General features: G+C 63.9%; 51 protein-coding genes and 2 tRNA genes (2 of these 53 running past the window's edge). 31 read left to right on the forward strand and 22 right to left on the reverse strand.

Annotated features, from left to right (window positions below):
• From dnaK to KSS95_RS06465, 7 genes are all read left to right on the forward strand, one after another.
• On the forward strand, positions 1–1,099 hold the 3' portion of the coding sequence (dnaK, locus tag KSS95_RS06435) for a molecular chaperone DnaK (protein ID WP_217852638.1). The gene continues 830 nt to the left of window position 1, outside the view; 1,099 of the gene's 1,929 nt are visible here — the last part of the coding sequence; its start codon lies beyond the left edge, outside the window; it ends in the stop codon at positions 1,097–1,099.
• Positions 1,100–1,312: 213 nt separating this feature from the next.
• Entirely contained in the window at positions 1,313–2,437 is a 1,125-nt protein-coding gene (gene dnaJ / locus KSS95_RS06440) for a molecular chaperone DnaJ (RefSeq protein ID WP_217852640.1), read from the forward strand.
• A gap of 13 nt (positions 2,438–2,450) precedes the next feature.
• The gene (gene dapB / locus KSS95_RS06445; RefSeq protein WP_217852642.1) at positions 2,451–3,257 is read left to right on the forward strand and encodes a 4-hydroxy-tetrahydrodipicolinate reductase; all 807 of its coding nucleotides are present in this window, start codon (positions 2,451–2,453) and stop codon (positions 3,255–3,257) included.
• Positions 3,258–3,594: 337 nt separating this feature from the next.
• Positions 3,595–4,731, forward strand: coding sequence for a glutamine-hydrolyzing carbamoyl-phosphate synthase small subunit (carA, locus tag KSS95_RS06450; RefSeq protein ID WP_217852644.1), 1,137 nt, complete (start codon positions 3,595–3,597; stop codon positions 4,729–4,731).
• Positions 4,732–4,837: 106 nt separating this feature from the next.
• Positions 4,838–8,059: a carbamoyl-phosphate synthase large subunit gene (carB, locus tag KSS95_RS06455; protein WP_217852646.1), complete on the forward strand. Its 3,222-nt coding sequence runs from the start codon at positions 4,838–4,840 to the stop codon at positions 8,057–8,059.
• A complete protein-coding gene (gene greA / locus KSS95_RS06460; protein ID WP_081255197.1) occupies positions 8,056–8,538 on the forward strand; it encodes a transcription elongation factor GreA in 483 nt (160 codons plus the stop codon). Before carB ends, greA begins: the two co-directional genes overlap by 4 nt.
• Entirely contained in the window at positions 8,516–8,956 is a 441-nt protein-coding gene (locus tag KSS95_RS06465; protein WP_217852648.1) for an MFS transporter, read from the forward strand. The genes greA and KSS95_RS06465 overlap by 23 nt, the downstream gene beginning before the upstream one ends.
• A 144-nt stretch (positions 8,957–9,100) precedes the next feature.
• On the opposite strand, the gene yhbY is transcribed toward KSS95_RS06465, so the two are convergent.
• Complete coding sequence (gene yhbY / locus KSS95_RS06470; protein ID WP_023378620.1) at positions 9,101–9,409, reverse strand: ribosome assembly RNA-binding protein YhbY; 309 nt, start codon at positions 9,407–9,409, stop codon at positions 9,101–9,103.
• A 102-nt stretch (positions 9,410–9,511) separates the two neighbouring features.
• Here yhbY and rlmE point away from each other — a divergent pair, with 102 nt between their 5' ends.
• The 16 genes from rlmE to KSS95_RS06550 all read left to right on the forward strand — a co-directional run bounded on the left by rlmE (position 9,512) and on the right by KSS95_RS06550 (position 25,544).
• Positions 9,512–10,138, forward strand: a complete 627-nt coding sequence (gene rlmE, locus KSS95_RS06475) for a 23S rRNA (uridine(2552)-2'-O)-methyltransferase RlmE (protein ID WP_011532133.1) — start codon at positions 9,512–9,514, stop codon at positions 10,136–10,138.
• 203 nt (positions 10,139–10,341) lie between these two features.
• Positions 10,342–12,249, forward strand: coding sequence for an ATP-dependent zinc metalloprotease FtsH (gene ftsH / locus KSS95_RS06480; RefSeq protein WP_217852649.1), 1,908 nt, complete (start codon positions 10,342–10,344; stop codon positions 12,247–12,249).
• 8 nt (positions 12,250–12,257) lie between these two features.
• The gene (gene folP, locus KSS95_RS06485; protein ID WP_217852651.1) at positions 12,258–13,109 is read left to right on the forward strand and encodes a dihydropteroate synthase; all 852 of its coding nucleotides are present in this window, start codon (positions 12,258–12,260) and stop codon (positions 13,107–13,109) included.
• A 16-nt stretch (positions 13,110–13,125) separates the two neighbouring features.
• Positions 13,126–14,466, forward strand: coding sequence for a phosphoglucosamine mutase (gene glmM / locus KSS95_RS06490; RefSeq protein ID WP_217852653.1), 1,341 nt, complete (start codon positions 13,126–13,128; stop codon positions 14,464–14,466).
• Positions 14,467–14,532: 66 nt separating this feature from the next.
• Positions 14,533–15,288 (forward strand): triose-phosphate isomerase, encoded by a 756-nt coding sequence (tpiA, locus tag KSS95_RS06495; protein ID WP_217852655.1) that lies wholly within the window; start codon positions 14,533–14,535, stop codon positions 15,286–15,288.
• A gap of 4 nt (positions 15,289–15,292) precedes the next feature.
• Entirely contained in the window at positions 15,293–15,685 is a 393-nt protein-coding gene (gene secG, locus KSS95_RS06500) for a preprotein translocase subunit SecG (protein ID WP_217852657.1), read from the forward strand.
• A gap of 21 nt (positions 15,686–15,706) precedes the next feature.
• Positions 15,707–15,792 (forward strand) — tRNA-Leu (locus KSS95_RS06505).
• A 98-nt stretch (positions 15,793–15,890) separates the two neighbouring features.
• Positions 15,891–15,967: transfer RNA gene (locus tag KSS95_RS06510), tRNA-Met, on the forward strand.
• Between the two features lie 129 nt (positions 15,968–16,096).
• On the forward strand, positions 16,097–16,555 hold the full coding sequence (gene rimP / locus KSS95_RS06515; RefSeq protein WP_167659473.1) for a ribosome maturation factor RimP: 459 nt from the start codon (positions 16,097–16,099) through the stop codon (positions 16,553–16,555).
• A 59-nt stretch (positions 16,556–16,614) separates the two neighbouring features.
• Complete coding sequence (gene nusA / locus KSS95_RS06520) at positions 16,615–18,096, forward strand: transcription termination factor NusA (RefSeq protein WP_134691574.1); 1,482 nt, start codon at positions 16,615–16,617, stop codon at positions 18,094–18,096.
• 27 nt (positions 18,097–18,123) lie between these two features.
• The gene (gene infB, locus KSS95_RS06525) at positions 18,124–20,664 is read left to right on the forward strand and encodes a translation initiation factor IF-2 (RefSeq protein ID WP_217852659.1); all 2,541 of its coding nucleotides are present in this window, start codon (positions 18,124–18,126) and stop codon (positions 20,662–20,664) included.
• A gap of 117 nt (positions 20,665–20,781) precedes the next feature.
• Positions 20,782–21,180 (forward strand): 30S ribosome-binding factor RbfA, encoded by a 399-nt coding sequence (rbfA, locus tag KSS95_RS06530; RefSeq protein WP_217852661.1) that lies wholly within the window; start codon positions 20,782–20,784, stop codon positions 21,178–21,180.
• Between the two features lie 3 nt (positions 21,181–21,183).
• Complete coding sequence (truB, locus tag KSS95_RS06535; protein WP_217852663.1) at positions 21,184–22,101, forward strand: tRNA pseudouridine(55) synthase TruB; 918 nt, start codon at positions 21,184–21,186, stop codon at positions 22,099–22,101.
• 149 nt (positions 22,102–22,250) lie between these two features.
• Complete coding sequence (gene rpsO / locus KSS95_RS06540) at positions 22,251–22,520, forward strand: 30S ribosomal protein S15 (protein ID WP_023629335.1); 270 nt, start codon at positions 22,251–22,253, stop codon at positions 22,518–22,520.
• A gap of 248 nt (positions 22,521–22,768) precedes the next feature.
• Complete coding sequence (pnp, locus tag KSS95_RS06545; RefSeq protein ID WP_134691570.1) at positions 22,769–24,874, forward strand: polyribonucleotide nucleotidyltransferase; 2,106 nt, start codon at positions 22,769–22,771, stop codon at positions 24,872–24,874.
• A 319-nt stretch (positions 24,875–25,193) separates the two neighbouring features.
• Positions 25,194–25,544, forward strand: a complete 351-nt coding sequence (locus KSS95_RS06550) for a BON domain-containing protein (protein WP_028691248.1) — start codon at positions 25,194–25,196, stop codon at positions 25,542–25,544.
• A 93-nt stretch (positions 25,545–25,637) separates the two neighbouring features.
• On the opposite strand, the gene KSS95_RS06555 is transcribed toward KSS95_RS06550, so the two are convergent.
• Positions 25,638–25,940, reverse strand: coding sequence for a heme-binding protein (locus KSS95_RS06555; RefSeq protein WP_217852664.1), 303 nt, complete (start codon positions 25,938–25,940; stop codon positions 25,638–25,640).
• Between the two features lie 60 nt (positions 25,941–26,000).
• On the opposite strand from KSS95_RS06555, the gene KSS95_RS06560 reads away from it, so the two are divergent.
• Positions 26,001–26,414 (forward strand): VOC family protein, encoded by a 414-nt coding sequence (locus KSS95_RS06560; protein ID WP_217852666.1) that lies wholly within the window; start codon positions 26,001–26,003, stop codon positions 26,412–26,414.
• A 100-nt stretch (positions 26,415–26,514) separates the two neighbouring features.
• Here KSS95_RS06560 and KSS95_RS06565 read toward each other — a convergent pair whose 3' ends face one another.
• The 16 genes from KSS95_RS06565 to dksA form a co-directional block, all read right to left on the reverse strand.
• Positions 26,515–29,451, reverse strand: a complete 2,937-nt coding sequence (locus KSS95_RS06565) for a DUF748 domain-containing protein (RefSeq protein ID WP_217852668.1) — start codon at positions 29,449–29,451, stop codon at positions 26,515–26,517.
• A 79-nt stretch (positions 29,452–29,530) separates the two neighbouring features.
• A complete protein-coding gene (locus tag KSS95_RS06570) occupies positions 29,531–30,400 on the reverse strand; it encodes an oxygenase MpaB family protein (RefSeq protein WP_217852669.1) in 870 nt (289 codons plus the stop codon).
• 31 nt (positions 30,401–30,431) lie between these two features.
• Positions 30,432–30,782, reverse strand: a complete 351-nt coding sequence (locus KSS95_RS06575) for an antibiotic biosynthesis monooxygenase family protein (RefSeq protein WP_217852670.1) — start codon at positions 30,780–30,782, stop codon at positions 30,432–30,434.
• Between the two features lie 35 nt (positions 30,783–30,817).
• The gene (locus tag KSS95_RS06580; RefSeq protein WP_217852671.1) at positions 30,818–31,801 is read right to left on the reverse strand and encodes a zinc-dependent alcohol dehydrogenase family protein; all 984 of its coding nucleotides are present in this window, start codon (positions 31,799–31,801) and stop codon (positions 30,818–30,820) included.
• Between the two features lie 163 nt (positions 31,802–31,964).
• Positions 31,965–32,267 (reverse strand): ArsR/SmtB family transcription factor, encoded by a 303-nt coding sequence (locus KSS95_RS06585; RefSeq protein ID WP_217852673.1) that lies wholly within the window; start codon positions 32,265–32,267, stop codon positions 31,965–31,967.
• 76 nt (positions 32,268–32,343) lie between these two features.
• Entirely contained in the window at positions 32,344–34,278 is a 1,935-nt protein-coding gene (gene acs, locus KSS95_RS06590; protein ID WP_217852675.1) for an acetate--CoA ligase, read from the reverse strand.
• 127 nt (positions 34,279–34,405) lie between these two features.
• Complete coding sequence (pgi, locus tag KSS95_RS06595; RefSeq protein ID WP_217852677.1) at positions 34,406–36,070, reverse strand: glucose-6-phosphate isomerase; 1,665 nt, start codon at positions 36,068–36,070, stop codon at positions 34,406–34,408.
• A 259-nt stretch (positions 36,071–36,329) separates the two neighbouring features.
• Positions 36,330–37,193, reverse strand: a complete 864-nt coding sequence (panC, locus tag KSS95_RS06600) for a pantoate--beta-alanine ligase (RefSeq protein WP_217852679.1) — start codon at positions 37,191–37,193, stop codon at positions 36,330–36,332.
• Positions 37,190–37,990, reverse strand: coding sequence for a 3-methyl-2-oxobutanoate hydroxymethyltransferase (gene panB / locus KSS95_RS06605; protein WP_217852681.1), 801 nt, complete (start codon positions 37,988–37,990; stop codon positions 37,190–37,192). The genes panC and panB overlap by 4 nt, the downstream gene beginning before the upstream one ends.
• A gap of 250 nt (positions 37,991–38,240) precedes the next feature.
• Positions 38,241–38,720 (reverse strand): 2-amino-4-hydroxy-6-hydroxymethyldihydropteridine diphosphokinase, encoded by a 480-nt coding sequence (folK, locus tag KSS95_RS06610; protein ID WP_217852683.1) that lies wholly within the window; start codon positions 38,718–38,720, stop codon positions 38,241–38,243.
• A gap of 2 nt (positions 38,721–38,722) precedes the next feature.
• Positions 38,723–40,117 (reverse strand): polynucleotide adenylyltransferase PcnB, encoded by a 1,395-nt coding sequence (locus tag KSS95_RS06615; RefSeq protein ID WP_217852685.1) that lies wholly within the window; start codon positions 40,115–40,117, stop codon positions 38,723–38,725.
• A 747-nt stretch (positions 40,118–40,864) separates the two neighbouring features.
• Entirely contained in the window at positions 40,865–42,304 is a 1,440-nt protein-coding gene (locus KSS95_RS06620; RefSeq protein ID WP_217852687.1) for a sigma-54-dependent transcriptional regulator, read from the reverse strand.
• Between the two features lie 4 nt (positions 42,305–42,308).
• Positions 42,309–45,284 carry a sensor histidine kinase gene (locus KSS95_RS06625; protein ID WP_217852689.1) on the reverse strand — a complete coding sequence of 992 codons (2,976 nt, stop codon included), beginning with the start codon at positions 45,282–45,284 and terminating at the stop codon, positions 42,309–42,311.
• A complete protein-coding gene (locus KSS95_RS06630; protein WP_003250005.1) occupies positions 45,268–45,444 on the reverse strand; it encodes a hypothetical protein in 177 nt (58 codons plus the stop codon). Before KSS95_RS06630 ends, KSS95_RS06625 begins: the two co-directional genes overlap by 17 nt.
• A gap of 461 nt (positions 45,445–45,905) precedes the next feature.
• Positions 45,906–46,793, reverse strand: a complete 888-nt coding sequence (gene gluQRS / locus KSS95_RS06635; RefSeq protein WP_217852691.1) for a tRNA glutamyl-Q(34) synthetase GluQRS — start codon at positions 46,791–46,793, stop codon at positions 45,906–45,908.
• A 99-nt stretch (positions 46,794–46,892) separates the two neighbouring features.
• Positions 46,893–47,336 carry an RNA polymerase-binding protein DksA gene (gene dksA, locus KSS95_RS06640; protein ID WP_134691554.1) on the reverse strand — a complete coding sequence of 148 codons (444 nt, stop codon included), beginning with the start codon at positions 47,334–47,336 and terminating at the stop codon, positions 46,893–46,895.
• A gap of 213 nt (positions 47,337–47,549) precedes the next feature.
• Between dksA and KSS95_RS06645 the strand changes: the two genes are divergently transcribed.
• Both KSS95_RS06645 and sfsA read left to right on the forward strand, forming a co-directional pair.
• Complete coding sequence (locus KSS95_RS06645) at positions 47,550–48,722, forward strand: pyridoxal phosphate-dependent aminotransferase (protein ID WP_217852693.1); 1,173 nt, start codon at positions 47,550–47,552, stop codon at positions 48,720–48,722.
• Positions 48,723–48,724: 2 nt separating this feature from the next.
• Entirely contained in the window at positions 48,725–49,438 is a 714-nt protein-coding gene (gene sfsA / locus KSS95_RS06650; protein ID WP_217852695.1) for a DNA/RNA nuclease SfsA, read from the forward strand.
• Here the strand turns inward: sfsA and KSS95_RS06655 are convergent.
• A complete protein-coding gene (locus tag KSS95_RS06655; protein ID WP_217852697.1) occupies positions 49,428–49,745 on the reverse strand; it encodes a Rieske (2Fe-2S) protein in 318 nt (105 codons plus the stop codon). The genes sfsA and KSS95_RS06655 overlap by 11 nt on opposite strands.
• 162 nt (positions 49,746–49,907) lie before the next feature.
• Here KSS95_RS06655 and KSS95_RS06660 point away from each other — a divergent pair, with 162 nt between their 5' ends.
• Genes KSS95_RS06660 through KSS95_RS06675 form a run of 4 tightly spaced genes read left to right on the forward strand, consistent with a single transcriptional unit; the run spans position 49,908 to position 53,499 of the window.
• On the forward strand, positions 49,908–50,792 hold the full coding sequence (locus tag KSS95_RS06660; protein WP_217852699.1) for a heme/hemin ABC transporter substrate-binding protein: 885 nt from the start codon (positions 49,908–49,910) through the stop codon (positions 50,790–50,792).
• A 50-nt stretch (positions 50,793–50,842) separates the two neighbouring features.
• Entirely contained in the window at positions 50,843–51,826 is a 984-nt protein-coding gene (locus tag KSS95_RS06665; RefSeq protein WP_217853941.1) for a FecCD family ABC transporter permease, read from the forward strand.
• Complete coding sequence (locus KSS95_RS06670; RefSeq protein ID WP_217852701.1) at positions 51,826–52,593, forward strand: heme ABC transporter ATP-binding protein; 768 nt, start codon at positions 51,826–51,828, stop codon at positions 52,591–52,593. Before KSS95_RS06665 ends, KSS95_RS06670 begins: the two co-directional genes overlap by 1 nt.
• 12 nt (positions 52,594–52,605) lie before the next feature.
• On the forward strand, positions 52,606–53,499 hold the full coding sequence (locus KSS95_RS06675; protein WP_217852703.1) for a ChaN family lipoprotein: 894 nt from the start codon (positions 52,606–52,608) through the stop codon (positions 53,497–53,499).
• Positions 53,500–53,671: 172 nt separating this feature from the next.
• On the opposite strand, the gene KSS95_RS06680 is transcribed toward KSS95_RS06675, so the two are convergent.
• The 3 genes from KSS95_RS06680 to KSS95_RS06690 all read right to left on the reverse strand — a co-directional run bounded on the left by KSS95_RS06680 (position 53,672) and on the right by KSS95_RS06690 (position 56,188).
• Positions 53,672–53,950, reverse strand: coding sequence for a TfoX/Sxy family protein (locus tag KSS95_RS06680; protein ID WP_217852705.1), 279 nt, complete (start codon positions 53,948–53,950; stop codon positions 53,672–53,674).
• 227 nt (positions 53,951–54,177) lie between these two features.
• Positions 54,178–54,525, reverse strand: a complete 348-nt coding sequence (locus KSS95_RS06685; protein ID WP_217852707.1) for a pentapeptide repeat-containing protein — start codon at positions 54,523–54,525, stop codon at positions 54,178–54,180.
• A gap of 100 nt (positions 54,526–54,625) precedes the next feature.
• Positions 54,626–56,188: a bifunctional aminoglycoside phosphotransferase/ATP-binding protein gene (locus KSS95_RS06690; protein ID WP_217852709.1), complete on the reverse strand. Its 1,563-nt coding sequence runs from the start codon at positions 56,186–56,188 to the stop codon at positions 54,626–54,628.
• A gap of 118 nt (positions 56,189–56,306) precedes the next feature.
• Here KSS95_RS06690 and mrcB point away from each other — a divergent pair, with 118 nt between their 5' ends.
• Positions 56,307–57,220, forward strand: the 5' end (the start) of a protein-coding gene (gene mrcB, locus KSS95_RS06695; protein ID WP_217852711.1) for a penicillin-binding protein 1B. It continues 1,408 nt past the right edge of the window; the window shows 914 of its 2,322 coding nt (coding positions 1–914); it begins with the start codon at positions 56,307–56,309; the stop codon falls past the right edge of the window.

Here is a 57,220-nt window from a genome sequence, read left to right on the forward strand (position 1 = left end):
GTCGACCGACGTCAACCTGCCGTACATCACTGCAGACGCAACCGGTCCGAAGCACCTGAACGTGAAGATCTCCCGCGCCAAGCTGGAGTCGCTGGTCGAAGACCTGGTCAACCGTACCATCGAGCCTTGCCGCATCGCCCTGAAGGACGCCGGCATCGATGCCAGCAAGATCGACGACGTGATCCTGGTCGGTGGCCAGACCCGTATGCCGATGGTGCAGAAGGCCGTTGCCGACTTCTTCGGCAAGGAAGCGCGCAAGGACGTCAACCCGGACGAAGCCGTCGCCATGGGTGCTGCCATCCAGGGTGCCGTTCTGGCCGGTGACGTCAAGGACGTGCTGCTGCTGGACGTCAGCCCGCTGACCCTGGGTATCGAAACCATGGGTGGCGTGATGACCGCGCTGATCGAGAAGAACACCACCATCCCGACCAAGAAGTCGCAGGTGTTCTCGACCGCCGACGACAACCAGGGCGCCGTGACCATCCACGTGCTGCAGGGCGAGCGCAAGCAAGCTTCGCAGAACAAGTCGCTGGGCAAGTTCGACCTGGCCGATATTCCGCCAGCACCACGCGGCGTGCCGCAGATCGAAGTGACCTTCGACATCGACGCCAACGGCATTCTGCACGTCGGCGCGAAAGACAAGGCTACCGGCAAGGCGCAATCGATCGTGATCAAGGCCAACTCTGGCCTGTCCGACGACGAAATCGAGAAAATGGTCCGCGACGCCGAGGCCAACGCCGAGGAAGATCGCAAGTTCGAAGAGCTGGCCGCTGCCCGCAACCAGGGTGACGCGCTGGTCCACTCGACCCGCAAGATGGTCACTGAAGCCGGTGACAAGGTCACCGCTGAAGAGAAGACCGCGATCGAGGCTGCCGTGGTTGCCCTGGAAGCCGCCGTCAAGGGCGACGACAAGGCCGCCATCGACGCCAAGGTCGAAGAGCTGTCCAAGGTTTCGGCCCCTGTTGCCCAGAAGATGTACGCCGAGCAGCAGGCCGAGCAGCCACAGGGCGGCGCCCAGCAGCAGGCCGAGCCGGAAGCCAAGCACGATGACGTGGTTGACGCCGAGTTCGAGGAAGTGAAAGACAACAACAAGCAGTAATCCCTGCATGTTGTCGGCCAGTTCATCGCCGTTTGCCGGTGAACTGGTAGGATGTCGCCGCGCGGGGGCTTGCTCCCGCGTTGGCGTGTCTGGAACACGAGAATTATTTACAGCATCTGTCTGGGCGCATTCGCGTATGGCGGCAGGTGCTGACGGCATGGCGCACTGATGCGCGAAGGTATGCCGAACGCCCCCAAAGAGTGCAAATGACCTATGGCAAAGCGTGATTTTTATGAGGTCCTGGGTGTCGAGCGTGGCGCCAGCGAAGGCGATCTCAAGAAGGCCTACCGCCGTCTGGCGATGAAGTACCACCCGGACCGCAACCCGGGCGACAAAGAGTCCGAGGACCTGTTCAAGGAGGCCAACGAGGCCTACGAAGTGCTGTCGGATGCCAGCAAGCGCGCGGCCTACGACCAGTACGGCCACGCCGGCGTCGACCCGAGCATGGGTGGCGGCGGTGCCGGCTTCGGCGGCGCCAACTTCTCCGACATCTTCGGCGATGTCTTCAGTGACTTCTTCGGCGGCGGCCGTGGTGGTGGTCGTGGCGGTGCCCAGCGCGGCAGCGACCTGCGCTACACCCTCGAGCTCAACCTCGAAGAGGCGGTACGCGGCACCACGGTCAACATCCGTGTGCCCACGCTGGTCAACTGCAAGCCGTGCGATGGCTCCGGCGCCAAGAAGGGCTCGACCCCGTCGACCTGCCCGACCTGTGGCGGCATTGGCCAGGTGCGCATGCAGCAGGGCTTCTTCGCCGTGCAGCAGACCTGCCCGCGCTGCCATGGCCAGGGCAAGATCATCACCGATCCGTGCACCTCGTGCCACGGCGAGGGTCGTGTCGAAGAGTACAAGACCCTGTCGGTCAAGGTTCCGGCCGGCGTCGACACTGGCGATCGCATCCGTCTGTCCGGCGAAGGCGAGGCGGGCACTCACGGTGGTCCGACCGGCGACCTGTACGTAGTGGTCAGCGTGCGCGAGCACTCGATCTTCCAGCGAGACGGCAAGCACCTGTACTGTGAAGTGCCGATCAGCTACACCGACGCGGCCCTGGGCGGCGAACTGGAAGTGCCGACCCTCGATGGTCGGGTGAAGCTGAAAATCCCCGAAGGCACCCAGACCGGCAAGCAGTTCCGCCTGCGCGGCAAGGGCGTGGCGCCGGTGCGCGGTGGTGCGGCGGGCGACTTGCTGTGCCGGGTGGCGGTGGAAACCCCGGTCAACCTCAGCCGTCGCCAGCGTGAGCTGCTCGAAGAGCTGCGCGATTCCCTCGAGGGCGACAGCTCTCACTCGCCCAAGGCCAGTGGTTGGTTCGAAGGCGTGAAGCGCTTCTTCGGCGACCTCTGAGAAGGAACAGGCTATGCGACGTATTGCAGTGATGGGCGCCGCCGGGCGCATGGGCAAGGTGCTGATCGAAGCGGTGCAGCAGCAGGCACCCAAGGCTGGCCTGACCGCGGCTATCCACCGCCCGGACAGCTCGCTGGTCGGTGCCGATGCCGGTGAGCTGGCGGGGCTGGGGCGCATCGGCGTGACCATCTCTGACGACCTGGCCAAGGTCGTCGACGAGTTCGACGTGCTGATCGACTTTACCCATCCATCGGTGACCCTGAAGAACCTGGCCTTCTGCCGCAAGGCGGGCAAGGCCATGGTCATCGGTACCACCGGCTTCACCGTGGAGGAGAAAGCGCTGCTGGTCGAGGCTGGCAAGGATATTCCGATTGTCTTTGCCGCCAACTTCAGCGTTGGCGTCAACCTCAGCCTCAAGCTGCTGGACATGGCGGCGCGCGTGCTGGGTGACGATGTCGATATCGAGATCATCGAGGCCCACCATCGGCACAAGGTCGATGCGCCTTCGGGGACCGCGCTGCGCATGGGCGAAGTGGTCGCCAGTGCGCTGGGGCGTGACCTGCAGGAAGTGGCGGTTTATGGCCGTGAAGGCCAGACCGGCGCCCGCGACCGCAAGACCATCGGCTTCGCCACTGTGCGTGCCGGTGATGTGGTCGGTGATCACACCGTGCTGTTCGCCGCCGATGGCGAGCGCCTGGAGATCACCCACAAGGCCTCGAGCCGCATGACCTTTGCCAAGGGTGCGGTGCGCGCGGCGTTGTGGCTGGACGGGCGCGAGCCTGGGTTGTACGACATGCAGGACGTGCTCGAGCTGCGTTGATGCGGTCCCTGTAGGAGCGCCTTGTGTCGCGAAAGGGGCGCACAGCGGCCCCTGGACCTCTGAATCACTCAGAATTGCCGGGGCTGCTGCGCAGCCCTTTCGCGACACAAGGCCGCTCCTACAGGGCGGGCTCGTGTCGCTACTGTCGCAATCCTGCGTTTTAGAGACACAATCACGGTAGACCGAAAACGCATTTTTCTGTAAGCTACAGCTTTAGTGTGTCCACTAAAAGCGCGCAGACTAATTCAGCATAAAAGCGGGGTGACGTGTCCATACGTCATTCCGCTTTTTTGCAACCTGCGATCGCCCTTTCAGGCTTGATTTACGGGAGGTCTTCTTGACTAAGCCAGCCATACTCGCCCTTGCCGATGGCAGCATTTTTCGCGGTGAAGCCATTGGAGCCGACGGTCAGACCGTTGGTGAGGTCGTGTTCAATACAGCAATGACCGGCTACCAGGAAATCCTCACAGACCCTTCCTACGCCCAGCAAATCGTCACCCTGACTTACCCGCACATCGGCAACACCGGCACCACCCCAGAAGACGCCGAATCCAATCGCGTCTGGTCCGCCGGCCTGGTCATTCGTGACCTCCCGTTGCTGGCCAGCAACTGGCGCAACACCCAGTCGCTGCCTGACTACCTGAAAGCCAACAACGTCGTCGCCATCGCAGGCATCGATACCCGCCGCCTGACCCGCATCCTGCGCGAAAAAGGCGCCCAGAACGGCTGCATTCTCGCCGGTGACGACATCACCGAAGAGCAGGCCATCGCTGCCGCCCGCGCCTTCCCGGGCCTCAAGGGCATGGACCTGGCCAAGGTCGTCTCCACCAAGGAGCGCTACGAATGGCGCTCCAGCGTGTGGGAGCTGAAAACCGACAGCCACCCGACCCGCGAAGCCGCCGACCTGCCGTACCACGTGGTCGCCTTCGACTACGGCGTGAAGCTGAACATCCTGCGCATGCTGGTTGCCCGCGGTTGCCGCGTAACCGTGGTGCCGGCCCAGACCCCGGCCAGCGAAGTGCTCGCGCTCAACCCTGATGGCGTGTTCCTGTCCAATGGTCCTGGCGATCCGGAGCCGTGCGACTACGCGATCCAGGCGATCAAAGAGATTCTCGAAACCGAGATCCCGGTATTCGGCATCTGCCTGGGCCACCAACTGCTGGCCCTGGCTTCCGGCGCCAAGACCCTGAAGATGGGCCATGGCCACCACGGTGCCAACCACCCGGTCCAGGACCTGGATACCGGCGTGGTCATGATCACCAGCCAGAACCACGGGTTCGCCGTCGACGAAGCCACCCTGCCGGGCAACGTGCGCGCCATCCACAAGTCGCTGTTCGACGGTACCCTGCAGGGTATCGAGCGCACCGACAAGAGCGCGTTCAGCTTCCAGGGCCACCCTGAAGCGAGCCCGGGCCCGACCGACGTCGCGCCACTGTTCGATCGTTTCACCGATGCCATGGCCAAGCGCCGCTGAGCATCCTGCATCAAGGCCCTGGGCCGGCTCGCGCCGCGCCCGGAAGCGCCTGACCCAGATTGTTCAAGACGGCTTGCCGACTGACCCGCGGATTTGAGTGACAACCATGCCAAAACGTACAGACATCAAAAGCATCCTGATTCTCGGCGCTGGCCCGATCGTGATCGGCCAGGCCTGCGAATTCGACTACTCCGGCGCCCAGGCTTGCAAAGCCCTGCGCGAGGAAGGTTTCCGCGTCATCCTGGTGAACTCCAACCCAGCCACCATCATGACCGACCCGGCCATGGCCGATGCCACCTACATCGAGCCGATCAAATGGCAGTCGGTGGCCAAGATCATCGAAAAGGAGCGCCCGGACGCGGTGCTGCCGACCATGGGTGGCCAGACCGCGCTGAACTGCGCCCTGGACCTGGAGCGCCACGGCGTTCTGGAGAAGTTCGGCGTCGAGATGATCGGTGCCAACGCCGACACCATCGACAAGGCCGAAGACCGCTCGCGCTTCGACAAGGCGATGAAGGACATCGGCCTGGAGTGCCCGCGCTCCGGTATCGCCCACAGCATGGAAGAGGCCAACGCGGTTCTCGAGAAGCTCGGTTTCCCGTGCATCATCCGTCCGTCGTTCACCATGGGCGGCACCGGTGGCGGTATCGCCTACAACCGTGAAGAATTCGAAGAAATCTGCACCCGTGGTCTGGACCTGTCGCCGACCAAGGAGCTGCTGATCGACGAATCGCTGATCGGCTGGAAGGAATACGAGATGGAGGTGGTCCGCGACAAGAAGGACAACTGCATCATCGTCTGCTCCATCGAGAACTTCGACCCGATGGGCGTGCACACCGGTGACTCGATCACCGTGGCCCCGGCACAGACCCTGACCGACAAGGAATACCAGATCATGCGCAACGCCTCGCTGGCGGTGCTGCGTGAAATCGGTGTCGAGACCGGCGGTTCCAACGTGCAGTTCGGTATCTGCCCGAACACCGGCCGCATGGTCGTGATCGAGATGAACCCGCGGGTTTCCCGTTCCTCGGCCCTGGCATCGAAGGCCACCGGCTTCCCGATCGCCAAGATCGCCGCCAAGCTGGCCATCGGCTACACCCTCGACGAACTGCAGAACGACATCACCGGCGGCCGTACCCCGGCGTCCTTCGAGCCGTCGATCGACTACGTCGTTACCAAGCTGCCACGCTTCGCCTTCGAGAAGTTCCCGAAAGCCGACGCCCGCCTGACCACCCAGATGAAATCCGTGGGTGAAGTCATGGCCATCGGCCGGACCTTCCAGGAATCCCTGCAAAAAGCCCTGCGCGGCCTGGAAGTCGGCGCTTGCGGCCTCGACCCGAAAGTCGACCTGGCCAGCCCGGAAGCGGCCGGCATCCTCAAGCGCGAGCTGACCGTGCCAGGCGCCGAGCGCATCTGGTACGTCGCCGACGCCATGCGTTCGGGCATGACCATCGAGGAAATCTTTGCCCTGACCGGCATCGACCTGTGGTTCCTGGTGCAGATGGAAGACCTGATCAAGGAAGAAGAGAAGGTCAAGACCCTGGCCCTGTCGTCGATCGACAAGGACTACATGCTGCGCCTCAAGCGCAAGGGCTTCTCGGACCAGCGCCTGGCCAAGCTGCTCGGCATTACCGACAAGAACCTGCGTCGCCACCGCCACAAGCTCGAAGTGTTCCCGGTGTACAAGCGTGTCGACACCTGCGCCGCCGAGTTCGCCACCGACACCGCCTACCTGTACTCCACCTACGAGGAAGAGTGCGAGGCCAACCCGTCGACCCGCGACAAGATCATGATCCTCGGTGGCGGCCCGAACCGTATCGGCCAGGGCATCGAGTTCGACTACTGCTGCGTGCACGCCGCACTGGCACTGCGTGAAGACGGCTACGAGACCATCATGGTCAACTGCAACCCGGAAACCGTCTCCACCGACTACGACACTTCCGACCGCCTGTACTTCGAGCCACTGACCCTGGAAGACGTGCTGGAAGTCTGCCGCGTCGAGAAGCCGAAGGGCGTCATCGTCCACTACGGCGGCCAGACCCCGCTGAAACTGGCTCGCGCCCTGGAAGAGGCCGGCGTGCCGATCATCGGTACCAGCCCGGACGCCATCGACCGTGCCGAAGACCGTGAGCGCTTCCAGCAGATGGTGCAGCGCCTGAACCTGCTGCAGCCGCCAAACGCCACCGTGCGCAGCGAAGAAGAAGCCATCCGCGCTGCTGGCAGCATCGGTTACCCGCTGGTCGTGCGCCCATCCTATGTACTGGGTGGTCGGGCCATGGAGATTGTCTACGAACTGGACGAGCTCAAGCGCTACCTGCGTGAAGCGGTACAGGTCTCCAACGACAGCCCGGTACTGCTCGACCACTTCCTCAACTGCGCCATCGAGATGGACGTGGATGCGGTCTGCGACGGCACCGACGTGGTGATCGGCGCGATCATGCAGCACATCGAGCAGGCCGGCGTTCACTCCGGTGACTCGGCGTGCTCGCTGCCACCTTACTCGCTGAGCAAGGACGTGCAGGACGAAGTCCGCGTACAGGTCAAGAAAATGGCCCTGGAGCTGGGCGTGGTCGGCCTGATGAACGTGCAGCTGGCCCTGCAGGGCGACAAGATCTACGTGATCGAGGTCAACCCGCGCGCCTCGCGTACCGTGCCGTTCGTCTCCAAGTGCATCGGCACCTCCCTGGCGATGATCGCGGCCCGTGTCATGGCCGGTAAAACCCTGAAGGAACTGGGCTTCACCGAAGAAATCATCCCGAACTTCTACAGCGTCAAGGAAGCCGTCTTCCCGTTCGCCAAGTTCCCAGGGGTTGACCCGATCCTCGGCCCTGAGATGAAATCCACCGGTGAAGTCATGGGTGTCGGCGACAGCTTCGGTGAAGCCTTCGCCAAGGCCCAGATGGGCGCCAGCGAAGTGCTGCCGACCGGCGGTACCGCCTTCATCAGCGTGCGCGATGACGACAAGCCGCAAGTGGCTGGCGTCGCCCGCGACCTGATCGCCCTGGGCTTCGAAGTGGTCGCCACGGTCGGCACCGCCAAGGTGATCGAGGCCGCTGGCCTGAAAGTGCGCCGTGTGAACAAGGTGACCGAAGGTCGCCCGCACGTGGTCGACATGATCAAGAACGACGAAGTGTCGCTGATCATCAATACCACCGAAGGCCGCCAGTCGATCGCCGACTCCTACTCGATTCGTCGCAATGCGCTGCAGCACAAGATCTACTGCACCACGACCATTGCGGCCGGTGAAGCCATCTGCGAGGCGCTGAAATTCGGTCCGGAAAAGACCGTTCGTCGCCTGCAGGATCTGCATGCAGGACTCAAAGCATGAGCATTACCAAGTACCCGATGACCGTCCAGGGCGCTCGCGCCCTGGAAGAAGAGCACCTGTTCCTGAGCAAGACCGAGCGTCCGCGCCTGAGCCAGGCCATTGGTGAGGCCCGTGAGCTGGGCGACCTGAAGGAAAACGCCGAATACCATGCTGCCCGCGAGGAGCAGGGCATGGTCGAGGCGCGCATCCGCGACATCGAAGGCCGCCTGCAGAACTCGGTAGTGATCGACGTCACCACCATTGCCCACACCGGCAAGGTGATCTTCGGCACTACCGTCGATCTGGAAAACACCGAGACCGGCGATCAGGTGACCTACCAGATCGTTGGCGAGGACGAGGCAGACATCAAGAAGGGCAAGCTCTCGGCGAGCGCGCCGATCGCACGCGCGATCATCGGCAAGGAAGAGGGCGACACGGTCGTCGTCAAGACGCCAAGCGGCACCGTCGAGTACGAGATTGTCGAAGTCAAGCACATCTGACCGGCGCCTGCGGGCGCCATCCCTCGAGGGGATCCTCTGGCAGCTGGCCCAGGTGTTCTGGGTTGGCGGCCTGTGGGTGTTCCATGTGGGCCTGGTGCCGGCGCTCAAGGTCAGCGGCCTGGCACCGTTGCTGGTGCATGACATCGCCGGGCAGATCGACCGCTGGTTGATCGGCGTGGCGATGCTCGGGCTGGTGACCCAGCTGGCGGTATTGGCGAGGGTGGACGGCCTGGCGGCCTGGTGGCGGCAGTTCCGCGGCCAGATGCTGCTGCTCGGCCTTGGTGCCTGTGTCGGCTATTACACGCTGCGCTACGGCATTTCCGTGGGCGAGCGTTGGCAGATGTTCTGTTTCCTGGTGCTGGGCTTCTCAGGCATTGTCCTGGTGGCCCAGCCGGTCCCGGTCAGGGCGCGCCGGTAATCAGTTCACGATTACCGGGGCCGCTTTGCGGCCCTTTCGCGACACAAGGCCGCTCCCACAGGGATTGCACCGACCTATGGTGCAACGCGATCCCTGTGGGAGCGGCCTTGTGTCGCGATGGGCTGCGCAGCAGCCCTGCTACCGTTACTTGTAACGGTGGATATTGGACAGCTGCTTGTTCGGCTGCGGGTTCTTGCGATAGATCAGCGCTTTCTTGCCGATGGTCTGTACCAGTTCGGCGCGGCCAGCCTTGCACAGTTCGGCGATGGCTGCGGCACGTTCCTCGCGATCTTCCGAGCGGATCTCGACCTTGATCAGCTCGTGATCGGTCAGGGCGCGTTCCAGTTCGGCGATGACGCCTTCATTCAAACCATTGCCCGCGACGATCAGAACCGGCTTCAGGTCGTGACCAATCGATTTGTACTGCTTCTTCTGCTCGTTATTGAGCGGCATAATCTGACCCTTTTCGTCTGATTCTGTAAAATTGACGGGCATTTTACCCGAGGGCCTGTGGCTCCGCCCAGTCAAACACGACGCATATCATCGAGGTGCCCCGTGGTACAACGTTCCAAAAGCAGCGCCAACTGGCTGCGCGAACATTTCAACGACCCTTTTGTGAAGCAAGCACAGAAGGATGGCTACCGCTCGCGCGCGAGCTACAAACTGCTGGAGATCCAGGAGAAAGACCGCCTGATCCGCCCCGGCATGAGCGTGATCGACCTCGGCGCGGCCCCAGGTGGTTGGTCGCAGGTGACCAGTCGTCTGATTGGTGGCCAGGGCCGGCTGATCGCCTCGGACATTCTGGAAATGGACTCGATCCCCGATGTGACCTTCATCCAGGGCGACTTCACCCAGGACGAAGTGCTGCAGCAGATCCTCCAGGCGGTCGGCGATTCGCACGTGGACCTTGTGATTTCCGATATGGCCCCCAATATGAGTGGTACGCCCGCGGTGGACATGCCGCGCGCCATGTTCCTCTGTGAACTGGCCCTGGATCTGGCGACCCGCGTGCTCAAGCCCGGCGGGGATTTCCTGATCAAGATCTTCCAGGGCGAAGGTTTCGACATGTACCTCAAGGACGTGCGCAGCAAGTTCGACAAGGTGCAGATGCGCAAGCCTTCGTCCTCGCGGGATCGCTCCCGCGAACAGTACCTGTTGGGCAAGGGTTTCAAAGGAGCGTGAAAGGCGTGCTGCGGGGTTGCCGATAGTTATTTCCAATCGGCCGCCCCGTCTGGATCGTCCGAACTTCGTGTAGTCTAGCTTTCACAAAGGGTTACAGACGGTGCCTGCGGATGCGTGGGTAATGTAGTAAGTTAGGGCGATGAATATCATGCGAGGCACGGCTGCGTCGTGCGCCGGCCTCAGAGGGTAGCGAATTGAACGACATGGCAAAGAATCTGATCCTCTGGTTGATCATCGCCGCCGTCCTGGTGACGGTGATGAACAACTTCTCCAGCCCTAACGAGCCGCAGACCCTCAACTATTCCGACTTCATCCAGCAGGTCAAGGATGGCAAGGTCGAGCGCGTGACCGTCGACGGCTACATCATTACCGGCAAGCGCACCGATGGCGACAACTTCAAGACCGTGCGCCCGGCCATCACCGACAACGGTCTGATCGGCGACCTGGTCGACAACCACGTCACCGTCGAAGGCAAGCAGCCCGAGCAGCAGAGCATCTGGACGCAACTGCTGGTGGCCAGCTTCCCGATCCTGGTGATCATCGCCGTGTTCATGTTCTTCATGCGCCAGATGCAGGGCGGTGCCGGCGGCAAGGGCGGCCCGATGAGCTTCGGCAAGAGCAAGGCGCGCCTGCTCTCCGAAGACCAGGTCAAGACCACCCTGGCTGACGTCGCGGGCTGCGACGAGGCCAAGGAAGAAGTCGGCGAGCTGGTCGAGTTCCTGCGCGACCCGGGCAAGTTCCAGCGCCTGGGCGGGCGTATTCCCCGCGGCGTGCTGATGGTCGGCCCACCCGGTACCGGTAAGACCCTGCTGGCCAAGGCCATCGCCGGTGAAGCCAAGGTACCGTTCTTCACCATTTCCGGCTCCGACTTCGTCGAGATGTTCGTCGGCGTGGGTGCCAGCCGTGTCCGTGACATGTTCGAGCAGGCCAAGAAACACGCGCCGTGCATCATTTTCATCGACGAGATCGATGCCGTCGGTCGCCATCGTGGTGCCGGCATGGGCGGCGGTCACGACGAGCGTGAGCAAACGCTGAACCAGTTGCTGGTGGAGATGGACGGCTTCGAGATGAACGATGGCATCATCGTCATCGCCGCCACCAACCGTCCGGACGTCCTCGACCCGGCGCTGCTGCGTCCAGGCCGCTTCGACCGCCAGGTGGTGGTGGGCCTGCCGGATATCCGTGGTCGCGAGCAGATCCTCAAGGTGCACATGCGCAAGGTGCCGGTTGGCGAGAACGTCAACGCCGCGGTCATCGCCCGTGGTACGCCTGGCTTCTCCGGTGCCGACCTGGCCAACCTGGTCAACGAGGCTTCGCTGTTCGCCGCCCGTGCCGGCAAGCGCCTGGTGGAAATGAAGGAGTTCGAGCTGGCCAAGGACAAGATCATGATGGGCGCCGAGCGCAAGACCATGGTCATGTCCGAGAAAGAAAAGCAGAACACCGCCTATCACGAGGCCGGACACGCCATCGTCGGTCGTGTCGTGCCCGAGCACGACCCGGTCTACAAGGTGTCGATCATTCCCCGCGGCCGCGCCCTGGGCGTGACCATGTTCCTCCCGGAAGAGGACCGCTACAGCCTGTCCAAGCGTGCGCTGATCAGCCAGATCTGCTCGCTGTACGGCGGCCGTATCGCTGAAGAGATGACCCTGGGCTTCGACGGTGTCACCACTGGCGCGTCCAACGACATCATGCGTGCCAGCCAGATTGCCCGGAACATGGTCACCAAATGGGGCCTGTCCGAGAAGCTTGGCCCGCTGATGTACGCCGAAGAAGAGGGCGAGGTGTTCCTCGGTCGCAGCGCCGGCAGCCAGCACGCCAGCGTTTCCGGTGAAACGGCGAAGATGATCGACTCCGAGGTGCGCAGCATCATCGATCAATGCTACGCCACGGCCAAGCAGATCCTCACCGACAATCGCGACAAGCTCGACGCCATGGCCGAGGCCTTGATGAAGTACGAGACCATCGATGCCGATCAGATCGACGACATCATGGCCGGTCGCACCCCGCGCGAGCCGCGCGACTGGGACAACGATGCCGGCACCACCGGCACGCCGGCCTCCCAGGATGATCGTCCGGAATCGCCGATCGGCGGTCCAGCGGCTCAACACTAAGGGTTTCTATGACCTCACAGCAGTACCCGACCCGGTTGCCTTGCGGCAACCGGGTTCTTGATTTGTCCCGTACCCATGTCATGGGTATCCTCAATATCACCCCCGATTCCTTCTCCGACGGCGGGCGCTTCAGCCAGCGTGACGCGGCCTTGCGCCATGCCGAAGCGATGGTGGCGGCTGGCGCGACCCTGGTCGATGTCGGTGGCGAGTCCACCCGCCCAGGCGCCCGTGCGGTTTCACCAACAGAGGAGCTGGAGCGCGTGGCGCCGATCGTCGAGGCGATCAGCAGCCGCCTGGACGTGATCATCTCCGTCGATACCTCGACACCTGCGGTGATGCGCGAGTCGGCCCGCCTGGGCGCCGGCCTGATCAACGACGTGCGCGCCCTGGAGCGAGATGGTGCCTTGGACGCTGCAGCCGATACCGGCTTGCCGGTATGCCTGATGCACATGCGCGGCGAGCCGGGCACCATGCAGGACAATCCGCACTACGAGGATGTGACTGCCGATGTCACGCGCTATCTTGAACAGCGTATGGCCGTCTGCGCGGCGGCGGGCATCGCTGCCGAGCGCATCGTCCTCGACCCAGGCTTCGGTTTTGCCAAGACCCTTGAGCACAACCTGAGCCTGTTCAAGCACATGGAAGCGCTCTATCGCCTTGGGCGCCCACTGTTGGTGGGTGTTTCGCGCAAGAGCATGATCGGCCTCACGCTGGACCGTCCGGTCGGCGAGCGGCTCTACGGCAGCCTGGCCCTGGCCGCCCTGGCCATGACCAAGGGTGCGAGCATCCTGCGGGTGCACGACGTCGCTGAAACAGCTGACGTGGTCCGCATGATCGCCGCGGTACAGAACGCCGAATAAGAACATTGGAGTCACTATGAGCAGAAAATACTTTGGTACCGATGGTATCCGTGGTCGCGTCGGCCAGTTCCCCATTACCCCCGATTTCATGCTGAAGCTCGGCTGGGCCGCGGGCATGGCCTTCCGCAAGCAGGGCAACTGCCGGGTGCTGGTGGGCAAGGACACGCGAATCTCCGGCTACATGTTCGAATCGGCGCTGGAGGCCGGGCTTTCCGCGGCCGGCGCCGATGTGATGCTGCTCGGGCCGATGCCGACCCCGGCCATCGCCTACCTGACCCGCACCTTCCACGCCGAAGCGGGTATCGTCATCAGTGCCTCGCACAACCCGCACGACGACAACGGCATCAAGTTCTTCTCCGGCGCCGGCACCAAGCTGCCGGACGAAGTCGAGCTGATGATCGAGGAACTGCTCGACCAGCCGATGACCGTGGTTGAATCGAGCAAGCTGGGCAAGGTCTCGCGCATCAACGACGCGGCGGGGCGCTACATCGAGTTCTGCAAGAGCAGCGTGCCGAGCAGCACCAGTTTCGAAGGGCTGAAGATCGTCGTCGATTGTGCCCATGGCGCCACCTACAAGGTCGCGCCGAGCGTATTCCGCGAGCTGGGTGCCGAGGTCACGGTGCTGCATGCGGCGCCAGATGGCCTGAACATCAATGAAAACTGCGGTTCGACCCACATCGAGTCGCTGCAGGCTGCAGTGCTGGTCGGTCATGCGGATATCGGCATCGCCTTCGACGGTGATGGCGACCGGGTGCTGATGGTCGACCACACCGGTACCATCGTCGACGGTGACGAACTGCTGTTCATCATCGGCCGCGACATGCAGGAACGCGGCAAGCTCCAGGGCGGGGTCGTCGGCACGCTGATGAGCAACCTGGGCCTGGAGTTGGCGTTCAAGGAGCTGGATATTCCGTTCGTGCGTGCCAAGGTTGGTGACCGTTACGTGATGGCCGAGCTGCTCGAGCGCGAATGGCTGCTGGGTGGCGAGAACTCGGGTCATGTCGTCTGTGGCAGTCATACCACGACCGGTGACGCGATCATTGCCGCGCTTCAGGTACTGATGGCGCTCAAGCGTCGCGGTGAGAACCTGGCCCAGGCGCGCCAGGCCGTGCGTAAGTGCCCCCAGGTACTGATCAATGTGCGCTTCGCGGCGGGCAAGGCCGATCCGTTGGAAAACCCTCTGGTCAAGGAAGCCAGCGCCAAGGCCACCGAAGCCATGGCTGGCCGTGGTCGGGTGCTGTTGCGCAAGTCCGGCACCGAGCCGTTGGTGCGGGTAATGGTCGAGGGTGACGACGAAACCCAGGTGCGCGGCCATGCCGAAGCCCTGGCCAAGCTGGTTGAAGAAGTTTGTGCCTGAAAGAGGCTTGCCAGCGCAGATCGGGTTGGGTAAGATCTGCGCCCACTTTGACCGACGAGGTAAAGCATGCGTCGCCCCATGGTAGCTGGTAACTGGAAGATGCACGGTACCCGCGCTAGCGTCGTAGAGCTGACCCAGGGCTTGGGCGATCTGCCCCTGCCAAGCGGTGTGGTAGTCGCGGTGTTTCCACCGACCCTGTTCATCAATCAAGTGATCGATGGCCTGGAAGGCAAAGGAATCAGCGTAGGCGCACAGAATTCTGCAGTACAGCCTGAACAAGGCGCACTGACCGGCGAAGTTGCCCCGAGTCAGTTGGCTGAAGTCGGTTGCAAGTATGTGCTGGTTGGGCACTCCGAGCGTCGCCAGGTTATTGGCGAAAGTGACGAAGTGCTGAATCAAAAGTTTGCAGCGGCGCAGCAAAGTGGTTTGACGCCAGTGCTCTGTATAGGGGAAACTCTCGCAGAGCGCGAAGCCGGCGAGACGCTTGAAGTTGTAGGGCGTCAACTAAGCAGTGTTATCGACGTGTTCGGTATCAAGGCTTTCGCCAATGCAGTTATTGCCTATGAGCCTGTTTGGGCCATCGGTACTGGTTTGACGGCCTCGCCACAGCAAGCCCAGGATGTGCATGCAGCCATCCGCAAGCAGTTGGCGGCGAAGGACGCCGAAGTTGCAGAAAGTGTGCAGCTTCTCTACGGCGGCAGCGTGAAGGCGGCCAATGCGGCCGAACTGTTCGGCATGCCGGATATCGATGGGGGGCTCATTGGTGGAGCGTCCCTGAACGCAGACGAATTCGGTGCAATTTGTCGCGCCGCAGGAAACTGAACAAATGCTGGAAACAGTCGTAGTTGTTTTTCATCTGTTGGCGGCGCTGTCACTGGTAGTTATGGTGCTGCTGCAACAGGGTAAAGGTGCGGAAGCAGGTGCATCTTTCGGCGCAGGTGCTTCAAATACTGTGTTCGGAAGCCAAGGTTCCGCTACCTTTTTGAGTAAAGTTACTGCTATACTTGCTGCCACTTTCTTTTTGACTGCACTTGGGTTAGGATACTTCGCCAAGCAGCAGGCTCACCAGCTGACTCAAGCTGGTCTGCCAGATCCAGCAGTGCTGGAAGTCAAAGAGCCAAAGCCGGCAGTCAATGATGATGTACCGGTGCTCCAACAGCAGAAGAGCGAAACCACCAACGCTGGTGACGTACCTCCTCCGGCCAAAGAGCAGCAGTAACGGGTTTCAAGAAGTAGTATTGCCGAGGTGGTGGAATTGGTAGACACGCAACCTTGAGGTGGTTGTGCCCATAGGGTGTAGGGGTTCGAGTCCCCTTCTCGGTACCAATTGAAGCATGAGAGCCCGCTTTAGCGGGCTTTCTTGCAGGTGGAGGTTGGATTGACCCTGCACAGGGTTCGGTCTTATACTTTCGCCCCAGCTTTGTCGCGGGGTGGAGCAGCTTGGTAGCTCGTCGGGCTCATAACCCGAAGGTCGTTGGTTCAAATCCAGCCCCCGCAACCAGCTTCAGCAGAGCCCCTTTTCAGGGGCTTTTTGCTAGCCGACAGTTTTCGGCGCCGTTGTCCAACGGCGCTTTCAGGGATGGGCGCTTCGCCCATTTTTTATTTGCACAGCATGCACGAGGGGGTTCAGGTGTCGAGCAAGCTAGAACAGTTGCAGGCCTTGTTGGCCCCGGTGGTCGAGGGTCTGGGCTATCAGTGCTGGGGGATCGAATACGTTTCCCAGGGTAAGCATTCGGTACTGCGCATCTACATCGACAAGGATGGCGGCATCCTGGTGGAGGACTGCGAAGCGGTCAGCCGTCAGGCCAGCGCGATTCTCGACGTGGAAGATCCGATCAGCAGTGAATACACCCTCGAAGTTTCTTCGCCTGGCATGGATCGCCCACTGTTCACTCTGGAACAGTTTGCCTCGCATGCCGGCGAACAAGTGAAGATCAAGCTGCGTTCACCCTTCGAGGGTCGTCGTAACTTCCAGGGCCTTCTCCGTGGTGTGGAGGAGCAGGATGTGGTGGTCCAGGTGGACAACCAGGAGTTCCTGCTGCCGATCGACTCGATCGACAAGGCCAATATTATTCCCAGTTTTGACTGAGACGTGCCGGGCCCGGTGGACTTTCCGGGGCCAATGGCTTGCGCAAGGCGAGGCGTACGATGAGCAAAGAAGTACTGCTGGTTGTTGAATCGGTATCCAACGAAAAAGGTGTACCGCCAGGCGTCATTTTCGAAGCGCTGGAAGTGGCCCTGGCCACTGCAACCAAAAAACGTTTTGAGGACGAAGTCGACCTGCGTGTGGAAATCAACCGCCACACCGGTAGCTACGAGACCTTCCGCCGCTGGACCGTGGTCGATGAAAACGACCTGGACGATCCGGCAATCGAGACCTGGCTGGAAAAGATCCAGGACACGCACCCGGACGCCAAGGTCGGTGACGTGATCGAAGAGAAGATCGAGTCGATCGAGTTCGGCCGCATCGCCGCCCAGACCGCCAAGCAGGTCATCGTGCAGAAGGTCCGCGAGGCCGAGCGCGCACAGGTGGTCGACGCCTACCGCGAACGCGTCGGCGAGATCATCTCCGGCACCGTGAAGAAAGTCACCCGCGACAACGTCATCGTCGATCTGGGCAACAACGCCGAGGCGTTGCTGGCCCGCGAAGACATCATTCCCCGTGAGACCTTCCGGGTTGGCGTGCGCCTGCGCGCGCTGCTCAAGGAAATCCGCACCGAAAACCGCGGCCCGCAGCTGATCCTGTCGCGCACCGCGCCGCAGATGCTGATCGAGCTGTTCCGCATCGAAGTGCCGGAAATCGCCGAAGGCCTCATCGAAGTCATGGCCGCCTCCCGTGATCCGGGTTCGCGTGCCAAGATCGCCGTCCGCTCCAAGGACAAGCGCATCGACCCGCAAGGTGCCTGCATCGGCATGCGCGGTTCGCGCGTCCAGGCCGTATCCGGCGAGCTGGGTGGCGAGCGTGTGGATATCGTCCTGTGGGACGAGAACCCGGCGCAGTTCGTCATCAACGCCATGTCGCCGGCAGAGGTTGCCGCGATCATCGTTGATGAAGATGCCCATGCGATGGACATCGCCGTGGCCGAGGACAACCTGGCCCAGGCCATCGGACGTGGCGGCCAGAACGTCCGTCTGGCCAGCCAGCTGACTGCATGGACCCTGAACGTGATGACCGAGAAGGACATCCAGGCCAAGCAACAGGCTGAGACAGGCGACATCCTGCGTAACTTCATCGAGGAACTGGAAGTCGACGAAGAACTGGCACAAGTGCTGGTCGACGAAGGCTTCACCAGCCTCGAGGAAATTGCTTACGTACCGTTGGAAGAAATGCTCAACATCGATGGCTTTGACGAGGACATCGTCAATGAGCTGCGCGCTCGTGCCAAGGACCGTTTGTTGACCAAAGCCATCGCTACCGAAGAAAAACTGGCAGACGCCCATCCGGCCGAAGACCTGCTCTCCCTCGAGGGCATGGACAAGGACCTGGCGGCGGAACTGGCGGTGCGCGGCGTGGTTAACCGCGAAGACCTGGCCGAGCAGTCGATTGACGACCTGCTCGACATCGACGGCATCGACGAAGAGCGTGCCGGCAAGTTGATCATGGCCGCCCGAGCCCACTGGTTCGAGTAATTAGGCGCGGCCTGAGGAGAGAAGTGCATGACGCAAGTCACGGTGAAAGAACTGGCCCAAGAGGTCGAGGCACCGGTAGAGCGCCTGCTGCAGCAGATGCGTGAGGCAGGTCTGCCGCACACCGACGCCGGTCAGGTAGTGACCGATAATGAGAAGCAGACCCTGCTGACCCATTTGAAGAGCAGCCACAAGAGCAAGGCGGAAGAGCCGCGCAAGATCACCTTGCAGCGCAAGACCACCAGCACTCTGCGTGTCGCCGGTAGCAAGAGCATCAGCGTAGAAGTACGCAAGAAGAAAGTCTTCGTGCAGCGCAGCCCGGAAGAGATCCAGGCTGAGCAGAAGCGCGAGCAGGAAGAGCGCCGCGCCGCTGAAAACGCCGCGCGCGAGAAGGTCGAGGCCGAAGTGCGCCAGCGCAACGAGGAGCAGGCTCGCCGTCAGGCCGCCGAAGCCCCGGCTGCGGCGCCTGCGCCCAAGGCTGAACCCGCTCCTGTCGCTGCCCCGGTAGTGGCCAACGCGCCGGTGTCCGAAGACGCCGCCGCGCGTGCTGCCGAGCGCAAGAAAGACGAGACCCGTCGCAACGAAAGCCGTACCCGTGATGACGATCGTCGCGGTGGTGGCCCAGCGGCTGCCGGCCGTGGCGATGCGCCGCGCATGTCGGTCAAGGTCAAGGTCAAGGAGAAGGAAAAGGCTCCGACCCCTCGCGCCGCACCCCGTACCACCGACGAGGAAAGCGATGGCTTCCGTCGTGGCCGCGGTGGCAAGGGCAAGGGCAAGAAGCGCAATGCGCATGGCTTCCAGAGCCCGACGGGTCCGGTCATTCGTGACGTGACCATCGGCGAGACCATCACCGTCTCGGAACTGGCGCAACAGATGTCGGTCAAGGCCGCTGAAGTCGTCAAGTTCATGTTCAAGCTGGGTACCCCGGTCACCATCAACCAGGTGCTCGACCAGGAGACCGCGCAGCTGGTCGCCGAAGAGCTGGGCCACAAGGTCACCCTGGTCAGCGACACCGCCCTGGAAGACTCCCTGGCCGAATCGCTGAAGTTCGAAGGCGAGACCACCTCGCGTGCGCCGGTCGTGACCGTCATGGGCCACGTCGACCACGGCAAGACCTCGCTGCTCGACTACATCCGTCGTGCCAAGGTCGCCGCTGGCGAAGCCGGTGGTATCACCCAGCACATCGGTGCCTACCACGTCGAAACCGACCGTGGCATGGTTACCTTCCTCGACACCCCGGGCCACGCAGCGTTCACCCAGATGCGCGCACGTGGTGCCAAGGCCACCGACATCGTCATCCTGGTGGTGGCGGCGGACGACGGCGTGATGCCGCAAACCCGCGAAGCCGTGCAGCATGCCAAGGCCGCTGGGGTACCGCTGGTCGTGGCCGTGAACAAGATCGACAAGCCAGGTGCAGACCTCGATCGCATCCGTAACGAGCTGTCCGTCGAAGGCGTGACCTCTGAGGAATGGGGTGGTGACACGCCGTTCGTCAAGGTTTCGGCGAAGATGGGTACCGGTGTCGACGAGCTGCTCGAAGCTGTCCTGCTGCAGGCCGAGATCCTCGAACTCAAGGCCACCCCGACCGCTCCAGGTCGTGGCGTGGTGGTCGAGTCGCGTCTGGACAAGGGCCGTGGCCCGGTGGCGACCATCCTGGTTCAGGACGGTACCCTGCGTCAGGGCGACATGGTCCTGGTCGGCTCCAACTATGGCCGCGTGCGTGCCATGCTCGACGAGAACGGCAAGCCTGTGAAGGAAGCTGGCCCGTCGATTCCGGTCGAGATCCTCGGCCTGGACGGCACCCCGGATGCCGGTGAAGAGATGTCGGTGGTTGCCGACGAGAAGAAAGCGCGTGAAGTTGCGCTGTTCCGTCAAGGCAAGTTCCGTGAGGTCAAGCTGGCCCGTGCTCACGCCGGCAAGCTGGAAAACATCTTCGAGACCATGGGTCAGGAAGAGAAAAAGACCCTCAACATCGTCCTCAAGACCGACGTGCGCGGTTCGCTCGAGGCGCTGCAAGGTTCGCTCGGCGGCCTGGGCAACGACGAAGTTCAGGTGCGCGTCATCGGTGGCGGCGTCGGTGGTATCACCGAAAGCGACGCCAACCTGGCGCTGGCTTCGAATGCAGTACTGTTCGGCTTCAACGTGCGTGCCGATGCCGGCGCGCGCAAGATCGTCGAGCAGGAAGGTCTGGATATGCGTTACTACAACGTGATCTACGACATCATCGAAGACGTCAAGAAGGCCCTGACCGGCATGCTCGGCAGCGATGTTCGCGAGAACATCCTGGGTGTCGCCGAAGTGCGTGACGTGTTCCGTTCGCCGAAGTTCGGCGCCATCGCTGGCTGTATGGTCATCGAGGGTACCGTGTACCGCAACCGTCCGATCCGCGTACTGCGCGACGACGTGGTGATCTTCGAAGGCGAACTGGAATCGCTGCGTCGCTTCAAGGACGATGCCTCCGAAGTGCGTAACGGCATGGAGTGCGGTATTGGCGTCAAGAGCTACAACGACGTCAAGGTCGGCGACAAGATCGAAGTCTTCGAGAAAGTCCAGGTGGCTCGTACCCTGTAAGGGCCGAGCGTGGTGCAGGCCCCGCCCCAGGGCGGTTGCCGGCACCTCTGAAGGTAGCGCCCGGTCAGGCTTTCCGCTTGACCGGGCGTTTGCCGCTTTAAGATACAGGTAGCAAGAATGGCAAAAGAATACAGCCGTACCCAACGTATCGGTGATCAGATGCAGCGTGAGCTGGCCGAGCTGATCCGCCGCGAAGTCAAAGACCCGCGCGTCGGCCTGGTGACCATCACCGCCGTCGACGTCAGCCGTGACCTGGGCCATGCCAAGGTGTTCATCACCGTGATGGGCCAGGACGGTACCGACGCCGTGCCGCAGACCCTCAAGGCCCTCAACAGCGCCGCGAGCTTCCTGCGCCTGCACCTTGGCCGCGTCATGCAGTTGCGCAGCGTGCCACAGCTGCATTTCCACTTCGATGAGAGTGTCAGCCGTGGTGTCCACCTGTCGGCGCTGATCGAACGTGCGGTGGCCGAAGACCGCCTGCACAAGGATGCCGACGAGCCGGACACCAAGGAGTAAGCGGTGGCCCAGGTCAAACGTATCCGCCGCAACGTCAGCGGCATCATCCTGCTCGACAAGCCGCTGGGGTTCACCTCCAACGCCGCGCTGCAGAAAGTTCGCTGGCTGCTCAATGCCGAGAAGGCCGGCCACACCGGCAGCCTCGACCCCTTGGCCAGTGGCGTGCTGCCGCTGTGCTTCGGCGAGGCGACCAAGTTTTCCCAGTACTTGCTCGATTCCGACAAGGGCTATGAAACGGTCATGCAGATGGGGCAGACCACGACCACGGCGGACGCCGAGGGCGAAGTGCTGCAAACCCGGGAAGTGACCGTTGGTCGCGCCGACATCGAAGCGGTGATTCCGCGTTTTCGGGGTGAAATCAAGCAGGTACCGCCGATGTACTCGGCCCTCAAGCGCGATGGCCAGCCACTGTATAAACTGGCGCGTGCAGGAGAGGTAGTGGAGCGCGAGGCGCGTTCTGTTACTATTGGCCGCTTGGAGTTGCTCGAGTGCGAAGGCACCCGTGCGCGCCTGTCGGTGGGTTGCAGCAAAGGCACCTATATCCGCACCCTGGTGGAGGATATCGGTGAGGCGTTGGGCTGTGGTGCCTACGTTGCCGAACTGCGCCGGACCCAGGCCGGGCCCTTCGCGCTGGCACAGACCGTGACGCTCGAGGAACTCGAACAGGCCCACGCCGAAGGTGGCAACGAAGCGCTCGATCGCTTCCTGATGCCCTCGGACAGCGGCCTGCAGGACTGGCCCCTGGTGGTGCTTTCCGAGCACAGCGCGTTCTACTGGCTGCATGGCCAGGCGGTACGCGCCCCGGATGCGCCACAGTTCGGCATGGTCCGGGTACAGGATCACAACAATCGCTTCATCGGTATCGGTGAGGTGAGCGAGGACGGGCGCATTGCGCCGCGTCGACTGATTCGGTCGGAATGACCGGAACCATCGGTGCAGGCTTCGGCTGAAACCGGTGGACTCGAGGGTGGCTGTTATTAGGCACGGTCACACCTCTTCTTATTAATACGGGGACTTGTCCCTGGCCTATTGGAGACCGTTCGCGGGATCCGTTTATCAGGAGAAGCCAAATGGCCCTCAGCGTCGAAGAAAAAGCTCAGATCGTTGCAGACTATCAGCAAGCCGCCGGCGACACCGGTAGCCCGGAAGTACAGGTTGCTCTGCTGACCTTCAACATCAACAAGCTGCAAGGCCACTTCAAGGCCAACGAAAAAGACCACCACTCCCGTCGTGGTCTGATCCGTATGGTCAACCAGCGTCGTAAGCTGCTGGACTACCTGAAGGGCAAGGACACCACTCGTTACAGCGCCCTGATCGGTCGCCTGGGCCTGCGTCGCTAATAGCGGCCTGGCCAGTGGTGTTGCATGGCGTGTCGCATTCCTCGGCAAGGCTGCCTGGCAGCCCTGCCGTTGGACACGCCGCGCGATCTGCGAGGTTGGCAGCCTGGTCTGCCGAGCGGTTCATCCGCTCGGCGCCAGGCTCCCAGCCTCGTGTTGTATCTGGACGGTCGATGGGGCCGATTCCCCGTACTGCCCAAGAATTCGCAAGAACCAGTTCCCCCAAGAGCCACTGAAAAAGGTAGGAAACCGTGAACCCGGTAATCAAGACGTTCCAGTTCGGTCAATCGACCGTTACTCTCGAAACGGGCCGCATTGCCCGTCAGGCCACCGGCGCCGTGCTGGTCACCGTCGACAACGATGTCACCGTGCTGGTGACCGTGGTCGGTGCCAAGCAAGCCGATCCGGGCAAGGGCTTCTTCCCGCTGTCCGTGCACTACCAGGAAAAGACCTACGCCGCCGGCAAGATCCCTGGTGGTTTCTTCAAGCGTGAAGGCCGTCCTTCCGAGAAGGAAACCCTGACCTCGCGCCTGATCGACCGTCCGATCCGCCCGCTGTTCCCAGAAGGCTTCATGAACGAAGTGCAGGTTGTCTGCACCGTCGTCTCCACCAGCAAGAAGACCGATCCGGACATCGCTGCGATGATCGGTACCTCGGCTGCCCTGGCCATTTCCGGCATTCCGTTCGAAGGCCCGATCGGCGCAGCCCGCGTCGCCTTCCACGAAAGCACCGGCTACCTGCTGAACCCGACCTACGAGCAACTGGCTGCCTCGAGCCTGGACATGGTCGTCGCCGGTACCGAGTCCGCCGTACTGATGGTTGAATCGGAAGCCCAAGAGCTGACCGAAGACCAGATGCTGGGCGCCGTCCTGTTCGCCCACGACGAATTCCAGGCCGTCATCAAGGCGGTCAAGGAGCTGGCTGCCGAAGCCGCCAAGCCGACTTGGGACTGGAAGCCTGCCGTTGCCAACACCGAGCTGTTCAACGCCATCCGCGCCGAATTCGGCGAAGCGGTGTCGCAGGGCTACACCATCACCGTCAAGGCCGACCGCTACGCGCGTCTGGGCGAGCTGCGCGACCAGGCCGTTGCCAAGTTCTCCGGAGAAGAAGGCCAGCCATCGGCCGGCGAAGTCAAAGACATCTTCGGCGAGATCGAATACCGCACCGTTCGCGAAAACATCGTCAACGGCAAGCCACGTATCGACGGCCGTGACACCAAGACCGTGCGTCCGCTGAACATCGAAGTCGGTGTGCTGCCCAAGACCCACGGCTCGGCCCTGTTCACCCGTGGCGAAACCCAGGCCCTGGTCGTCGCGACCCTGGGTACCGCCCGTGACGCCCAGCTGCTGGACACCCTCGAAGGCGAGAAGAAAGACCCCTTCATGCTGCACTACAACTTCCCGCCGTTCTCGGTGGGCGAGTGTGGCCGCATGGGCGGTGCCGGTCGTCGTGAAATCGGTCACGGCCGTCTGGCCCGCCGTTCGGTCCAGGCCATGCTGCCGGCCGCCGACGTGTTCCCGTACACCATCCGCGTGGTCTCGGAAATCACCGAATCCAACGGTTCCAGCTCCATGGCTTCGGTCTGTGGCGCTTCGCTGGCCCTGATGGACGCCGGTGTGCCGATGAAAGCCCCGGTTGCCGGTATCGCCATGGGCCTGGTCAAGGAAGGTGACAAGTTCGCCGTCCTGACCGACATCCTCGGTGACGAAGACCACCTCGGCGACATGGACTTCAAGGTAGCCGGTACCGCCAAAGGCGTTACCGCGCTGCAGATGGACATCAAGATCAACGGCATCACCGAAGAGATCATGGAAATCGCCCTGGGCCAGGCCCTGGAAGCGCGCCTGAACATCCTCGGCCAGATGAACCAGATCATCGGCGAGTCGCGTACCGAGCTGTCGGCCAACGCCCCGACCATGATCGCGATGAAGATCGACACCGACAAGATCCGTGACGTCATCGGCAAAGGCGGCGCCACCATCCGCGCCATCTGCGAAGAGACCAAGGCTTCGATCGACATCGAAGACGACGGTTCGATCAAGATCTTCGGCGAAACCAAGGAAGCGGCGGATGCTGCCAAGCAGCGCATCCTGGGCATCACCGCCGAGGCCGAGATCGGCAAGATCTACGTCGGCAAGGTCGAGCGCATCGTCGATTTCGGCGCCTTCGTCAACATCCTGCCGGGCAAGGACGGCCTGGTGCACATCTCCATGCTGAGCGATGCTCGCGTCGAGAAAGTCACCGACGTGCTGAAGGAAGGCCAGGAAGTCGAAGTGCTGGTACTGGACGTGGACAACCGCGGCCGTATCAAGCTGTCGATCAAGGACGTCGCTGCCGCCAAGGCATCCGGTGTCTAAGCCCTGAGCGGCTGAAGAAGGACCCTTCGGGGTCCTTTTTTTTGGCCTGCCGCGGCCCCCGCAGGGCTGGCGAAGCAGGCGGCGCGACGATTGGTTCGCCGGCAAGCCGGCTCCTACGGGGTTTTGGCCTTGCATCTTGCATTCAGGTTTGCGCCGCAGCTTGCAAAATGCACGACGCCAAGTATTTTGGAATCTAGCTAAGTTATTGATTTATAAGGAATCAAGCGAAACGAAAAAACTGGCACAGCCCCTGCAACATCACTCCTACCTGACGCCAGGAACCACGGCGCAGACCTTTCGAAAAACAGGAGTGACTCACATGAAGAAGTTCGCCATTGCTGCCGCTACTGCTACCGCTCTGACCCTGACCATGGCCAACGCAGCTTTCGCTGCCCAGTCCACCCAGGCCCCGATGACGCTTGCGGCCGGTGAGGTGACCAAAGCCAAGGAAGCCACTTCCGACACCTGGATCACCACCAAGGTGAAGGCTGACCTGATGACCGAGAAAGGCGTGCCAGGCAGTGACATCAAGGTCGAAACCAACAAGGGTGTAGTGTCGCTGTCCTCGGACGTGGCCATCACCGATGCGCAGAAAGAGATGGCAGTGGCCATCGCCAAGAAGATCAAAGGCGTGCAGGCCGTCTCGGCGGATGGCCTGAAGTCTGAATAAGGAATGTCCCGTCGGCCAAAAGGAGTTGGCCACCCCTTCAAGCAAAAGCCCCGGCATCTGCCGGGGTTTTTGTGCATGCCCGCCTCAACACTCTCACCGCTGCGGATTACACGCGACCACATCGCCCTCGAAGCACACCTGCTCGACAATCAACGGCTCCACCAATGGCCGACTGTCGCGAAAATGCGCGGTCTGGGTATGGGCGTCGTACGCGGCATCGTCCTGGTAGATCTCGTACAAGTAAATCACGTCGGGGTCATCCCGGTCCTGCGCTACATCGAACACCAGGCAGCCCGGCTCGGTGGCCACCGAGGCGGCGGCATTGGCCTGGATGGCGCTCAGGAAGGCATCGGCACTGCCGGGTTTGACGCGGGTCTTGATAAACAGGCTATACACAGGGTGCTCCTTTTGTTTTAAATTCACAGTAGAATTGTATACAAAAAAGGAGCCTTGCCCATGTCCGATCTACCTGTGCGTCCTGGTCGCTTGAATGGCCTGCGTCACATTGCCCTGTTGGTCCCCAACCTGGAGGAGTGCGAGCGTTTCTATGTCGATGTGCTGGGCATGGAGGTGCTGAACCGGGCCAACGAAGACCTGGTGTACCTGACCTGCGGCAACGACAACCTGTCGCTGGGGCGCGGGGCAGGGGCGGCCAATGGGCTGCAGACCCTGGATCACTATGGCTTCATTGTCGACAGCGTCGAGGAACTGGAGGCCTGGTACCAGTACTTCAAGGCCCGTGGGGTGACCTTGCTGGATCGTCCGTTCAACCATGGCGATGGCGCGCGCAGCTTCCATTTGCTGGATCCGGCGGGGAACAAGGTGCAGCCGCTGTATCACCCGGCGGTGTCGGGGCAGCGGCTGGCCTGAGGGAATGCTGTAGGAGCCGGCCTTGCCGGCGAACACCGGCTTGGCCGGTGCCTGCTTCGCCAGCAAGGCTGGCTCCTACAGGCGAACGCGGATCGGATACCTACTCGGCATCCAGGTGCATCGGCGTCACCACGCGCCCGTCGCTTTCGGCCTGACCGAGGTTGGTGTCGATGAAGTACACCCGGTCATCCTCAAGCTGCCCCTTGTCCACCAGGTAATCCTTGATGCTGCTGGCACGCGCCTGGCCAAGGTTGCGCAGCAACACGGCGCTCTGCGCCCAGGACGTGATCACCGCCTCGCGCAGCTTGGCGGTGCGCTCGTCGCGGCCGAGCTTTTCCCACTCGGCGGGCGGCTGCTGCTTGAGGCGGTTACGGTAGATGCCTTCGAGCATCGGCGGTTTGTCGCTGTCGTCGATCACCAGCAACGAGGCGTTGGCCGGAACCTTGTCGCCACGGCGTTGCAGGATCTTGTACCAGGTGGCCTGGTATTCGCGTTCCAGGCGCTGCTGGGCGATCAGCGGGCCGTCGCTGCTTTGCGCGGCGGTGCCTTCGATCTCCAGGCGCAGCTCTGGGCGCTCCTTGAGCGCCGAGGCCAGCTTGTCGAGGGACGATTGCACCTCGGGGGTCAGGTCGCTGGAGCCGGCGGCGAACGAGACGTTGCCCAGGTCTTGCGAACCTCCGCCCGAGACCAGCCCGCCAAGCAGCTTGAACGGCGCCTGGGCCGCGCGCAACACCAGGTTGCGCAGGGTCTGCCAGACAATCGGCATCACGCTGAACTGCGGGTTGTTGAGATCGCCCGATACCGGCAGCTCGATGGAGATCTTGCCTTCGGTGTCCTTGAGCAATGCCACCGCCAGGCGGATCGGCAGGTCCACCGCGTCCGGGCTGTCGACCTTCTCACCCAGCTGCAACTGTTCGACCACCACCTTGTTCTCGGCCTTGAGCTGGCCATTGGTGATCAGGTAGTGCAGGTCGAGGTTCAGGCGGCCCTTGCGGATGCGCAAACCCGCGAACTTGCCCGAGTAGGGCGTCAGGGTGGTCAGTTCGACGCGCTTGAAGCTGGTGGCGATATCCAGGCTGGCCATCGGGTCGAACGGATTGAGCGCCCCCTTGATGGTCACCGGCGCATAGCGGTCGACCTTGCCCTTGATATCCACCTTGGCCGGCATCGGCTTGCGGTTGTCGATGGTGCCGATCTGGCCGTTGAGTTGTTGCACGGCGGTGGCGAAGTTCGGCGTCAGGGTCAGGTCGGCGAAGTTGGCCGAACCGTCGTTGATGCTGATCTGGCCGATATGGATACCCAGCTCCTTGCCGCTGCCGGCGGCAGCTGGTTTGCTCGTGGCCGGGGCAGGCTTGTCGGCGGGCTGTGGGATCAGCAGGTCGTCGACGTTGGTGGTGCGGTCTTCGTTGATGATGAAGCGCGCATAGGGCTGCAGCAGGGTCACCTTGTCGATCGACAGGGCGTCGCCGTGCACGTACGCCAGGCCATCGACGTTGACCTGCTGCCATTTGACGAAGTCGCGGTTCTTGATGGTATCCAGGGTATGCAACTGGCTGGCCTGGGCCTTGCCGGTGATGCTGAAGGCCAGCGGCTCGGTGCTCTTGAGGTCGACCTTGAGGTCGCTGGAGAGCATGCCGCTGCGCAACTCGAGGCGGATGAACGGGCTGATGTAGGCCTGGGCCACGCGCAGGTCGATATCGCGGGTGGCGACCTCGAGCTTGGCGGTCACCGGGGCCAGGTTGACCTGGCCGGCAGCTTGCAGCTTGCCCTGCTTGCCCACCCCGGTGTCGAGCTTGAGGGTGAAGGGCGACTGGTTGAGGCTGTCGAAGTTCTGCAAGTCGAGGTTCAGCGGGCCGACATCCAGCGCCACCGGTTCCTTCTGGCTACGGTCGGCCAGGTGCACCATGTAGTTGCGCGCCTGTACGTCCTTGAGCAGCACCTGCCAGGGCTTGCTTGGCGTGGCGGCGGCCTTTTCCTGGTCGCTCGGTTCGGCAGTGGCTGGCTCGGCCTTTTCCTTGGGGGTGGCCTTGTCTGGCTGGCTGGCGAACAGCTTCTGCCAGTCGAGCTGGCCGTCTTTTTCCAGGGCGGCCCAGGTCTCGAGCTTTTCGCTGCGGATCTTGCCGACCGTGACCAGCTGCTTGGCCAGGTCGATGGAGGTCTCGCTCACCTCGAGGCTGGCCAGGCGCGCCAGCGGGCGGCCGTCCGGGGCCTTGATGGCGAAGGGCGCGACCCGGACCGAGGTGTTGTCGAGCAGCAGCTCGGTCTCCTTGGCCAGGTTGAGCTTGTAGTGGGTATCGAGGCTGACCATGCCGTCTTCCAGCACCAATGGCACGGCATCGCGCACGTAGGGCCAGAACAGCTTCATCTTGCCGTCGCTGATCTTCAGGGTGCCTTCGGAGGCAATCGGCGTCAGGCTCAGGGTGCCGCTCCAGTCGATGCGTCCACCGGCCGGGCCGTTGGCCACCAGGGTCATGTCGGCGTTGTCGTCGGGCAGGGTGCTGAGGTTCTTCAGCTCGAGGTTCATCGAGTCGTAGAGGAACTCGATCGGCTCGCTCGGGCGCAGGTCCTCGAAGTGCAGGTAGCCTTCGTTGAGCTTGATGCTGGCAATGCGTACCGGGAACGGATCGCTGGGCGGCTCATCGGCTTTCGGCTCGCTTGGCGGCAGCTTGAACAGCTGCGCCAGGTTGAGGCTGCCGTCCTTGGCGAACAGCAGCTCGGTGCGCGGCTTGTCCAGCTCCACGGCGTCCAGGCGCAGGGCCTTGGTCCACAGGCTGTCCAACGACAGGTTGGCATACAGGCGCTCGAAGCCGACCTGCTCCTTGCCAGGCTCGCCGATCTGCAGGCCCCAGAGCGTCAGCTCGAGGCTGAACGGGTTGAGCTCGATGCGTTGCAGGTGCGCAGGCACCGTGGCGTATTGCGCCAGTTGCTGGTTGGCGATGCGCAGGGCGACGCCAGGGAGAATGAGAAAGCCGAGCAGGCTGTACAGGGCCACGAGGGCCAGCAGGGCGCCGAGGGCGCGGGTCAATCCTTTGGGCATGTGTCGCTTCGTCTGTATCAGGCTGGAGTGCTTGGAGTATGGCACGTTAAATCGGTTCCGATGAGGCGACCAAAATACCTCATTCCAGGCCCATGCGCCGTCGCGCACGGTGCGCCGAACCGTCGCGCATGGCCCAGCGCAGCATCGGCGCGGTATTCATCAGGCCCAGGCGCACCATGCGCCGCTGCAATGGCCCTTGCTGCAAGTCGAGCATGGCGCTGGCCCAATCGGGCAGCAGGTCGATGCCAGCCGCGAGCATCAGCTTGCCCACTGGCTGTGCCAGGCGGCTGGGCGCTGGGGCCTTGAGCAGGATGTCGACCACCTCCAGGCTGCGGGCGTCACAGCGCAGTTGCGGGCGCATGCGCTGCAGGTAGGCCTCGATCTCGGCGCAGCAGCTTGGGATGTCGCGGGCGCCGAGGCGTTCGGCGACCAGGGCGATCTCGGCGTAGTAGGCATCCTGGCTGGCCCTTGGCAGGTGCGGGTTGCGATAGCGCAGGTGGGCAGCGAGGAAGCTGCTGACCTCGGCCACGTGCACCCAGGTCAGCAGCTCGGGGTCGCTGGCGGCGTAGGGACGGCCGTCGGGGGCGGTGCCGGCCACCTTGAGGTGGAGGGTGCGCACCTTGTCGATCAGCCACTCGGCATCCCGGGTCGAACCGAAGGTGGTGCCAGAGATGAACTGGCTGGTGCGGCGCAGGCGCCCCAGCAGGTCGCCGCGAAAGTTCGAATGGTCCCATACCCCGGCCAGGGCCAGAGGGTGCAGCAATTGCAGGAGCAAGGCGCTGATGCCGCCCACCAGCATGCTGGGAAAGTCGCCATGCACCTGCCAACTGAGGCTGTCGGGGCCGAACAGGCCGGGATCGCCCTTGGGCGACTCCAGGTCGAGCTGGCCGAGGGCCAGCCCGGTGAGGCTCATGACCTGGGTTTCGATGCGACGACGTAGGGCTTCCATGGCGACCTGTGCTGGCCGCCATGGCGGCCGTCTATGGGGTTGGAGGTTTGTCGTTCAGCCGGGCATCAGCCGGGCCGGCGGGGGGCGACTCGAACGCGCCTCCCTGGACATGATAAACCGTCGGCTCCTCGGAAAAATACGGCGCCAGGTGGGCCATGAAGCGCTGGTGGTCTTCGCTTGCTTCGAAACCAGGCGAGTGATCCTCGAGCGAGTGCCAGTGCACGATCAGGTTGAACTGATGGGGGCTCTCGACCCCCTGCGCGAGCAGGTGGCTGATGTGCCCTTTGGCCCGGCTGAGCAGCGGGGCGACTTCGGCGAAGGCGTGCCTGAAGCTTTCGATGCGCGCCTGGCGGATGGGGAGTATGGCGATTTCGTAGATCATGGCGGTTCTCCGGATCGAACGGGGTAATGGGCGCGTCAAGCGCAGGCACGTTCGGGCGCAGGCACGACGGCAATGGCGATCTTCCCTTGCAGGCCGTTGTTGGGGCTTTGCAGGCGGGCATGGGCGTGGGCAACCTCGGCAAGCGGATAGATGGCGCCCACGTGTGGACGCAGTTGCCCGCGCTCGACCAGGGCACTGAGCTCATCGAGCTTGCCGCGCAGCTGCCGGGTGAAGACGAAGTGGTAGCTCGCGTTCTTGCCCCAGGCCTGAATGAGGTTCTGCGGTTGCGCGATGTCCACGATCGAGACCACGCGCCCCAACTGCGCCAGGGCGTCCGGGCTGCGAGACAAGGCATCGCCGCCGATGGTGTCGAACACCACATCGACACCGCGGCCTGCTGTTTCCTCCTGGATGACGTCGACATAGTCCTGGCGTTCATGGTCGATGACCACATCGGCGCCCATGCGCCGCACGAATTCGCCGTTCGCTGCGCGCACCGTGGTGAAGACCCTGGCGCCCATCGCCTTGGCCAGCTGGATCGCCACGTGGCCGACACCTCCGGCACCGCCGTGCACGAGGATGCTCTCGCCCACCCTGAGCGCTGCGCGGACCACCAACGCCTCCCAGGCCGTACCGCCGACCAGGCTCAGGCTTGCCGCCTCGAGATGGCTCAGCGACGGCGGCTTCAGGCCGACAATGCCTTCGGCGGCGACATGGTACTCGGCGTAGCTGCCCGAGCCTTCGAAGATCTGTGGGGTGTACCACACCTCGTCGCCGGGCCGGAACGCCGTCACGCCAGGTCCGACGGCTTCGACGACGCCGGAGACATCGTGCCCGGTAATGGCCGGCAGCGGCACCAGGTCGGGATAGTCACCACGGCGAACCTGGTAGTCCAGCGGGTTGATGGAGGTGGCATGCACCCGGACCAGCACCTGCCCGGCCTGTGGCACCGGTTTGGCGACATCGCGATAGGCGAACGCGTCCGGTCCGCCAAAGGCGTCCAGTATCAATGCTTTCATGGTAGTTCCTCGCTTCGGTAAAAAGGGATATCGGGAAATATCGATGTGTTGACGTGTAATGACACTGCTATTGCGTTCCTGGGCGCCCTGGCACCTCGATGATTGCTCTTTTCGTTAAAACGGGATATCGGGAAAAGTCGATATATTGAAATGGAAGAAGACCTTAGAGTTCACTCCCGATCAGCTCCGCAAGGACGCTGATAGCCGCTTCGTTGCGCTTGTAGTAGGTCCACTGACCTATTCGGCGGACCTCGACCAGGCCTGCACGCTGCAGGGTGGCCAGGTAGTCGGAGACCGTTGACTGCGACAGCCCGACGCCTTCCTGGATACTGCTCACACAGACACCCACGGTGTGAACGTCACCTTCGTCCTGTGGCGGAAAGTGTTTCACCGGGTCTTTCAGGCCTTTGAGGATCTCGAGGCGGGTGCGGTTCGAGAGTGCCTTGAATACGTCGAGCAGTTCCATGGCACGATAATATCGGTATTTTCCGATATGTCAATTCGCCGCAGGACGGCCGGTGGAGGCCGTCCTGCGCAGCTATCTATTGGTTCAGGCGCTTGTCGATCAGGCCCTGGACCACGCTCGGGTCGGCGAGGGTCGAGGTGTCGCCCAAGTTGTCCAGTTCGTTGCAGGCAATCTTGCGCAGGATGCGCCGCATGATCTTGCCCGAACGGGTCTTGGGCAGGGCGGGCGCCCACTGGATCAGTTCAGGTTTGGCGAAGCTGCCGATCTCCTTGCTGACCAGGGCCAGCAGTTCGGCCTTGAGCGCGTCGTCCGCTTCGACGCCGTTCATGGGGGTGACGAAGGCATACACACCCTGGCCCTTGAGGTCATGTGGGTAACCGACCACGGCCGCCTCGGCAACGCTGTCGTGCAGCACCAGGGCGCTCTCCACCTCGGCGGTGCCGATGCGGTGGCCGGACACATTGATCACATCGTCGATGCGGCCGGTGATCCAGTAGTCGCCATCGGCGTCGCGGCGAGCGCCGTCACCGGTGAAGTAGTACCCGGGGAAAGGTTTGAAGTAGGTGTCGACCATGCGCTGGTGGTCGCCATAGACGCTGCGGATCTGCCCCGGCCAGCTGGCCTTGATCGCCAGCAGGCCGGCGCCGGGGCCTTCGATCAGCTTGCCTTTGTCGTCCAGCAGTACCGGTTGCACACCGAACATCGGCTGGGTGGCGCAGCCCGGCTTGAGCCGTGGCGTGCCGGGGAGGGGGCTGAGCATGATGCCGCCGGTTTCGGTCTGCCACCAGGTGTCGACAATAGGGCAGCGTTTTTTTCCGACGGCTTCGAAATACCATTCCCAGGCCTCCGGGTTGATCGGCTCGCCGACGCTGCCGAGCAGGCGCAGGCTCTGGCGCGAGGTGCCCTGCAAGGGCTCGTCACCCTCGCGCATCAGCGCACGCAGGGCCGTGGGCGCGGTGTAGAAGATGTTCACCCGGTGCTTGTCGACCACCTGCCAGAAGCGCGAGGTGTCGGGGTAGTTCGGCACGCCTTCGAACATCAGCGAGATCGCGCCGTTGGCCAGCGGGCCGTAGACGATATAGCTGTGGCCGGTCACCCAGCCGACGTCGGCGGTGCACCAGAACACCTCGCCGTCGCGGTAGTCGAAGACCGTCTTGAAGGTCATGCTCGCCTGCAGCAGGTAGCCGGCGGTGCTGTGCAGCACGCCCTTGGGTTTACCGGTGCTGCCCGAGGTGTAGAGGATGAACAGCGGATCCTCGGCGTTCATCGGTTCGGCGGGGCAGTCGTCAGCGGCCTTTTCCGTCACTTCGTGGTACCAGAGGTCGCGCCCGTCGCGCCAGGCCACATCAGCGCCGGTACGCTTGATCACCAATACGCTGCTCACCGCCGGGCAGCTGGTGAGCGCCTTGTCGACGTTCTGCTTGAGCGGAACGCGCTTGCCGCCGCGCACGCCTTCATCGGCAGTGATCAGGGTGCGGCAGTCGGCGTCGAGGATGCGGTCGCGCAGGGCATCGGGGGAGAAACCGCCGAATACCACCGAGTGGATGGCGCCGATGCGCGTGCAGGCGAGCATGGCGTAGGCGGCCTCGGGGATCATCGGCATGTAGATGCACACGCGGTCGCCCTTTTTCACACCACGGGCTTTCAATGCGTTGGCCAGGCGGCAGACCTGGCGGTGCAGCTCGCGGTAGCTGATGGCCTTGCTGTCGCTGGGATCATCGCCCTCCCAGAGCAGGGCGGTCTGTTCGCCACGTGTGGCCAGGTGGCGGTCGATGCAGTTATGGCTGACGTTCAACTGGGCACCGTCGAACCAGCGGGCACTGCCAGTCTTCAGGTCGCACTGCTGCACGCTCGACCAGGGCTTGATCCACTCCAGGCGCTTGGCCTGATCGGCCCAGAAGGTATCGGGATCGTCCACCGACTGGCGGTAGAGGCGACGGTAATCCTCGTCGCTGAGGGTGGCGGACTGGCTCACGGCCAGGGCCTGGGGAAAGTCACGGATATCGAACATGGCGGTGGTCCTGCTCTTGTTAGGGGCGAGGGACTGCAACGGCTATTCGATGGACAGTGTAGTCAGAGGTGGTGTTCCTTGAGGATCACGCCGTTCGTGTGTAGGAGCGGCGGTGTGGCATCTGGCATCAGCCGCGGTGACGGCCGCGGAAGTAGTTGATCAGGCCCTGGGTCGAGCCATCCTCGGCGTTGTCTTCCTGGGCGCCGACCAGGCGCTGGTACACGCCCTTGCCCAGCTCCTTGCCCAGTTCCACGCCCCACTGGTCGAAGGCGTTGATGCCCCAGACCACGCTCTGCACGAAGACCTTGTGCTCGTACATCGCCACCAGCGCGCCGAGGCGGCGTGGGCTGATGCGCTCGACCACCAGGGTGTTGCTCGGGCGGTTGCCCGGGATCACCTTGTGCGGCGCCAGCTTGGCGATGTCGGCTTCGTTCAGGCCCTTGGCGCGCAGTTCGGCCTCGGCTTCCTCGAGGGTCTTGCCGAGCATCAGCGCCTGGCTCTGCGACAGGCAGTTGGCATACAGCCACTGGTGGTGGTCGGCGACCGGGTTGAAGCTCACCACCGGCACGATGAAGTCAGCCGGGATCAGCTGGGTGCCCTGGTGCAGCAACTGGTGGTAGGCATGCTGGCCATTGCAGCCGACGCCGCCCCAGATCACCGGGCCAGTATCGGTCTTCACCGGGGTGCCGTCGGTCAGCACGCTCTTGCCGTTGGACTCCATATCCAGCTGCTGCAGGTGCTTGGTGATGTTGCGCAGGTAGTGGTCGTACGGCAGGATCGCGTGGCTGCGCGCGCCCCAGAAGTTGCCGTACCACACCCCGAGCAGGGCCAGCAGCACCGGCATGTTCTTCTCGAACGGCGCGGTCTGGAAGTGCTGGTCCATGGTATAGGCGCCGGACAGCAGCTCCTTGAAGTTGGCGGTACCGATGGCCAGGGCGATCGGCAGGCCGATCGCCGACCACAGCGAGTAGCGCCCACCGACCCAATCCCACATCGGGAAGATGTTCTCTTCGCGGATGCCGAAGGCCACGGCCGCGGCCTTGTTGCTCGACACGGCGATGAAGTGGCGGTACAGCTCGGCCTCCGAGCCGCCCTGGGCCAGGTACCAGGTGCGCGCGGCCATGGCGTTCTTCAGGGTCTCGAGGGTGTTGAACGATTTCGACGAGACGATGAACAGGGTGGTTTCGGCACGCAGCTTGGCCGACAGCTCATGGAACTCGCTGCCGTCGATGTTGGCCAGGTAGTGGCAGCGCACGCCGCGCTGGGCGTAGGGCAGCAGGGCTTCGGACACCAGCTCCGGGCCGAGGAACGAGCCGCCGATGCCGATGTTGACCACGTCGGTGATCGGTTTTTCGCTATAGCCGCGCCACAGGCCGTCATGGATGCGCCCGACCAGTTCGGTGATCTGGTTGAGCACCTTGTGCACGTCGGGCATCACGTTGACGCCGTTGACGCTGAGCTTGTCGCCGACCGGGCGGCGCAGGGCGGTGTGCAGCACCGGGCGGCCTTCGGAGGCGTTGATGATCTCGCCGCTGAACATCGACTGGATGGCGGCTTCCAGGTCGACTTCCTTGGCCAGGTTCACCAGCAGCTCGCGGGTCTGCTCGGTGATCAGGTTTTTCGAGTAGTCGAGGAACAGGCCGCAGCTGCTCAAGGAGAACTGCTCGAAGCGCTTGCCGTCGGCGGCGAAGGCTTCGCGCATGCTGAAGCCCTGCATGGCGTCGCGGTGCTGTTGAAGCGCCTGCCAGGCGGGCAGTGCCGTCACATCGTGGGGGGTACGGTAATACGCCATTGCGGGTGGTTTCCTTGGTGCATGGTCAGGCTATGACACTGGCATTCGTTGCCAGTTGCAAGCCGCTCATTATAGGCATTGGGGACAAACCGGGAATGGGGTAGGCGGGTGGTGCGGATGAAAAATTGTCACCGGGGTGTTACCGCAATGGCCGGCAAACCGGCCACGGGATCCTGCGCGCACCGCGCAGGAGCCAGCCTTGCTGGCGAACCAGGCCATGCCGGTGTTCGCCGGCAAGCCGGCTCCTGCGGTAGCGCGATCAGACGGTCTGTTCCTGGACCTGCAGGTAGAGGTTGTCGATCAACCGGGTGTTACCCAGGTACGCCGCGGCGATCACCACCAGGTCACGGTCATCGACCTGCGCCGGGCGCAGCGTGAGCGCATGCCGCACCTCCAGGTAGTCCTTGCGCAACCCCGCCGCGTCCAGCTGCGCCTGGCCATCGGCGATCAGCGCCGCGAAGTCGCGCTGGCCACGGCGGATCGCTTCGGCCATGCCGCTCAGCACACGGTACAGCGCTGGGGCGGCGGCACGTTGCTCAGGGCTCAGGTAGCCATTGCGCGACGACAGCGCCAGGCCATCATCGGCGCGCACGGTCGGCTCGCCGATGATCTGGATCGGCATGTTCAGGTCACGCACCATGGCGCGGATCACCGCCAGTTGCTGGTAGTCCTTCTCGCCGAACACGGCAAGGTCTGGCTGGACCATGTTGAACAGCTTGCTGACCACCGTCGCCACGCCCTCGAAGTGGCCCGGGCGGCTGGCGCCGCACAGGCCTTCGGACAACTGCGGCACGCTGACCCGGGTCTGCACGGCCATGCCGTCGGGGTACATTTCTTCGACGCCGGGCGCGAACAGCAGGTGGCAGCCGGCCTGGAGCAGACGCTCCTGGTCGGCGGCGAGGGTGCGCGGGTACTTGTCCAGGTCCTCGCCGGCGCCAAACTGCAGCGGGTTGACAAAGATGCTGGCGACCACGAAGTCGGCGCGCTGCGCAGCCTTGGTCACCAGGGCGGCATGGCCCTGGTGCAGGTTGCCCATGGTCGGCACGAAGCCAATGCGCTTGCCCTCGCCACGGGCCCGCGCCACGGCGGCACGCAGTTCACGAACGGTCTTGACGGTATTCATGCGCTGAACCCATGTTCGCTGCCGGGGAAGCTGACGTCCTTGACCGCCTGCACATAGGCGGCAAGCGCGCTGTGGATATCTGCCTGGCCGGCCATGAAGTTCTTCACGAACTTCGGCACGCGACCGGTCAGCGACAAGCCGAGCATGTCGTGCAGCACCAGGACCTGGCCATCGGTGGCGCTGCCGGCGCCGATGCCGATCACCGGGATGCTCACCGCCTGGGTGATTTCCGCGGCCAGCTCGCTGGGCACGCATTCGAGCAGCAGCATGGCGGCGCCGGCCTGCTCCAGGGCGATGGCGTCGGCACGCATCTGCCGTGCCTGGGCTTCCTGGCGGCCCTGGACCTTGTAGCCACCGAGCACGTTGACGGTCTGCGGGGTCAGGCCCATGTGCGCGCACACCGGCACGCCACGCTCGGCCAGCAGGCGAATGGTCTCGCCCAGCCAGGCGGCACCTTCGATCTTGAGCATGTGCGCGCCGGCGCGCATCAGCTGGGCGGCGTTGAGGAACGCCTGCTCCGGGGTGGCGTGGGCCATGAATGGCAGGTCGGCGAGGATCAGCGCCCCATCGTTGCCGCGCTTGACGCAGGCGGTGTGGTAGGCCATGTCGTTGTTGCTGACCGGCAGCGTGCTGTCATGGCCTTGCAGGACCATGCCCAGGGAGTCGCCTACCAGCAGTACTTCAACGCCAGCCTGGCTCGCGGCCTTGGCGAAGGTCGCGTCATAGCAGGTCAGCATGGTGATCTTTTCACCCTTGGCCTTCAGGCCATGCAGGGTGGTGAGGGTTACTTCAGGCATGTAGGGGCATCCTCGTTCAGGCGCTGTGAAAGACAACTGCGTACAACGCGTGTATTCATCTTCCGGAGCGGCACATCATCGTCGGTGATGTTCGGGCACAGGTCGGTCCGGGCCTAAATGGGTGATTGCGGCAGAGTGGCGCCGCGGGACGCCTATAGTCGTGAGCGAGGTGGGGGAAGTCAACCAGCGGTGTTACCGCATTGTTACGGTCAGGGTGACACTGGCGTTACCGCCGTCTGGAACGCCCGAATTACAGGCGCTCCAGGCCGACGAACGGGCAGTCCTGAAGCAATTGCGCGAGGCTGCGACCGTCGGCGAGACGGAAGTCGGCCGGTACCAGCTCGGCCAGCGGGTAGAGCACGAAGGGGCGCGCCTGCATGTGGTAGTGGGGCACTTTCAGGCGTGGCACGTCGATGACCTGGTCACCGAACAGCAGCATGTCGAGGTCCAGTGTGCGTGGCCCCCAGCGTTCCTGGCGCACGCGGCCCTGGTCGTTCTCGATGCCTTGCAAGGCGTCGAGCAGCGCCAGTGGCGCCAGCGCCGTGTCGATGGCCGCCACGGCATTGGTGTAGCGCGGCTGGCCGGGCAGCAGCGAGTCGCTGGTGTACAGCGCCGACGCCGCCGCCAGGCGGGTGTCGGCGATCAGGTCGAGGGCCTGCAGGGCGCTGCGCAGTTGCTCGGCAGGCTCGTCGAGGTTACTGCCCAGGCCGATGAAGGCGCGGGTGGACATGCTCAATCCCACGCCTGGTCGTCTTCACGCTTGCGCTTGCTAGCGCTGCGTTTGCGCTTGCGTGGGCCGGCACTGCTGCTGGCGCCGTCGTCGCGGCTGCCCAGCTCGCGGATCATCTCGCGCCGTTGGCTGTCGTTGGCGTCCTGGTAGTCGGTCCACCATTGGCCCAGGCCATCGGTTTGCTCGCCGGCGCTTTCACGCAGCAGCAGGAAGTCATAGCCGGCGCGGAAGCGCGGGTTGTCCAGCATCACGTCGGCGCGCTTGCCGCTGCGGCGTGGCAGGCGCTCCTGCATGTCCCAGATCTCGCGGATCGGCAGGGTGAAGCGCTTGGGGATGGCGATGCGTTGGCACTGCTCGGCGATCAGGTCGTGGGCCGCGCCGTTCATGGCCGGGATCGGCGGCACGCCCTGGCTTTGCAGGTGCAGCACGCGGCCCGGCAGGGCTGGCCACAGCAAGGCGGCGAACAGGAAGGCCGGGGTCACCGGCTTGCCCTGCTTGACGCGCAGGTCGGTGTTGCTCAGGGCCTGGCTGATCAGGGTATGGGTGTAGGTCGGGCGCTCTTCCAGGGCGTGGCTGCTGGCCGGGAACAGCGGCTCGAACAGTTCCAGGTCGACCAGCATCTCGAAGGTGATCGCACCCTGCCCGTTGAGGAACAGCTTCAGGCTCTCTTCGAACAGCCGCGCCGGCGGGATGTCGCGCAGCATCGGTGCCAGCTGGCGAATCGGCTGCACGGTGTGCTTCTCGATGCCGAAGTCCAGCTTGGCGGCGAAACGCACGGCCCGCAGCATGCGCACCGGGTCTTCCTGGTAGCGCTGGGTCGGGTCGCCGATCAGGCGCAACAAGCGGTTGCGGATGTCGTGGACACCGTTGGCGTAGTCGAGAATGCGCTCGCTGACCGGGTCGTAGTACAGGGCGTTGATGGTGAAGTCACGGCGTTGCGCGTCTTCTTCCAGGGTGCCGTAGACGTTGTCGCGCAGGATGCGCCCGCTGGCATTGTGCGACGAACGGTGGCTGTCGGCCTGGTCTTCATCGGAATGCGGGGCACGGAAGGTGGCGACCTCGATGATCTCGCGACCGAAATGCACATGGACCAGCTTGAAGCGCCGGCCGATGATTCGGGCGTTGCGGAACTCCGCGCGGACCTGTTCGGGCGTCGCGCTGGTGGCGACGTCGAAGTCCTTGGGGTTGATGCCAAGCAACAGGTCGCGCACGCAGCCGCCGACCAGGTAGGCCTGGTAACCGGCCGACTGCAGGCGCTCGACGATGCCCACGGCATGACGGCTGAACTGGCTGCGTTGCAGCGAGTGCTGGCTCTTGTTGATCACTTCAGGCGTGGTGCGCCTGTGGTGCTGGCCACGAACGGGCGGGCGGAACGACTGGAACAGCTTCTTCAGCATGGGATGCACTGTTTGAAGGAATGTTCGGCCAAGGATAGGAGAATGGCCGCATGATGGGCGGGGATTCTAGCATTTACTCGGGGGATGGTGTAGGCGGTGTGCCAAGAGGCAATGCAGAAGGGAGAAACGACATGGGGAGCCTAAGCTCCCCATCAAGTCGTTGCGTGCTCTTATTGTTTTTTTATCGGGCTTCTTGTTTTTGTTGAGTGCCCTGTCCACGAAGCCTGAAGCTTGTGGACGACCCCCAAACCAGGGGTGAAGAGCAAACGGATTGCTTTGGTCGCCGAGTTGATGCTGACCTTGCGGTCCAATCAGTTCAGGTGCTGCTTTTAAGTGCAGTTTTTGTTGTTCTCTGCCTGATCGTGGGGCAAGCCCCAAACACAACGCCTCTCCAAAAGAATCAGTTAGCTGCGCCTCCGCCGTCTTGTTTTTATTGTGCGTGAGCCGTTTCGTCTTGTTCTTATTCTGAGTTGCAGTGCTTGTTATTGTTCTTGTACCAGAGATATAGCAGATGCCGTGCCAACTTTTGAAAACCCAATGAAACCGGGGGCTTCGGCGTTTCAGGGAGGGTTTGCCGCGGGGCAAATGTAGAAATTTCGTTACCGTACGCCTCGGGGGATGTTACGGCTGACAGGGTGGGTAACAGATTTTTGCGGTAACTGATGTGTTACCCCCAAACGACCGCGGGGCAAGCCTGCCCCCGCGCACTGTGGGAGCGGGCCTGCCCCGCGATGCATCCAGGCTGGATCAGTTGTCGCTGGTGACGTTGCTCTTGCGCCGCGGGATGCCCAGGCGCTGGCGGCGCTCCCACAGGCACTTGCGGCTGACGCCCAGCTTGCGCGCCAGTTCGGTCTCGGTCATGTGGTCCTGGTGTTCGAGCACGAAGTGCTGGAAGTAGTCTTCCAGCGACAGGTCCTCGGTCGGCTCGTGGCTGGCGCTGCTGGCACCGTTGCCAACCAGGGCCGGCAGGCTGTCGAGCACATCGTCGTCCAGGTCGCTCAGCTCGATGTCGATGCCCAGCAGGTCGGCGGAAATTTCCGCGCTCTCGCTGAGAATCACCGCACGCTCCACGGCGTTTTCCAGCTCGCGCACGTTACCTGGCCAGCTGTAGTGGCGGATGGCTTGCTCGGCCTCGCTGGAGAAATGCAGGTCGTCGCGACCGACCCGCGCGCTCTGGCGCGCGAGGAAGGCGTTGGCAATTTCGTTGACGTCGCTGCCACGCTCGCGCAGGGCTGGCAGCTTCAGGGCGATCACGTGCAGGCGGTAGTAGAGGTCTTCACGGAACTGCCCGGCCTTGGCCAGGTTCTTCAGGTCGCGGTGGGTCGCGGCGATCAGGCGCACATCGACCTTTTGCGACTGCACCGAGCCAACCCGGCGGATCTCGCCTTCCTGCAACACGCGCAGCAGACGGGCCTGGGCTTCCAGTGGCAGTTCGCCGATTTCGTCGAGGAACAGCGTACCGCCGTCGGCGGCCTCGACCAGGCCGGCGCGCCCGGCGCTGGCGCCGGTGAATGCGCCTTTTTCGTGGCCGAACAGTTCGGACTCGATCAGGGTTTCCGGGATCGCCGCGCAGTTCACCGAGATCATCGGCGCCTTGGCCCGGCGCGACAGGTTGTGCAGGGCGCGGGCGACCAGTTCCTTGCCGGTGCCCGACTCGCCCTGGATCAGCACATTGGAGTCGGTGGGCGCGACCTTGCGGATCTTCACGAACAGGTCCTGCATTGGCGCGCAGGAGCCGATGATGCCGATTTCGCCGTTGGCCGCGGCCGGTTTGTCGGCGCCAGCCTTGCCATTGGTGGTTCGCGCTTCGCTGGCGGGCGCCGCAGCCGGTGCGTTCTGGCGATCGCGCAGGATGCGCGCGACGGCCTGGAGCATCTCGTCGTGGTCGAACGGCTTGGCGATGTAGTCCACCGCGCCCATTTTCATCGAGTCCACCGCCGAGCGCAGGCTGGCGTAGCTGGTCATGATCAGCACCGGGGTGCCCTGGCCGAGCTTGATCAGCTCGGTGCCCGGGGCGCCAGGCAGGCGCAGGTCACTGACGATCAGGTCGAAGGTGGCAATGCTGAAGCGTTCCTGGGCTTCCTGCACCGAGCCGGCTTCGCTGACCTGGTACTGGTTCCGTTCGAGCAAGCGGCGCAAGGCCGAACGGATGATGGTTTCGTCTTCGACGATCAGAATGTGCGGCATTGATTCAATTCTCTCGACGGTCTCGAATTTCAGGGGACGTCGCTACGACATGCCGGGGCAGGGTCACGCGGATCCGGGTACCACGTTGGCGCTCGATGTCGGCCGGGCTGTCGATGGTGATTTGCCCATAATGCTCTTCCACGATCGAATAGACCAGAGCGAGCCCCAGTCCGGTGCCTTCGCCCGGGTCCTTGGTGGTGAAGAAGGGTTCGAAGAGGCGGTCCATGATGCTTTTCGGAATGCCGCTGCCTTCGTCCTCGACGATCAGGTCCACAGTGTGCTCGCTGCTTTCGCTGCGCACGCGCACGGCGCTGCCGGGGGGCGAGGCGTCGCGGGCATTGGAAAGCAGGTTGATCAACACCTGGGCCAGACGTTGCGGGTCGCCCTCGACCCAGTGTTGCGGGTCGCAGAGGTTGAAGAACTGTACTTCGAAATTGCGCCGGTTCAAGGCCAGCAGACCAATGGCGTCCTGCGCCACCTCGGCCAGGCACACCGGCTCTTCGCTGTTCTGCTGGCTGCCGCCGGCGTGGGCGAAGCTCATCAGCGACTGGACGATGCGCGACACGCGCTTGGTCTGCTCGAGGATCTGGCTGGACAGCTCGATCAGCTCGCCATCGCCCTCGCGTTCTTCGCGCAGGTTCTGCGCCAGGCAGGCGATGCCGGTGATCGGGTTGCCGATCTCGTGGGCCACGCCGGCGGCCAGGCGGCCGATGCTGGCCAGCCGCTCGGAGTGCACCAGCTTGTCTTCCAGGGCCTGGGTTTCGGTCAGGTCCTCGACCAGCAGCACCAGGCCGCTGTTGCCGGGGGCCAGCGGCTCGTCGATGGCCGCCTTGTGCAGGTTGAGCCAGCGAGGCTGGCCGTCGAGGGCCAGGCGTTGCTTGTGCAGGTGCTCGTCGGGCAGGTTGATGAAGCCTTGCAGCAGCCCGCGCCACGGTTCGGCGATGGTCACCAGGCGCGAGCCGACCACATGCTTGGCGGCGATCCCGGTGAGTTCTTCCATGGCCTTGTTCCACATCAGGATTTCCTGGTCCTTGGCCAGCGAGCAGACACCCATGGGCAGCTCTTGCAGGGTCTGGCGGTGGTAGCGGCGCAGGGCGTCGAGCTCGGCGGCAAGGCCGGTGAGGCGCGAGTGGTAGTCCTCGAGACGGCTTTCGATGAAGTGGATGTCCTCGGTGACGTAGTTCTCGTTGCCGGACTTGTAGGGCAGGAAGGTCTCGACCATGTCCTGGGCCACGCTTGGGCCCATCAGGCCGGAGAGGTTGGCCTCGATGCGGTCGCGCAGGCGGCGCAGGGCGTAGGGCCGGCGCTCGTCGAAGGGCAGGTAGAGGTCGCGCAGGGCTTGTTCGACTTCCTTCTGCGCGGCCTTGGCGCCCAGTGGCTTGGCCAGCTGGGTGGCGAACTCCTGGGGCGAGGCGGCGTGCAGTTCGCGGCGTTGTGGCCGGCGCACGTTGTCCACCGCGCAGGCCTCGGCGGCGCTGACCTCTTCGCTGCTGGCGTTGCTGAACAGCGAGATCAAGGTGAACAGCAACACGTTGGCCGCCAGCGAGGCGATGGCTGCCATGTGCCAGCTGGTGTCGTCCAGCACGTAGATCATGTCCAGCAACGGGATGTAGAAGCCCTGCAGGTTACCCAGCAGCGGCAGCAGCATGGTCACCATCCACACCAGGGTGCCCGCCAGCAGGCCGGCGATGAAACCGCGGCGGTTGGCGGTTGGCCAGTACAGCACCGAAAGCACGCCGGGCAGGAACTGCAAGGTGGCGACGAAGGCGACGATGCCCAGGTTGGCCAGGCTCTGGTGGTTGTTCTGGGTCAGGTAGAAGATGAATCCGGCGGTGATGATGGCGACGATCAGCGCGCGACGGGTCCATTTCAGCCAGCGGTAGATGTTGCCTTCGGCCGGCGGCTGGTACAGCGGCAGCACCAGGTGGTTCAGGGCCATGCCCGACAACGCCAGGGTGGTGACGATGATCAGCCCGCTGGCCGCCGACAGCCCGCCGACGTAGGCCAGCAGGGCCAGCGCCTCGTTGTTGGCGGCGATGCCCAGGCCCAGGGTGAAGTACTCGGGGTTGGTGCTGGCGCCCAGGCGCAGTCCGGCCCACAGCACCAGCGGCACGGCCAGGCTCATCAGCAGCAGGAACAGTGGCAGGCCCCAGCTGGCGCTGACCAGCGAGCGCGGGCTGAGGTTTTCGGTGAACGCCATGTGGTACATGTGCGGCATCACGATCGCCGAGGCGAAGAACACCAGCAGCAACGTGCGCCATGGGCCTTCCTGCAAGGGGGTGTGCAGGGCGGCGAGGGCGGTCTGGTTCTGCAGCAGCCACACTTCCAGGCCGTGGGGGCCGCCGAACACGCCGTACAGCGCGTACAGGCCGATCCCGCCCAGGGCCACCAGCTTGATCACCGACTCGAAGGCGATGGCGAACACCAGCCCCTCATGCTTCTCGCGGGTGGCGATATGGCGCGAGCCGAAGAAGATGGTGAACAGGATGATCAGCGCGCAGAAGGCGAACGCCACCCGCGCCTTGACCGGCTCGCCGGTGAGGATACTGATGGAGTCGGCCACCGCCTGGATCTGCAAGGCCAGCAACGGCAGCACGCCGATCAGCATGATCACCGTGGTCAGCGCGCCGGCCCAGGTGCTGCGAAAGCGAAACGCCAGCAGGTCGGCCAGTGACGACAGCTGGTAGGTGCGGGTGATCTTGAGGATCGGGTAGAGCAGTACCGGCGCCAGCAGGAAGGCGCCCGACACCCCCAGGTAACAGGCGAGGAAGCCGTAGCCGTACTGGTAGGCCAGGCCCACCGAGCCGTAGAAGGCCCAGGCACTGGCGTAGACGCCCAGCGACAGGGTGTAGGTCAGGGGGTGGCGAATGACTGCGCGCGGGATCAGCCCGCGTTCGCTGATCCAGGCCACGCCGAACAGCACCAGCAGGTAGGCGGCGCTGATCAGGATCATCTGGGTCAGGCTAAAGCTCATCGGCATCTCGTTGGCTCTGCAGGATGAAGGTGACGACGATCAGGATCAGCCAGAGCAGGTAGGGGCGGTACCAGGCTCCGGTCGGTTCGATCCACCAGTCCATGATGGCCGGGGAGAACAGGTAGATCCCCACGACCAGAAGCAGGACCAAACGATAGATGTACATGCTGGCCTCGAGGGTTGGGCGCTGCGGGTTTGGACTTATTATTGGCGCAAATGATGGCGGCGATGCTAGCGGGAATCGGTAGGGTTAGCCAAGGATTTGAATTTGTTGGGCTTTTGATTTCGTTGAAACACGAGGCTTGCGGTGTTGCGCGGTCCCTGTAGGCGCGGCCTTGTGTCGCGATGGGGCTGCGCAGCAGCCCCCGACGATGAGGCGTGATGCAAGGGGCCCGAGGCCGCTGCGCGCCCTTTTCGCGACACAAGGTCGCTCCTACAAGGGGCGCGCACCAGCAACACAGCAGGCGCTGAACGCTATGCCTGTAGGAGCGGCCTTGTGTCGCGATGGGGCGCGCAGCGGCCCCAGGGTTCTCAGGGTTGCCGCAGATATTGCCGGGGCTGCGTTGCAGCCCATCGCGACACAAGGCCGCTCCTACACTGATCGCGTTGGCCGGTCTGGCCTGGGCATTAGTGCAAATCAGCCTCAGGTACCGTCAACTGTCGCGCAATATGCTCTGGCTGCCAGTGCCGGCGCGCCACGGCCAGCACCTCGGCCGGGCTGGCATTCACCAGTGCCGGGTCAGTCCGCTGCCCCAGCGCGCGCAATGCCCTGAGCAGCAACGGCGTGGCCTGGTCGGCCTCCAGCGGCGGCGAACGGTACGACTTGCCCAGCTTGTGCCCGTCGGGCTGCACGATCAGCGGAATATGCAGGTAGCGCGGCTGCGAGAAGCCCAGCAGCTCCTGCAGGTACAGCTGGCGCGGGGTGTTGTCCAGCAGGTCGGCGCCGCGCACGATATCGGTGACGCCCTGCCAGGCATCGTCCAGTACCACGGCCAACTGGTAGGCATACAGCCCGTCGCGGCGCTGGATGACGAAGTCGCCCACCTCGCGGCCCAAGTGCTGTTCGAACGGGCCCTGGACGCGGTCGTTGAAACGGTAGATCAGCTCCGGCACCCGCAGGCGGATCGCCGCGCCTTCGCGGACGTGGCCGGCGTTGCGGCAAAAGCCGGGGTAGATGCCGTTGTGGCCTTCGAGCTGTTTGCGCGAGCAGGTGCAGGCGTAGGCCAGGCCCATGCTGAACAAACGCTCGACCACGGCGGCGTAGGCCTCGTGGCGCTGGCTCTGGAACACCACCTCGCCGTCCCACTCCAGGCCGTAGCGCTCCAGGGTCTGCAGGATCGCGTCGCGTGCCCCGGGCATTTCCCGGGGCGGGTCGGTGTCTTCCATGCGCAGCAACCAGCGGCCATCGACCGCGCGGGCGTCGAGCCAGGAGGCGAGGGCGGCCACCAGCGAGCCGAAATGCAGGAAACCGCTGGGGGTGGGGGCAAAGCGGCCGATGTAGCGGGAGTCGTTCATGGATTGCACAGCTATATAAATGAAGACGGGGCGTACCTATTGCAGGAGCGAGCAAGCCCGCCTCCACAACCAGTACGCCCCGTCTGCGAGGTTCTGGAATCAGCCTTTACCGACAGTCTTTTCCTTCTTCTCGGCAATTTCCTTGCAGTCGAAGCACAGGTCGGCGGTCGGGCGGGCTTCGAGGCGGCGCAGGCCGATCTCGATGCCGCAGGACTCGCACCAGCCGTATTCGTCGGCCTTGATCTTGTCGAGGGTCTTGTCGATCTTCTTGATCAGCTTGCGCTCGCGATCGCGGTTGCGCAGCTCCAGGGCGAACTCTTCCTCCTGGCTGGCACGGTCGGCCGGGTCGGGGAAGTTGGCTGCTTCGTCCTTCATGTGGTCCACGGTGCGATCCACACTGACCATCAGCTCGCCTTTCCAGGCATTGAGGAGCTTGGTGAAGTGTTTTTTCATGGGCTCGCCCATGTATTCCTCACCCTTGGTCTCTACGTAGGGCTCGACACCGTACATGGTCTGGACTTTTTGCTTTTCTACGGTGGACATGAATAGACCGCCTCTCACTCATCTGATCCAATGCGCAGGCTTGCTTCCATCTCCGGCGCCCGCCGGCCCTGCGACTGCGAGCCGCCGAACTTACCAGATAGATCCGGGGTGCGCTAGCCCGCGCTGTGCCTGCTATTGACAGCGGCGCGCGTGGCACGTTCGCTCCCGTGCGACGGTAGAATCAACAGTCTAGACCCAATTGAGAGAAGGCCCATGGCTCAGCCACACAGTGCGCGTAGTCGCGCCATCGAACCCTTCCACGTGATGGCCCTGCTGGCGCGCGCCAACGAGCTGCAGGCCGCAGGCCATGACGTGATCCATCTGGAGATCGGCGAGCCGGACTTCACCACCGCCGCGCCGATCGTCGCCGCCGGCCAAGCCGCATTGGCCGCCGGCCACACCCGCTACACCGCGGCCCGTGGCTTGCCGCAACTGCGCGAGGCGATCGCCGGGTTCTATGGCCAGCGCTACGGCGTCGACCTCGACCCCGAGCGGGTGTTGATCACCCCTGGCGGTTCCGGAGCCTTGCTGCTGGCCAGCAGCCTGTTGGTCGACCCGGGCAAGCACTGGCTGCTGGCCGACCCGGGCTACCCGTGCAACCGGCATTTCCTGCGCCTGGTCGAAGGCGGCGCGCAGTTGGTGCCGGTCGGGCCGGAGGTCAACTACCAGCTGACCGCCGACCTGGTCGAACGCCATTGGGACAAGGACACCGTCGGCGCCTTGGTGGCCTCGCCGGCCAACCCGACCGGCACGGTGCTCGACCGCGATGAGCTGGCCAGCTTGTCCAGGGCCACCCGCGAGCGCCATGGCCACCTGGTGGTGGACGAGATCTACCACGGCCTGACCTACGGCATGGACGCGCCCAGCGTGCTGGAAGTGGACGACCAGGCCTTTGTCCTGAACAGTTTTTCCAAATATTTCGGCATGACCGGCTGGCGCCTGGGTTGGCTGGTGGCGCCGCCGTCGGCGGTCGCCGACCTGGAGAAGCTGGCGCAGAACCTCTACATCAGTGCCCCGAGCATGGCCCAGCATGCCGCGTTGGCGTGTTTCGAGGCCGAGACCCTGGCGATCCTCGAAGCGCGTCGCGGCGAGTTCGCCCGGCGCCGCGACTACCTGCTGCCGGCCTTGCGCGCGCTGGGCTTCGGCATCGCCGTCGAGCCCCAGGGCGCCTTCTATCTGTATGCCGATATCAGCGCGTTTGGCGGCGATGCCTTCGCGTTCTGCCGGCATTTCCTCGAAACCGAGCACCTGGCCTTCACCCCGGGTCTGGACTTCGGCCGCCACCAGGCCGGGCACCATGTGCGCTTCGCCTACACCCAGAGCCTGCCGCGCCTGGAAGAGGCGGTGCAGCGTATTGCCCGTGGCTTGCAGAGCTGGCAGGGCTGAACATGTTGTTTCCCGTACTCGAACAAGCGCGCCTGCTGCGCCGCTACAAACGTTTCCTGGCCGATATCGAGCTGCCCAGTGGCGAGCAACTGACCATCCACTGCCCGAACACCGGGTCCATGCTCAACTGCATGCGCGAGGGCGGGCAGGTATGGTTCAGCCGCTCCAACGACCCCAAGCGCAAGCTGCCCGGCACCTGGGAGATCAGCGAGACGCCCCAGGGGCGGCTGGCCTGCGTCAACACCGGGCGGGCCAACGCCGTGGTCGAGGAGGCGCTGCGTGCCGGCGTCATCCGCGAGCTGGCCGGTTTCACCCTGCTCAAGCGTGAGGTGGCCTACGGCGAGGAGCGTAGCCGTATCGACTTCTATCTGGAGTTCGCCGATGGCTCCAAGGCTTATGTCGAGGTCAAGAGCGTGACCCTGGGCTACCCCGATACACCCGTGGCGGCCTTCCCCGATGCCGTTACCCAGCGTGGCGCCAAGCACCTGCGCGAGCTGGCTGCACTGGCCCGCCAAGGCATCCGCGCGGTGCAGTTGTACTGCGTGAACCTCACCGGCATCGAGGCCGTGCGCCCGGCGCAGGAAATCGACGCGGCCTACGCCCAGGCCTTGCGCGCCGCCGTAGCGCAGGGGGTCGAGGTGCTCGCCTACGGCACGCGCCTGGATGCCCGGCAACTGGTGCTCGACCGCCCCTTGCCGGTGTTGCTCAGCCCCTGAGCCAGATACCCTGGCTGTCTTCCCGGCAGTCCAGGGCCTCCAGCCATTGGCCCTCGCACGGGCCGGCCACGCATTCGCCACTTTCTATAAGGAACAATGCCCCGTGATGGGCGCAGTGGATCAAGCTCGCGCTGTCGTCGAGAAAGCGGTCCGCTGCCCAGTTAAGCGGGATGCCGCGGTGCGGGCAGCGATTGCGGTACAGGTGGACCTTGCCCTGGCGGCGTACGCCGAACAGCGGCTCACCCGCTACGCTGAAGGCGCGGCTGTGGCCTTCGGCGAGGTCGCTGGAGGCGCAGAGAAAATGCATGGGCGGGGCTTCTTCCGGTCAAGTCGTGTGACAAAGGGATGGCTTGACGCTTCAATGCGAATAATTATCAAATTGCCCGCATGCGTCGCGCCAGGCTGTCTATGGTGCGCAACTGCGCCGTCGGCCACAAGGCATGCGGCTCGCCTTCTGTAAAGGAACCCGATGATGCGCCGTCCCGTTGCCTTGATCGCCTTGTGCGCCGGCCTAGCCTTGACTACCCAGGCCCTGGCCACCGAACTGCCGCAGCGCTGGGTCAGTGCCGGTGGCGCCCTCAGCGAGTGGATCAGCGCCCTGGGTGGCGAGCCGCGCTTGGTCGGTGTCGATACCACCAGCCAGCACCCCGAGTCGCTCAAGGCGCTGCCGAGCATCGGCTACCAGCGCCAGCTGTCGGCCGAGGGCGTGCTCAGCCTGCGCCCGGATGTGCTGGTGGGCACCGAGGAAATGGGGCCACCACCGGTGCTGGCGCAGATCCGCAAGGCCGGCGTGCGCGTCGAGCTGTTCTCCAGCAAGGCCGAGCTGGGTGCGGTGGAGGACAACCTCAAGCACCTCGGCGCGCTGCTGGGCAATGAACAGAAGGCCAGCGAACTGGCCGGCGACTATCGCCAGCGGCTGGAGCAGTTGCACAAGCAGGTCGCACAAGCCCAGGCCGGGCAGCAGGCGCCGGGCGTGCTGCTGCTGGTCGGGCATGCCGGTGCCAAGCCGATGATCGCCGGGCAGGGCACCGCGGGTGACTGGCTGCTACGCCAGGCCGGTGGTCGCAACCTGGCCGAGCATCAGGGCTACAAGAACTTCTCGGTAGAGGCCCTGGCCGCGTTGAACCCCGATGTGCTGGTGTTCTCCGACCGTGCCCTCAGCGGCGAGCAGGCGTTGCAGGCGCTGCTCAAGGAAAACCCGGCCCTGGCGGCCTCGCGGGCGGTGCGTGAGCAGCGCCTGGTGTCGCTCGACCCGACGCTGTTGGTCGGTGGCCTGGGCCCGCGCCTGCCGGTCACGTTGCAGGAGCTGGCCGGCAGCTTCTATCCCGCGGCCAAGGCGCGCCTCAAGCCATGAGGCAGCGGGTCCAGCCGCGCACGCTGTTCATTGTCCTGGCCGTGCTGTGCCTGTTGGCGGTCTGGCTGTCGCTGGCGCTGGGGCCGGTCAGCCTGCCGCTGTTCGATACCCTGCGCGCCGGCATGCGGCTGTTCGGCCTGCCGCTGGCGGCCGATGGCCTGGAGCAGGCCGAACTGATCCTGGGGCAGATTCGCCTGCCGCGCACCTTGCTGGGCCTGGCGGTTGGCGCGGTGCTGGCGCTTTCGGGCGTGGCGATGCAGGGGTTGTTCCGCAACCCGCTGGCCGACCCGGGGCTGGTGGGGGTGGCCAGCGGCGCGGCGCTGGGTGCGGCGCTGGCGATCGTCGGTGGCAGTTGGCTGGGGGGGATCCCCGAATGGTTCGCGCCTTACGTGCTGTCGCTCTGTGCCTTCGTCGGCGGCCTGGGGGTGACGGCGCTGGTCTATCGCCTGGGGCGGCGCGACGGGCAGACCAACGTGGCGACCATGCTGCTGGCCGGTATTGCCATGACCGCCCTGGGGGGCTCGGCGGTGGGGCTGTTCACCTACCTCGCCGACGACGCCACCCTGCGTACTCTGACCTTCTGGAACCTGGGCAGCCTCAACGGCGCCAGCTACGAGCGGCTATGGCCATTGCTGCTGGTGGCGGCGGCGGTAGCGCTATGGTTGCCGCGCAGGGCCCAGGCGCTCAACGCCTTGCTGCTGGGTGAGTCGGAGGCGCGCCACCTGGGTATCGAAGTGGAGGCGCTCAAGCGCGAACTGGTGTTCTGCACCGCCCTGGGTGTCGGCGCGGCAGTGGCCGCCGCCGGGTTGATCGGCTTCATCGGCCTGGTGGTGCCGCACCTGGTGCGGCTGGTGGCCGGGCCAGACCACCGGGTGCTGCTGCCCGCCTCGTTGCTGGCCGGCGGCACGCTGCTGCTGTTCGCCGACCTGATCGCGCGCCTGGCGCTGGCCCCGGCAGAGCTGCCAATCGGCATCGTCACGGCCTTCATCGGTGCGCCGTTCTTCCTGTTCCTGCTGGTGAAGGTGCGCAACTGATGCTCGATGTTCAAGGCCTGTCTCTTGTGCGCGGCGGCACTGAAGTACTGCGCGATATCAACCTGGCCTTGAGGCCTGGGCAGATCCTTGGCGTGCTCGGGCCCAATGGCGCAGGCAAGAGCAGCTTGCTTGGCGCGCTGTGTGGTGAGTTGGCCCCCGCTGCCGGGCGTGTGCAGCTCGATGGGCGCGCGCTGCACGAGTGGACCGGGCAGCAGCGTGCCCGGCGCCTGGCGGTATTGCCGCAGGCCTCCAGCCTAGGGTTCGCCTTCAGTGTCGAGGAGGTGGTCGGCCTGGGCCGTCTGCCCCATGCCAGTGGCCGCCAGCGCGACGGCGAGATCGTTGCCGCAGCGCTGGCGGCGGCAGACGCCCAGCACCTGGTGGCGCGCAGCTACCTGGCGCTGTCCGGTGGCGAGCGCCAGCGTGTGCACCTGGCCCGCGTGCTGGCCCAGCTGTGGCCGGGCGAGGCCGGTACCACGCTGTTGCTCGACGAGCCAACCTCCGCGCTCGACCCGTTGCACCAGCACACTACCCTGCAAGCCGTGCGCGACTTCGCCGACCGTGGCGCGGCAGTGCTGGTGATCCTGCATGACCTCAACCTGGCGGCGCGCTACTGTGACCATATCCTGCTGCTGGAGCAGGGCCGTTGCCATGCGCTGGATACCCCCGAACAGGTGTTGACTCCGGTGGCGCTGCGCGCGGTGTTCGGTATCGATGTGCTGGTGCAAGCGCACCCGGAGCGCGGCCATCCGCTGATCATCACTCGCTAGGAGCCATTCGCCATGCGCCATCCCTTGTTGTCCGGCTTGTCCATCTGCCTGGCGCTGGCGCTCGGCGGTTGCCAGGCAAGTCTGCCACCCGTGCCGGCCTGGCAGGGTAGCGAGGGCCGCGACAACGTCCAGTTGGGGCAGATCATCGAATTGTCCAGCGGCCAGGCATTGAGCCCCGGGCAACTGGTCCAGCGCCTGGCCGATGCGCCACGGGTGCTGGTGGGTGAAAAGCACGACAACCCCGACCACCACCGCCTGCAGCTCTGGTTGCTGCGCGCCCTGGAGAGCCGCCGGCCGCAGGGCAGCCTGCTGCTGGAAATGCTCGAGCCGCAGCAGCAGGCCCTGGTCGATGCGCAGAAAGGTAGGGCATCGCCGGTAGCCGACCTGCCCAAGGCACTCAACTGGCAACCAGGCTGGGATTGGGCGCTGTACGGGCCGATCGTTCGGGAAGCCTTGGGCCAACCTTATCTTCTGCTGGCGGCGAACTTGTCACCCGATGAAGTCCGTCAGGCCTATCGCCAGCCAGCGACTCCGCCGGGCGAGCGCTCCAATACGCCGACCGTGGTACAGGCGCTGCTGGCACAGGTGCGCGCCGGCCACTGCAACCTGCTGCCGCAAAGCCAGCTGCCGGCGATGCTGGCGGTGCAGCAGCAGCGCGACCGACGTATCGCCGAGCGGCTGCTGGCCGCGCCGCAACCGGCATTGCTGCTTACCGGCAGCTACCATGCGCGCAAGGACCTGGGCGTCCCCCTGCACCTGGCCGATCTTGATGCCACGGCCGAGGGCAAGGTGCTGTTGCTGACTGAGGTGGGGGAGGCGGTCGAGCCGGGCATGGCCGACTATGTCTGGTACACCCCGGCGACACCGGAGCAGGACTACTGCGCCCAACTGCGCAAGGCACACTGAATCGCGGGCAAAAAAAGACCCGGCAAAGTGCCGGGTCAATAACCGTGATTAGCCTGATGAGGAGATAATCTGAGCGTCCGAACCAGGGAGCATTCAGTTTATCCAACCAGTCTCGCGACCAGTTGTGATAATCATAACGATTCTCATTTCGCAGTCAATGCCTTTTGCCAATTTATTTTTCGTTCTTCTGTGGCAGGCACTTGGCATCGAGTTGTTGGTTGAGCGCCTGCTTGCGTTCGGCAGGCAGGTCGTTCCAGTGCATGTCCAGCAGGGCGCCCTCGATGGCGTACAACAACACCTTCGAAGCCCGGAAGCCCCGCGTTCTCACCGCCTGGTAGGCACCCACCGCGCCGAGCCGGCGCAAGTCCGATGCACTGTGGATCCCGACAGCGTGCAGCCATTGCGCGGAGGTCTTGCCAAGGTTTTTCAGATGCTGCAATTCATCGTTCATCGAGCCTCCTTGCGATGGCTGAACGGGTCTTGTGGATAAATCGCGAGCAGGTCAGTGAGGAGTGTAGCGGGGCTTGGCAATTACGCGGCCTTTTGCCATACGCCGCCGACAGGCTGCCAGCGGTACGTACTGTAGGAGCCAGCGTTGCTGGCGAACCCGCCGCCCCGCTGACGATTAGTCGAGAAACGGTTCGCCAGCAACGCTGGCTCCTACAGGCAAGGTCGGGGTCAGCGGGTGGTGCGATAGCGCATGCGTGTGCCGAATTTCACCGACATCAGGATCTCGTCGGCGCTCAGTTCGGCGGGGAAGTAGGTTCCGGAAATCTGCGCATGGGCCAGGCTCGCGCCTTCCAGGCCGTTCTCGCGCAGGTCCAGGCCACGCAGGTCGGCAGCGCGGAAGTAGGCGTCGGTGAAGTCGATGCCCCGCACATCCAGGGCGCGCAGGTCGAGGCCGCGGAAATCGCCACCGCGAAAATCAATGGAGGGGTGCGCGGCCTTGACCCGGTTGAACTCGGCGATCTTCTCGTCGCGGACCAGGGTGAAAAGCACGTTGTCCAGCTGACGGGGTTGATTCATGGCGGCGCCTCCTCCGTGGGGTGTGATGATATTGTAATGACATCACTGGAGGGGCGCCGGACTTCAGGCGTGAACTGTCGACTGCTTCACGCCTTGTGGCTCAAAGGCCGGGCAGGTGCTGGCGGATCTGCTCGATCAGTTGGTCCATGCTGGCGCTTTCCTGGGTGTTCACGCGCTTGCTGTGCTTCTGCTCCTCGGCATCCAGCGGGTCGCGGCTGGCCTGCTGTGCCTGGATCACTTCCAGGGTGGCGTCCGAAGGGTCGATGGCTTCGGCCTGGCGCTGGGCCAGCCAGCTGGCGATCACCGCGTCAGGGGCCTGGCAGTCGAGAATCAGGAACGGCACGCCGGTCTCGCTGGCGACGTCCGCCGCTGCCTTGCGCTGCTCATGCTTGAGGTAGGTGGCGTCGAGCACCACCGGGAACCCGGCATGCAGGATGATCTCTGCCAGCTCGTGCAGGCGCTGGTAGGTGGCAGCGCTGGCCTGCTTGTCGTAGATGCCGGCCTCCAGATGATCGGCATCGGCCGCCGATTGCTTGCCAAACAGGCGCTTGCGCTCCACGTCCGAACGCACGCGCACCGCGCCCAACGCCTCGACCAGGCGCATCGCCACATGGCTCTTGCCCACGGCCGAGACGCCCTGGGTGATCGCCAGCAGCCGCGAGGGGATGGCGCTGTAGCTTTCGGCCAGGTTGGCGTAGTTGCGGTAGGTGCGCAGGGTGGTGGCGCGCTGCACGCCATCGGCGTCCGGCGCCAGGCTGAACAGCGCGACCTTGGCCCGTACCAGGGCGCGATAAGCCTTGTAGAAGTTCAGCAGCTCCAGGCCCTTGTAGTCGCCGGTCAGTTCCAGGTACTGGCTGATGAACCGCCGCGACAGGCACTTCAGGCCACGGTCCTCGAGGTCCATGGCCAAGAAGCCGACATCGGCATAGACGTCGGTCAGGCGGAACGGTTCGTTGAACTCGATGCAGTCGAAGATCACCACCTTGCCGTCGATCAGGGTGGCGTTGCCCAGGTGGATATCGCCATGGCATTCACGAATGAAGCCCTCGGCCTTGCGCGCCTCGAGCAGGCCGTGCAGGCGCTTGAAGCTGTCCTGGGCCCAGGCCTGCAGGTTGTCCAGCTGCTGCAGGTCGGCCTTGTCGGTGAGGAACGGGCGGATCTGCTCGAAGTTCTGCTCCACCGGCGCCATCACCGCATCCGGGGTGCCCAGTGGGTGGTCGACCGGCACTTGCGGCGCCTGCAGGTGGAACTCGGCGATCTGCCGGGCCATCTGGTCGATGTGCTCGGCGTTCAGTTCGCCGTTGGCCTGCAGGGTGCTGAGCATCTGGCCCTGGGGGAACTGGCGCATCTTCAGGGCGTACTCGATAGGCGCCCCCTCGCCGCCCAGCACCGGCGCCTCGGCGCTGCCGGTAATCGGCAGCACTTCCAGGTACAAGCCTTCGGTCAGGCGCTGGTTCAGGCGCAGCTCTTCGTTACAAAAATGTCCGCGCTGGTCGAGGCCGGTGAAGTCGAGGAAACCGAAGTTCATCGGCTTCTTGATCTTGTAGGCGTAATCGCCCGTGAGCAAAACCCAGGAGATGTGCGTCTCGATGAGCTGGAAGCCCGCGACGGGGTGCGGATAGAGGGCGGGGTTCTGCAGCGCGCTGATCAGGGCTTGGCTCACGGATCATCCTTTAATGGGTAAGGGAATTCGAATCGGACATTATGGTCAATGGTGCCGTCCCTGCAAACCGCCGAGGGGCGCCTGCCCCCCTTTTCCAAAGTGCGTATAATCCGCCGCCATGACACGTACCCGAAATTCCCGCACCGCAAAAAAACGCCCGTCCGGCCGCTCTCGCGCCTGGCTGGGCTGGGCGCTCAAGCTCAGCCTGGTCGGCCTGGTGGTGATTGCCGGTTTCGCGGTCTACCTCGATGCCACCGTCCAGGAGAAGTTCTCCGGCAAGCGCTGGACCATCCCGGCCAAGGTGTATGCCCGGCCGCTGGAGCTGTTCGTCGGCCAGAAGCTGAGCAAGAACGACTTTCTCACCGAACTCGACGCCCTGGGCTACCGCCGCGAAAGCGCGGCCAACGGCCCGGGCGCGGCCTCGGTCAACGGCAACAACGTCGATCTCAACACCCGTGGCTTCCAGTTCTATGAAGGCATGGAGCCGGCGCAGTTCGTGCGTGTGCGCTTCTCCGGCGACTATGTCGCAGGCCTGAGCGGCGCCAATGGCGGCAAGCTCGACGTGGTGCGCCTCGAGCCGCTGATGATCGGCGGTATCTACCCGAAGAACCTCGAAGACCGCATCCTGATCAAGATCGACCAGGTGCCGCCCTACCTGGTGGAAACCCTGATCGCCACCGAGGACCGTGACTTCTACAGCCACTTTGGCGTGTCGCCCAAGTCCATCGCCCGGGCCGTGTGGGTCAACACCTCCTCGGGGGCCATGCGCCAGGGCGGCAGCACCCTGACCCAGCAGTTGGTGAAGAACTTCTTCCTCACCAACGAGCGCAGCCTCAGCCGCAAGCTGACCGAGGCGATGATGTCGGTGCTGCTGGAAGTGCACTACGACAAGCGCGAGATCCTCGAGGCCTACCTCAACGAAGTGTTCATCGGCCAGGACGGCCAGCGCGCGGTACACGGCTTCGGCCTGGCCAGCCAGTTCTTTTTCAGCCAGCCGCTGCAGGAGCTCAAGCTGCACCAGATCGCCTTGCT

It is taken from the genome of Pseudomonas muyukensis, from assembly GCF_019139535.1.
GTDB classification, from domain to species: Bacteria; Pseudomonadota; Gammaproteobacteria; order Pseudomonadales; family Pseudomonadaceae; genus Aquipseudomonas; species Aquipseudomonas muyukensis.

Bases quoted from the DNA above. Each gene is read 5' to 3' on its own strand.
- dnaJ (WP_217852640.1), top strand. From the start codon at position 1,313: ATGGCAAAGCGTGATTTTTATGAGGTCCTGGGTGTCGAGCGTGGCGCC.
- dapB (WP_217852642.1), top strand. From the start codon at position 2,451: ATGCGACGTATTGCAGTGATGGGCGCCGCCGGGCGCATGGGCAAGGTG.
- carB (WP_217852646.1), top strand. From the start codon at position 4,838: ATGCCAAAACGTACAGACATCAAAAGCATCCTGATTCTCGGCGCTGGC.
- greA (WP_081255197.1), top strand. From the start codon at position 8,056: ATGAGCATTACCAAGTACCCGATGACCGTCCAGGGCGCTCGCGCCCTG.
- yhbY (WP_023378620.1), bottom strand. From the start codon at position 9,409: ATGCCGCTCAATAACGAGCAGAAGAAGCAGTACAAATCGATTGGTCAC.
- ftsH (WP_217852649.1), top strand. From the start codon at position 10,342: ATGGCAAAGAATCTGATCCTCTGGTTGATCATCGCCGCCGTCCTGGTG.
- folP (WP_217852651.1), top strand. From the start codon at position 12,258: ATGACCTCACAGCAGTACCCGACCCGGTTGCCTTGCGGCAACCGGGTT.
- glmM (WP_217852653.1), top strand. From the start codon at position 13,126: ATGAGCAGAAAATACTTTGGTACCGATGGTATCCGTGGTCGCGTCGGC.
- tpiA (WP_217852655.1), top strand. From the start codon at position 14,533: ATGCGTCGCCCCATGGTAGCTGGTAACTGGAAGATGCACGGTACCCGC.
- secG (WP_217852657.1), top strand. From the start codon at position 15,293: ATGCTGGAAACAGTCGTAGTTGTTTTTCATCTGTTGGCGGCGCTGTCA.
- nusA (WP_134691574.1), top strand. From the start codon at position 16,615: ATGAGCAAAGAAGTACTGCTGGTTGTTGAATCGGTATCCAACGAAAAA.
- infB (WP_217852659.1), top strand. From the start codon at position 18,124: ATGACGCAAGTCACGGTGAAAGAACTGGCCCAAGAGGTCGAGGCACCG.
- rbfA (WP_217852661.1), top strand. From the start codon at position 20,782: ATGGCAAAAGAATACAGCCGTACCCAACGTATCGGTGATCAGATGCAG.
- rpsO (WP_023629335.1), top strand. From the start codon at position 22,251: ATGGCCCTCAGCGTCGAAGAAAAAGCTCAGATCGTTGCAGACTATCAG.
- KSS95_RS06550 (WP_028691248.1), top strand. From the start codon at position 25,194: ATGAAGAAGTTCGCCATTGCTGCCGCTACTGCTACCGCTCTGACCCTG.
- KSS95_RS06560 (WP_217852666.1), top strand. From the start codon at position 26,001: ATGTCCGATCTACCTGTGCGTCCTGGTCGCTTGAATGGCCTGCGTCAC.
- KSS95_RS06565 (WP_217852668.1), bottom strand. From the start codon at position 29,451: ATGCCCAAAGGATTGACCCGCGCCCTCGGCGCCCTGCTGGCCCTCGTG.
- KSS95_RS06570 (WP_217852669.1), bottom strand. From the start codon at position 30,400: ATGGAAGCCCTACGTCGTCGCATCGAAACCCAGGTCATGAGCCTCACC.
- KSS95_RS06575 (WP_217852670.1), bottom strand. From the start codon at position 30,782: ATGATCTACGAAATCGCCATACTCCCCATCCGCCAGGCGCGCATCGAA.
- KSS95_RS06580 (WP_217852671.1), bottom strand. From the start codon at position 31,801: ATGAAAGCATTGATACTGGACGCCTTTGGCGGACCGGACGCGTTCGCC.
- KSS95_RS06585 (WP_217852673.1), bottom strand. From the start codon at position 32,267: ATGGAACTGCTCGACGTATTCAAGGCACTCTCGAACCGCACCCGCCTC.
- acs (WP_217852675.1), bottom strand. From the start codon at position 34,278: ATGTTCGATATCCGTGACTTTCCCCAGGCCCTGGCCGTGAGCCAGTCC.
- pgi (WP_217852677.1), bottom strand. From the start codon at position 36,070: ATGGCGTATTACCGTACCCCCCACGATGTGACGGCACTGCCCGCCTGG.
- panC (WP_217852679.1), bottom strand. From the start codon at position 37,193: ATGAATACCGTCAAGACCGTTCGTGAACTGCGTGCCGCCGTGGCGCGG.
- panB (WP_217852681.1), bottom strand. From the start codon at position 37,990: ATGCCTGAAGTAACCCTCACCACCCTGCATGGCCTGAAGGCCAAGGGT.
- folK (WP_217852683.1), bottom strand. From the start codon at position 38,720: ATGTCCACCCGCGCCTTCATCGGCCTGGGCAGTAACCTCGACGAGCCT.
- KSS95_RS06615 (WP_217852685.1), bottom strand. From the start codon at position 40,117: ATGCTGAAGAAGCTGTTCCAGTCGTTCCGCCCGCCCGTTCGTGGCCAG.
- KSS95_RS06620 (WP_217852687.1), bottom strand. From the start codon at position 42,304: ATGCCGCACATTCTGATCGTCGAAGACGAAACCATCATCCGTTCGGCC.
- KSS95_RS06625 (WP_217852689.1), bottom strand. From the start codon at position 45,284: ATGCCGATGAGCTTTAGCCTGACCCAGATGATCCTGATCAGCGCCGCC.
- KSS95_RS06630 (WP_003250005.1), bottom strand. From the start codon at position 45,444: ATGTACATCTATCGTTTGGTCCTGCTTCTGGTCGTGGGGATCTACCTG.
- gluQRS (WP_217852691.1), bottom strand. From the start codon at position 46,793: ATGAACGACTCCCGCTACATCGGCCGCTTTGCCCCCACCCCCAGCGGT.
- dksA (WP_134691554.1), bottom strand. From the start codon at position 47,336: ATGTCCACCGTAGAAAAGCAAAAAGTCCAGACCATGTACGGTGTCGAG.
- KSS95_RS06645 (WP_217852693.1), top strand. From the start codon at position 47,550: ATGGCTCAGCCACACAGTGCGCGTAGTCGCGCCATCGAACCCTTCCAC.
- sfsA (WP_217852695.1), top strand. From the start codon at position 48,725: ATGTTGTTTCCCGTACTCGAACAAGCGCGCCTGCTGCGCCGCTACAAA.
- KSS95_RS06655 (WP_217852697.1), bottom strand. From the start codon at position 49,745: ATGCATTTTCTCTGCGCCTCCAGCGACCTCGCCGAAGGCCACAGCCGC.
- KSS95_RS06660 (WP_217852699.1), top strand. From the start codon at position 49,908: ATGATGCGCCGTCCCGTTGCCTTGATCGCCTTGTGCGCCGGCCTAGCC.
- KSS95_RS06670 (WP_217852701.1), top strand. From the start codon at position 51,826: ATGCTCGATGTTCAAGGCCTGTCTCTTGTGCGCGGCGGCACTGAAGTA.
- KSS95_RS06675 (WP_217852703.1), top strand. From the start codon at position 52,606: ATGCGCCATCCCTTGTTGTCCGGCTTGTCCATCTGCCTGGCGCTGGCG.
- KSS95_RS06680 (WP_217852705.1), bottom strand. From the start codon at position 53,950: ATGAACGATGAATTGCAGCATCTGAAAAACCTTGGCAAGACCTCCGCG.
- KSS95_RS06685 (WP_217852707.1), bottom strand. From the start codon at position 54,525: ATGAATCAACCCCGTCAGCTGGACAACGTGCTTTTCACCCTGGTCCGC.